This window comes from Mycobacterium kansasii ATCC 12478 (assembly GCF_000157895.3).
Taxonomy (GTDB): domain Bacteria; phylum Actinomycetota; class Actinomycetes; order Mycobacteriales; family Mycobacteriaceae; genus Mycobacterium; species Mycobacterium kansasii.
Genome location: NC_022663.1, coordinates 283,896 through 341,566, shown reverse-complemented (window position 1 = coordinate 341,566; position 57,671 = coordinate 283,896). Strand labels below are relative to the sequence as shown.

The window sequence follows — 57,671 nt, the reverse complement described above, 5'->3', positions numbered from 1 at the left end:
TCGACGGATCACCGGCCTCGGAAGCCGCGACGGCCTTGGCATTCGACGAAGCCTCCCGTCGCGGCGTAGACCTGGTCGCGTTGCACGCGTGGAGTGACGTCGGCGTTTTCCCCATCCTCGGGATGGACTGGCGCGATCGCGAGAGTCAGGGAGAGGAGGTTCTCGCCGAACGCCTGGCAGGCTGGCAGGAGCAGTACCCTGACGTCCGCGTTCAGCGGTCGCTGGTCTGTGACAAGCCAGCGCACTGGCTGCTCGAGGGCGCCCAACACGCGCAATTGGTGGTGGTCGGAAGTCGCGGCCGCGGGGGATTTCCCGGCATGCTGCTCGGTTCGGTCGGCTCTGCCGTGGCCCACTCGGCGAAAATCCCGGTCATCGTCGTGCGTCCCGCCTGATCGCCGGCGCCGTGCCCCGAAACACACGAAACAGAGGTCTTTGGTCCCTGCTGGTCAGGCCGTTCGGAAGACGCCACAGCAGTATGTGTTTTGTAGCTTGGCGTTATGACCTGGGTGATCGGCCGGCAGATCGGCCGGCAGATCTGCTGGCACTGTGCCGGTGCGCCGGCCGGGGCCGCGACGGTGGGCCGAATCGGCGTCGACACACCCTTGGTCACAGCTTTGCCGACACACGTCAGGTAATCGGAGGAGCAACGAAATGTCGATTTTGGAAAAGCGTCTCGGCGTTGTCGTCGGAGCCGACGGCTCACCCGCCTCGAATGCCGCGGTATGTTGGGCGGCCCGCGACGCGGCGATGCGCAACGTTCAGCTGACCATCGTCCATGTGGTGAGTACCGATGTGGCGACGTGGCCGCCGATGCCTTACCCGGATACCTGGGCGGTATGGCAGGAAGACGAGGGGCGCAAGATTCTGGCCGCTGCGCACAAGATCGCCGACGAGTCGGTCACGGGGGAGCGGAAGCTCACCGTGAAGAGTGAGATCGTGTTTTCCACGCCGGTACCCACCATGGTCGAAATGTCGGCCGAGGCGGAGATGATCGTCGTCGGCAGCTCCGGCCGCGGCGCGTTGGCCCGGGTCTTGTTGGGTTCTGTCAGTTCAAGCCTGGTGAGACGTGCCCGGTGTCCGGTCGCGATCATCCGTGACGAAGATCCATTGATGCCGGATCCGTTGCACGCCCCGGTGTTGCTCGGGATCGACGGGTCACCGGCGTCGGAGGCCGCGGTGGCGGTGGCGTTCGACGAAGCATCCCGTCGCGGGGTTGAGCTGATCGCACTGCATGCATGGAGCGATCTCGAGGTGGTAGAGCTGCCGGGACTGAACTGGTCCGCAGTGGAAGCCGAAGCCCAGGTCCTGCTTGCCGAGAGGTTGGCCGGCTGGCAGGAGCGCTACCCCGATGTGACCGTGCGCCGAGTGGTCGTATGTGACCGTCCGGCACGGCAGCTCGTCGAACGGTCGCAAACCGCTCAGCTCGTGGTGGTCGGAAGTCACGGCCGCGGTGGCGTCACCGGCGTACTCCTGGGGTCGGTGAGCAATGCGCTGGTACACGCCGTGCGGATGCCCCTGATCGTGGCGCGGTCGTCTTAACAGGCGCCGGGACGACCGCCGGCATGTAAGCGATGGACCAGCGCAATTTCACGGTCCGGCCACATACCTTTGCGGGACTCGGTGGTTGCTTCGGCGGCCGGCTCGCGTACTCCGCGCAGCCTCATACAGTCGTGTCGCGCGGTAATGACACTCATGGCCCCGGAGGGGTTGAGCTTGCGCATGATCCCGGCGGTCGCCTGGTGCCCGATGTTCTCCTGAACCTGCAGCCGCGCGGCGTAACCGTGGACCAGCCGAGCGAGCTTGGACAGGCCCACGATGCGCTGCCCGGGATGGGGGCGGTAGGCGATGGTGGCAGTCCCCGAGAACGGCAACAGATGGTGCGCGCAGGTGGAGGCGAACGAGATGCCGTGCATGATGATCAGCCCGGGGTCGTCCGGAGCGGGAAAATCGGTGTCAAGGTGGTCCTCGGGCACCTCGTTGTATCCCCACAGCATCTCCCGCCACGCGCGGGCGACACGCGCAGGTGTTTCGGCGGTGTGCTCGCCTTCGTCCACGCCGAGGGCGGAAAGAAGCTGCCGTACGGCTCGCTCGACGGCCACGTCGGCGTTATTGTCCCACCACGCCGGCGAATCCGTCGTCTGGTAACCGATGTCTGCGGGGTAGGCCGCAGCCCCTTGCGCCACCTCGTCGTTGGTCATCGCCCAGCCGCTCGAGCAGAACGGCGGCATCTGATAGCGGGCCTGGCGCGGCGCCGAGGGGATGGCCGTCATGCCGCCCACCCGATCGCGGGCTCGGCGCTGACTGCAATGTTGGTCATTCTCGATTCCCGTCCGGCGGCTGACCCGTGCTCAACCTTCACGGTGCGCCATTGCTGCTCGCGGTGGGTGGCAGGAGCGGGTCCGACGCGGACACTGCTCCGACACTTACCATGCCCTCGCATTGCGGCGATGTCTGTCGGCTGACCGGCTACTGCTCGGATGAATCTCATGTCCCCCGATCGAGGGAAATGTCACCGTTGCCTGGTCCGCCCCGCGGCACGGCGATGCGCGGTCAGGAGTGAGCGGTCCGGCGCTGCGGACGGCGAAGCCGTTGCGTCGAGTCATCGGTTGTGGGACATGACGGCTGGTGGAGGCGCGGCGAGTCCCGGCGACGATGCTGGCGGCGGTCGCCGCGCCATCCACCCCCGATCAGGCTTCGATCACCTGGGGTTGCGCGTCAGCCTCGTCGATGGCCTTGTGGCCATTGCCGCGGGCGACCGAGATCTTGCGCGGCTTGGCCCGTTCGGCCACCGGGATCACCAGTCTCAGGACGCCTTCTTGGTAGCAAGCCTCGATCCGGTCCGTGTCGAGGTTTTCGCCGAGCACCAGCTGGCGGCTGAACACTCCGCGCGGCCGCTCGCTGGCCAGCATTTCCCGATTCGGATCGACGCTGGGCCGTTCTGCTCGCACGGTCACCACGTTGCGCTCGATATCGATGTCCAGGGACTTGGCGTCGATGCCGGGAAGGTCGAACTCGACGACGAATTTTTCGCCGTCCCGCCACGCGTCCATGGGCATCACCGCTGGCCGGGCGGCCGTGCCCAGCACCTGCTGGGCGAAGCGGTCCAGATCACGGAACGGGTCGGTGCGCATCAGCATGGTGGTCACCTCTCACTCCAATCTGCTGGGTCCACTGTGTGCATATCTGTGGCTATAGCCATAGATTTCTTATAACACTGTCGACATTACAATGCAAGTGTGATAGAGAGGTTTTCTATGCGAGTAGCGGTCGAGGAGATGAGCTATGGCTGACCGTCCCGGCGAAACCGGCGCGCCGGCGCCTGACCAGGGCGTGTACGGCATCTCGGTGGCAGCCGAGCTCTCCGGTATCGCGGTGCAGTCGCTACGGCTCTACGAACGCTACGGATTGTTGACCCCCGCTCGTAGTGACGGTGGAACACGGCGCTACAGCGCCGACGATTTGGCCCGGCTGCAGCGGATCAGCGCTCTGGTTGACGCCGGAATCAATCTGGCCGGAATTGCGCGCATCCTCAATCTCGAAGACGACAATGCGGCACTGGCTGCTGCGAACGACGACTTGCAGGCCACCAACCGTTCCCTGCGCAACGCCGCGAAAGCGACTGCAAGATCGACCCGAGCCACCCGAGTTGCCGCCGGCGGCGAAGCCTGACGGCGGGGCTCGGCCCGGATTGCGTGCCGTCGAAGCGGGTACCCCGAGTGGGGGACGGTCGTCGATGAAGGAATACCGGCGGCAGAAGCTACCGAGGTCGGCGCCGACACCGTCGGCCGGAGGGGGTTACGACCATGACCACGGCGCCGGCCGCGGGGGCGGCGCGTTACCTCCCCGACGAACGTGAATTGACCCTTTTGGAGGACGCGGCGCGCAGTTGTCGGGGTTGCGCGTTGTACGCCGACGCCGCCCGCACGGTCTTCGGTCACGGCACGTGTGACGCGCCCCTCATGTTGGTCGGGGAACAGCCGGGCGATCGCGAGGACCAGGAGGGACTTCCGTTTGTCGGCCCGGCCGGCCGGCTGCTCCAGCGGGCTCTCGACGACGCCGGCATCGACCCTGGATTGACCTATCAGACCAATGCCGTCAAGCACTTCAAGTTCCGCAGGCAGGGCAAGCGGCGCATACATCAGAAACCCTCCCGAACCGAAGTCGTGGCCTGCCGGCCCTGGCTGATCGCCGAAATCGAAGCAGTACGGCCACAATTGATCGTCTGCCTGGGTGCGACAGCCGCACAATCGTTGCTGGGCAGCGCGTTTCGCGTGACCGCCCATCGTGGTGAACGGTTGCGCCTGTCCGCGACGTTGCGGGTCGCGGTCAACCCCGAACCACTGGTGACGGCAACGGTTCACCCGTCGGCGGTGTTGCGGGATCGCAGTGAGCGCCGAGGCGAGGCCTACACACTGTTTGTCGAGGACCTCAAGAGTGCCCGGGCCGGCATGGACCTGCCCACCGGGCGCTGATCGGGCCGTCAACCGCCGGGGTGCCGGCGAAGCCGGGGCGCCGCTGCGGGTCGCATGCGCCGGGCGTCATGTTTCGGTACAACCCGCGCGGGTAGTCGACCAGAAGGCGATCGGGGGCGCGCCGCGGGCCGCCGTCGGTTTCCGCGGAACCCCACGAAGGGAGGCGCTGATGAGGCTGCAGAACCACGAACACCACGGGGTCATCACCGACGCGGGCATCCCACCGCAGACTGATGATCACAACCGTGGGCGTCGCATCCTGGTGAACTGGGTACTGGCGTTGCTGACGGTGCCTGCGGCAGCACTCGTCATGGTATTCGCCATCGGCGCGGCGATGAGCATGGCTGCCTGCAGCGGCGCTCAGTGCCCCGACCTGGGTCCGAACGGTCTGGTGTACGGCGTCCTGCTGTACGGCGCTCCGGTTGTGGCTGCTTCGACGCTCATCGCGTCCTTTTTCACGGCCGCCCGGCGGCGCGGTTTTGTCGTTCCGTTGTGCGCGTTGGCCCTGCTCTTCGTCGATATTGCGGCCACGGCCATCCTGTTGAGCAGTTGAGTCGGTCGATGGTCTTGTCGGACAGCGAAATCCCTGGGGACACTTCCGGTTCCGCGGCTCGGCCGGCGGTCTTGTTCGACGTCGACGGTACCCTGGTCGACTCCAACTACCTGCATATCGACGCCTGGCTCCGGGCATTCGCAACGGCGGGAATCGACGTCGAGACATGGCGCATCCACCGGTCGATCGGGATGGACGGTTCGACTCTGGTGAAGTCGCTGTCTGGTAATGCGCCCGAGGACATTCAGAAACACCTGAAAGACTTACATTCTCGGTACTACAAGCAAGCCTCCCACCTGTTGCGACCGCTGCCGGGCGCACGAGCCTTGCTGCAACGCGTGGCAGGGCTCGGCCTCAAGGTGGTACTTGCCACGTCGGCCCCAGAAGACGAGCTGGCACTCTTGCGTGGGGTACTCGACAGTGATGACCTCGTTGCCGAGGTCACGTCGGCCGGCGACGTCGACACCGCAAAACCCAGGCCTGACATCATCCATGTGGCGCTTCGCCGAGCGGGTGTCGGCAGCACTCGGGCCGTTTTCGTCGGCGACGCGGTGTGGGACGCGCAAGCATGTGCCCGGGCGGAAGTACCGAGTATCGGGCTGCTCAGCGGCGGCGTCTCTGGGAGCGAACTCGAAAGCGCCGGGGCCACAATGGTGTTCGAGAACGCCGCAGACTTGCTGGACCATCTCGAGGAGACCCCGATCGCCCAGTTGGCACGACTTGTCGCCTGCTGACGGTCGACTGTCTTCGCGGGTTCCAGTAAGCGAATGGGCCCGGTCCGAAATCGGACCGGGCCCATTCTCTTTCACGCTACTGATTGGCTTCTTGACGTTGTTCGGACGCCTCGGCGCTGCCGCGAGCGGCTTCGGCCTCGGCTTCCTTCTTGGCCGCGTCTCGCTGGGCGTCGGCCTTGTCCTGCTGGGCCTGGCCCTCGCGCTTCATGTCGTCACGGCCGGTGACGGCTCCAAAAACTTCCTTGGCCTTGCCTTTAGCACCCTCGACGACGCCCTCGACGCCCTCTTGGGGGCCACTCTTCTCCGCCATGAATTCCTCCCTATCGGTTACTACTCGCATGGCGACCTCGCGCTCGCTCGATTGCGCTCAGCCAACAGGGTGCGAACTTGAGCGCCGGTAGTGCGCGCTCCGTCAAAATATCCCTGCATTGCAAGGGTTTCCGAATGGTCGCGGCCTCAAACATGTGGCCTGAGTCACCGGCGCACCAGGCTTGATCAGCTGCGAAAGTCGGGTGTGCTGCCGGGCGGGAGCCAACCGCGTGATACGACCGGCCGTTCGGCCGCGTCGCATAGCGCCGCGAAGCGAACTCGTCAGCCGCCATGACGCAATCCGGGCGGGACAGGCGCCGTCAGCCGCGACGGTAGCGACCTGCGCGCTTATCGCCTGCTGGTTTCCCGGTGCGGCAAGAACTCCTGCGCCTTGATCTTGATGCCTTCCTTGATGATGCCGAATGCATTTTCGTCGCCGTGCAGCACGGCGCTGGCCGCGCTCTTCATCTGGTCGAACGTGGCGTGGGGCGGAACCGGCGGGATATCCGGGTCGCAGTGCACATCCAGCACCGTCGGCCGATCGGCCAGCAGCGCCTGATCCCAGGCCGACGCAATTTGACCGGGGTCGGTCAGCGTCGCCGAACCCAACCCCAGGCTGTCGGCAAACCCGGCATAGTCGACGTCGGGAAGAGTTTGCGACTCAGCGAATTTCGGAGCCCCGGCCATGGCGCGCATTTCCCAGGTCACCTGGTTCAAGTCGTTGTTGTGCAGCACCGCCACGACCAGCCGCGGGTCCGCCCACTGTTTCCAATAGTGCGCGATCGTGATCAACTCGGCCATACCGTTCATCTGCATCGCGCCGTCACCGGCGAAGACAATCACCGGACGGTCCGGATGGGCGAACTTCCCGCCGATACCGTAGGGAACTCCGGGTCCCATGGTGGCGAGATTTCCTGACAGCGAGCCGCGGATGCCGTCGCGGAATTTCAGTTGGCGGGCATACCAATTCGCCGACGATCCCGAATCGGCAGTGATAATCGCATTGTCGGGCAGTTTGGGTGACAGGTCGGCGAACAGTCGCATGGGGTTGATCGGCTTGGCCGCCACCTCGGCTTCCATGGCCATGGTCTCCCACCAGCGCGCCACGTTCTGTTCGATCGTCTCCCGCCAGGATCGGTCGGATTTGCGTTGCAGCAGTGGCAATAACGCGCGCGCTGTGGCGGCGGCATCGCCGACCAGGTTCACCTCGTTCGGATATCGCATTCCGATCAGCGTGGGGTCGATATCGATTTGCACGCCGCGAGCCCCACCGAACGGCGGCAGGAACTGCGTGTAGGGGAAGCTCGACCCGATGGTCAGCAAGGTGTCACAGTCGCGCATCATCTCGTAGCTTGGCCGCGTACCCAACAAGCCGATGGCGCCGGTCACGAAGGGCAATTCGTCAGACAGCACGTCTTTGCCCAACAGCGCTTTGGCGACTCCGGCGCCGAGGACGTCGGCGAGCTCGACGATCTCCCGCGCGGCGTTGCGTGCCCCGCATCCGATCAGCATCGCGACCCGCTCACCGGCGTTGAGAACATCGGCCGCCCGCTGCAGGCCGTCGCGTGCCGGCTCCACTCCTGGCCGTTGAAACCCGAGGCTGGACGGAACCATCTTGAATTCGTGGGCGGGCGGGGAGTACTTGAGCTCCTGCACGTCGGACGGGATGATCAGCGCAGTCGGCGCTCGCCTGGTCAACGCGGTTCGGATGGCCCGGTCCAACACGTTGGGCAGCTGTTCGGGCACTGTGACCATCTGGACGTAGTCGCTGGCAACGTCCTTATACAGGCTCAACAGGTCAACTTCCTGCTGGTAGGAGCCCCCCATTGCGCTGCGGTTGGTTTGTCCGACGATCGCCACCACCGGCACCCGGTCGAGTTTGGCGTCGTAAAGACCGTTGAGCAGATGGATCGCGCCCGGGCCCGAGGTCGCCGCGCAGACCCCGAGCCGGTTGCTGAACTTTGCGTAGCCGACGGCCTCGAAGGCGGCCATTTCCTCGTGTCGCGCCTGGACGAACATCGGTTTGTTGTCTGCCCTGCCCCACGCTGCAAGGAGCCCGTTGATTCCGTCCCCGGGATAAGCGAACACATGTTCCACGCCCCAGTCGCGGAGTCGCTCCAGCAGAAAGTCACTCACCTCGGTCGCCGCCATTGCACACCTCTCTCCGTTGCCAGCCTTACCGGACAGGGTTACCCATTCATTGGCCTGATTAGACGCCCTAATGGGCAGGTGACCGTCCGCGCGCCCAGGCGAGCCGCAGGAGCGCCCGCGCTACCTGAAATGCCGTCGGTCGACCGGGTCCGCTCTCACGCCCCCGGGACCGCGCCCACGGGCGACGAACGTCTGAGAACCGGACCCCACTGGTCCCACGGCGGCGGCAAATCAATCCTTGGTGAGGTCGCTGGTGGTTGATCCGAAGCGGACCAGACGGTTTGTCCCCACCCGTATTTCTGACGATATCCTCATAATCGAGTCATACTGCCATAGTGATGACTTCGAGTGACGACGGCGCCGAGCCGCCGAACCGTCTGGAGCGACGCAAACAGCGCACCAGGACAGCGCTGGTCAAGGCCGCGCAGCGGTTAATCGCCGAAGGAAAGTTCAACGCGCCGGTGCTCGAGATCACCCAGGCTGCCGACGTCGGCATGGGCTCGTTCTACAACCACTTTGACAGCAAGGAGCAGCTGTTCGCGGCTGCGGTAGCCGACGTGCTGGACACCCACGGGGCGTTGCTGGACCGGCTCACCGCATCGATCGACGACCCTGCCGAAACGTTTGCTGTCAGTTTCCGGTTGACCGGCAGGCTGTTTCGTCGGCGAGGACTGGAGACTGACATTCTGTTGGCCACCGGAACCAACCTGCTGTCATCCGATCACGGACTGGCCCCTCGTGCCCTGCGTGACATCAAGGCCGCCGCCGACGCCGGGCGGTTTCGGGTAGGGGACCCCGAACTGGCGTTAGCGACGGCCGGGGGTGCGTTGCTGGGGCTGGCCGCCTTGTTGCGCGCGGATCCGCATCGTGACGATGCGCTGGCTGCCGACGTGGTCACCGAGAGGTTGTTGCGGCTGTTCGGACTCGATGCCCAGGAGGCGCGCACCATTTGCCAACGTCCGCTTCCTGCTCTCGATGACCGGGGCTAATCGGGTTCGGTTGCCTGACGCTCCGGTGCCGGTTTCGGTGCCGGCACGGGCGGGTAACCGGTGCCGTCCCCGCGTCAGCAATGACGAATCGCCCTGTCTTGCGGGCGGTTTCGCGTGTCGGTAGACCACAAAGTGGTGCATCCGGGGCACTGGAGGTGCAGTTCTGTCGCACGGTTGCTCAGCAGATACTGCCAGTGGGTTCCGCAGTTGCGGCCGCTGCGGCATTCCGAACATGCGTTGCGGCCCCAGCTGCAATTCGGGCAGGGTAGCCAGGCGCGCCGGCAAGCGTCGGCGTGTGGATCGATGGGCAACATGGGCGCGGTCAGCCTTTCTCTTTCTGCATTTAGTTAGGATAGGCTGTCCATACCTGTATCCGTCAAACAGGAGAGTTCCGGCGGTCCGCCAGCTGCTTTGCGCCCGAACTCGCGAGAGGGTCGACCGCGCCCGGCGGTACTCACGAAGCTCGTGCTGAACCGGGCCAAGAAAGGTTCAGCGTCTTTTGGCGACCGTTTTGCGTGCGACTATGACCGGCACATGACTCAGTAGCACCACGGCGGCGCTGACCGAACCGAACAACATCCCCGCGAATCCGCCGCTTCCGCGACTGCCGACCACCACGAGTTGGGCCGACTTGGACGTACCCACAAGTGCAGGCGCCGCATCGTTGCGTGCGATCATTCGCCGAACAACGACATCGGGGTACTGTTCGCCCCAACCGGCCAGGCGTTCGGCGACGATCTTGTCCTCGTGTGTCCTCAGTTCCGGCCAGCCGGGACCCGGCAAACTGACGATGGGATCCAACACGCCGGGAGCTTTCCACGCGTGCACGGCCACCAGGTCCACCTTGCGACGCGAGGCAGCGTCGAACGCAATGGCGATCGCGACTTCTGACTCCGGTGACCCGTCGATGCCCACCAGCACCGGGGCTCGCTCGGAATCGGCGGCCATCGGGACGTCGTCATGGATGACCGCCACCGGGCACCGCGCGTCATGGATGAGCCCCGAACTCACCGAACCCAGGTGCCGGCCCCGCAACGAGCCTGCGCCGCGGCAACCAGCCACCACCAAATGGGCATCTTCGGACAGCTTGGCCAACGTTGAAACGGTTGTCCCGCTGGCCATTTCGCGGTATATCTGGCTTAGTCCGCGTTCGCAGCTTTCCTCGGCGATCTTCAGCGCCTCGTCGAGCAGTTGCTGTCCGGCGTCAATTCGGCTGCGGGTCCGCCCTGAGGCTACCGACGAGGCCAGCCGCGTTCCTGCCGCAGCCGGGAGAACATGAGCCAAGGTCAGCGGAACGTTGCGCAACTCGGCGTCGCGAGCAGCCCACCGGACCGCCGCTTGGGAGCCCGGCGAGCCGTCGACGCCGACGACGATTCCCCGATGGCTGTCGATCTTGGACATGCGTTTCCTCATTCCTTTGTGCTTGGACGTTATTGGTTCAGGGGCACTGCGGAATGAGGCATTGGTCCCTTGTCGATGGGCCTTCAGACCTCTGACTGTGAACGCACCGTCGAGGTTGGCGCAGAGCTCAATTGGACTCTGGGGCGGTATCGACTGACCGCAGGGTGGCCTTTGCGGGCCGGCACGCCACGAGTGTCAGCCCGAGCGCGAAAACCAGCGCGGTCATCCACGGATATTTCCCGTCCGGAGCAAATCCCGCCGCGGCGACCACCCACAGGGAGGCAGCTGCCATCATGGCGCCGACCAGCATGATCGGTTCGGCCCAGCGCTGGGGCAGCGGTATCCGGATGGTCGGCAGGGGTGCCGCGAAGAATCGCCGGAGCCACCACAACAACGTCATCTCCACTGCCGTCACCAGGCTCAAGACAACCTCCCATTCCAGCCGGGCCAGCCACCACGCCGCCGTCCCCTGGGCCGGTTGGGGTAGCAGCCCGGCCGGGTAGGCGACGACCGCGACGATCACCACCGGCACCATGTGCCACAGGTAGAGCGCCATCACATTGCTGTTGGCGGCCGACAACAGCCGCTGCAATCGGTGGGAGCGAAGCATGCGGTTGAGCGCGGGTGCGATGGCCACCGCAATGCCGGCCTGTGTGCAGGCGAACGCCAGCATCGCCACCGAGGGCGGCATGCTGTTCTGTACAGCTTGGCCGGGAACCCCGATCATGCTGACCGGATAGGGGCCGATCCAGATGAGCAGGGCCAGCGCGACTGCCGATCCGGCGGCAAGCACTATCGGTCGACGGCCGCTTAACAGCCCTGCCTGCCAACAGATCCCCAGTTGGTAGAGCAGGCCCCAGCACAACAGGTAGTTCAGGCCGCCGAGAGAGGGCATGTGTCCGGCCAACGCAGCGGCGTCCACCGCTACCAGCGCAACTGCCAGTACCGCCGGCACCATGAGCCCCCACCGTCGGTGTGCGGCCATCGCAACAGGCGTCAGCGATACCACCACCAAGTACACCGCGAGGAACCACAGGTGCATCGCCACCGCCCAACCCGCATACTCCAGCACCGAGCCGGGCAGGCCGGAGACCTGCAGCGCCACTACGACTAACGACATCAGCCCCACGTACACCGTGGTGGGTCCGAGCACTCGCGCCACCCGATGCCGAATCCAGTCCTGCCGCGACACACCGCCGTCGCCGTAACGATGTGTCCATGACACGGCGCCGGCATAGCCGGCCACCAGGAAGAAAACCGGCACCGCCTGAAAAGGCCACGTCAGCCACTGCGTCCAGGGCTGGTCGACAAGCGGATTCTGCCGGCCGAACTGTCCGTTGTGATACGTCACGGACCCGGCCAGCCAGTGGCCCAGGACGATGAGGACCACGCCCGACACCCGGTAAAAGTCGACGGCCAGATCGCGGGCCGGTCGACCGGTGCCTGCGTGGTCCATCAGATCGGGGGAAGCTCAGCGACCTGCACGAGCGCGAGGGTACTCGTCGGCACCCCCATAATTGGCGCGGACACCGCTCCGCTGGAACGCTTCGGGGGCCGATACGCGGACATCCGCGGCGGCCGCAATCGGATCCGACTCAAAGCTTGCGCACCAAAGCGGCGGCTCGGACGTCGTCACCCACCACGAAGTGCATGCGGATGCGGCCGTCGCGCTGGTTGGAACGAATGGTGACGGCTTCGCCGTACTTGATCGGGCTGCGGTACTCGAGCACGACGCGATGTGGAGCGGAGGTCAGCTCTGCGCCGGCCGGCAGCTGGCCGAGTACTTCGACTATGCCGTGCCAGTAGATGGTGTTGTTGACGTGCTCGAAAGGATCGATATCGGTGCGGCGCAAGGGAAATGGGGTCTCGGTGCCGTCGGTTACCGGCTCGGTGAGCCAGGGGCGCCACTTGAGCCGGTGGTTGTCGGTGGTACTGCCGAAGCGGGCGATGCATTCGTCGGTAAGCCGCGACGGCGTCAGGGTGTCCTTGTTCACACAGATCCAGAAACCTTCGGTTTCGATCCGTCCGCCGGCAGCTCCGTCAAGCTGGACGCGCATGTTGCACCATCGGGTGGAAAGCGCTGCGCACCAACGGCGGAAGGTGATGTCGCTGGGTAGCTCGATCGGCTCGACGACGTCGATCACGGTGCGCAGCACGATCCAGTGGGGATGGACTTCAGCCAGCTCGGCATCGGCCAGGTGTTCGGCGCCGACTTCCTGGATATAGCGGGCTACTCCATCCAGGCGCAGCCGCTGGTGCTCGTCGATGTCGGTGGTGGCCAGTCGCCAGCTTGTCCGGTAGACGTATCCCGAGGCGGGCACCTCGGCCAGTGGTGCGTCGACGTCACTGTGCTGCGGCACGCCCACTCCTCAACATTGCAGCGGTATCGCCGCCGTGGTCGCTCAGCAACTTCTCCAGTCGCTCGCTGGCAGCATTCAACCTCGACTGGAACATCGACACCACCCGCTCACGTACCCGCGGCTTGTGCGACAACGGCGGCAGCAGCTCGGCGAGAAGATTCAACCGCGCCGAACTGAGCCAGTCGGTAAGCTCGGCGTCGGCGAGCCAGCGCTGAAAATTACGCAGATCGGAATGCGTCAGCCGTAACCAGTCCAGGTCGGAGTCCGGATGTGGAATCGGTACGCAGAGTTCGTTTTTCACCGCATCGTCGGGGTAGGCTAGTTCGACGTGCGCCGTGAACGCCGCGCTGAACACCTGTTGACAGCCCCGTACCGCCTGCAGGGTGAGGTGGTCGCCGTCGAAAACCGGTATGGCCGGACGCTGCGGTGCTCCGTCGGCGGTGCAGTCGATGTACAGGGCCGAAGGACCAGAGGGGATTGAACCGCCGTCGAGCACGACTTGCGTCGGCTCGATGCGTTGGACATGGCCCATCCTGACGATGTCGTCGATGCGGCGCAATTGGTCGAATTCGGGTTGTGACACGGTCGCGCACCGATACATGGTCGGGCGCACCGCGGGGTCGAGCCGGAGCAAGGTTCCGGCCGCCTCCAGCCGGTCGAACAGGTCCTGGATCGATGTCGCGTTGCCGATGGCCTCGAGCGTGGCGCCGTAGCTGTCGCGGAACTGCTTGATGAACGTCGGCCCCGGCTGCAGCGTTGCCCGGTCGATGAGCCAGGCGTCGCGCGGCATGATCCAGGTCAGCTTCTCGGGGGTGACGCCGTTTCGCAGTAACCACAAACAGACGTCCATGCCGGTTTTGCCGGCGCCGACGACCACGTATCGGTCGCGAGCGCTGAATTTCGCCAGGTCGTTGGGTGCAATGCAGTCGATGCCCGGCGCCACCGAGTACGGCGCCGGCCGCATCGACGGCACGACGGCTTGCAGGTAGGTGGCATCGACGATGCGCCGCCTGACCGTGACCCGGCATTCCGCGCCGCCGAGCGTCCGGAACCGGCCGTCGCCGAGGTAGTCGCTCATGGGGAAGTACTCGACGCGCCCGCTGGGCAGGAATTGCTGTTGCATCACAGCGTCGAAGTAGGCGCAGATTTCGCCGACGGAGGCGAGTTCGTTCAGTCCTCGGTTCCAGCCGACGGCGTCAATCGTGTTGTTGCCCAAGGCTCGTGAGTTGACGCCGTAATACGCCGACGGTTGGTGCAGCCGTACGAATGGGTAGGCGGTGGTCCAATGCCCGCCCGGTTGATGTGCTCGGTCGACGATAACCACGCGTGCCTCGGATTCGGCAAGCAGCGTATCGGTGAACGCGATTCCCATCGCCCCGGCGCCCACCACCAGGTAGTCGGTCTCGATGGCTGTCGTCGGCCCATGCGTTGGCCCGTTCATAAGCCCTCCTTCGACCAGTGGGATATGGACGACCAGTCCCCGGTGGGAAGCGAGCCGGTCGTCGCTGTGGCGGAGCGGTCTCTGTTGCTGCAACGGAGCCGAATGGAGTCTAAGCCCGGCATTGGAACTGGCCGGCGAGTAGCCGCGGCCGGCGCCAACCACCGGTCGCATCTTATCGACGTCGAGTTCGACCTGGGGCGGCCTTGTATCGGGGGTCCTCATGGCATCGCCAGTCAACGTCGCACCCATGTCGGCCGCGCTGACCAGGCGACGCCCGCGAAGGGGGCGATGCCTTCCGGCAGCGTCGTGGTCCACACTGGACATGGTCGGTTTCGGGCTCGGTGTCGGGGAACTGGAAACCATTGCCCGAGGTCAGCGGAAGGAAAGAGCCTTGACACGTGGGGGCCCCAGCTGGGCGAGCCGGACCATGCCGGCAATACTCCGCGTCACCGGTAGGACGCGCCAGTACAAAACCTTCGCAGATGCCCGCAAGCACATCACGGCCCGCGCGTTGCGTCCCTCGCCGTACGGACCGCCGGTGCGGCTGCGCTCCGACGTGACCGTGGACGTCGGCCGTCGATCCGGCTGGCCGATCTATGCCGTGGCACCCAAGAACGACATACATACGCGCACCGTGGTCTACCTCCACGGCGGTGCCTGGGTCAACGAAATCAACTCACAGCACTGGCGATTGGTGACTCACGTCGCCACCGGGGCGCGCGTGAAGGTGGTCGTCCCGATTTATCCGTTGCTCCCTTTTGGCACGGCAGCCGATGTGGTGCCCGAGGTCGCTCAACTCGTGGTCGAGAACATGTCGACCGGCCACGGCGTGTGCCTGGCCGGCGACTCCGCGGGCGGTCAAATCGCCTTGTCGGCGGCCCTGTTACTGCGCGACGACCATGACGTGGTTCTGCCGCGCACCGTCTTGATCTCGCCGGCCTTGGACGTGTCGTTGAGCAACCCGATGATCAATTCGGTCGAGCTGACCGATCCGTGGCTGGCGCGCGAAGCACTATCGGTGTTCGGGGAGTGTTGGCGTGGCGACCTCATCCCGGACGATCCGCGCGTCAGTCCGCTTGCAGCTGAGCTGACCGGTCTTGGCCCGCTGACTGTTTTCAGCGGAACTCGCGACATTCTCAACCCTGACGCACGGGCGCTGGTCCAGAAGGCCACCGCGGCGGGCGTCGATATTGACTACCATGAGCGCTTCGGTTTGCTGCATGTCTACCCGCTAATGCCGATTCCGGAAGGCCGTGCTGCCCGGGCAGTTATCGTAGAGCGGCTGCGCGCGCACTAGCGCCGAAGACTCGCTTGCGAACAAGCGCGCCGTGTGAACCGAGTCGGATATCAGAAGGTGACTTGCCGATCGCCCCAGTGCAGCCACCAACCGATACTCGAAGCGGCACCGTGTATGTCGCCGCTGGCAACGAACCGTCACAAATGTTGCCTGGCTCAGCGACTCAGAACCATATTGAGTAATTGGGTGAGCCAGGCGCGAGCGGCGGCCTGATCGCTGTCGAGCAGTAGCTGGATGCTGACGCCGTCGTATACCGCGACGATTGCCCGGGCCGTGTCGGCGACCGTGTTGAGGGACTGGTTGAATTCGATGCCGCTGGCAATCAGCCGCTCTTCGATAACATTGCGCAATTGCGCGCGGTGAACTTCCCAGCGGTGGGCGAGATCGGGGTGGCGAGCGGCGTGGAGCAGGAAGTCAATCTTGATGAGCAGCCAGTCGCGTTCGAAAAGCAAGGTGTCCACGATGCGTTCGACGACGCTGGGCAGGTCGGTGACGGGTTCGCTGCCTTCCATGGCGGCGCGGACCTGTTCGGCGGTGCGGGCCGCCCATTGGTCGTAGAGCAGAAAGAATAGCTCCTCGAGGCTGTCGAACTGGGAATAGAACGCGCCTCGGGTGTAGCCGGCGGCCTCGCAGACGTCCTCGATGGTCACGTGCCCGTATCCCTTGTCGGCGAACACCCGGAATGCCGCCTCGATGAGACGGCCGCGGGTTTCGGCGCGGCGTTTGGTGACCCGTACCGGCTTGTCGCTGGTGGTCGTTGACGGCATTTGCCCTCGCCTCCGATGTGCTGATGTAACCGATACATTGCCACATCGGATACGTGACGGGCCACTTCGCCGCGGTGGACGTCGATGTCGCCCTGAAAGTCGCTCTGAAATACGAAGCCGCACAAGGACAACACCACGTCAGCGACCACGTCGACCATGGGTGTGCACCGAAACAGGGCCCACGCCAACCCGTTACGATGGCCCGGCGGATCTCCGCGGCTGCGGCATGGCATGCCGCGCATGGCGACGCTGCTGACGTCCCGTCGGCGCGTACGGGTCCGGTTGGGCAGCCATCAACAGGCCCGGATCTAGGCGCTGATGTGCAGGGGGCCGATGCCGATGAGGTGGTCGCCGGTCAGGGCGATGCCGATGTTGTGGTTGCCGGTGTTGAACAGGCCTTGGTTGTAGGTGCCGTGGTTGGCGATGCCCAGGGTTTGCAGCAGGCTCAGGGGTAGGCCGCTGTTGGCGGTGCCGGTGTTGGCGATGCCGAGGTTGAGCATGCCGTGGTTCCAGGCGCCGACGTTTTGGGTGCCGCTGTTGTAGGCGCCGAGGTTTTCGGTGCCGGTGTTGGCCAGGCCGACGCCGCCGAAGGTGGTGATGGGGTCGGTGGGGGTGAAGTGGGGGCTGAGGTTGGCGATGCCGACGTTGAGGGTGCCGTCGTTGAAAAAGCCGATGTTGCCTTGGCCGGTGTTGCCGTAGCCGAAGTTGGGCAGGGTGGTCGCGGCGGCGGCGGGTAGGGCGGTGTCGCTGATGTGCAGGGGGCCGATGCCGATGAGGTGGTCGCCGGTGAGGCCGATGCCGATGTTGTGGTTGCCGGTGTTGAACAGGCCTTGGTTGTAGGTGCCGTGGTTGGCGATGCCCAGGGTTTGCAGCAGGCTCAGGGGTAGGCCGCTGTTGGCGGTGCCGGTGTTGGCGATGCCGAGGTTGAGCATGCCGTGGTTCCAGGCGCCGACGTTTTGGGTGCCGCTGTTGTAGGCGCCGAGGTTTTCGGTGCCGGTGTTGGCCAGGCCGACGCCGCCGAAGGTGGTGATGGGGTCGGTGGGGGTGAAGTGGGGGCTGAGGTTGGCGATGCCGACGTTGAGGGTGCCGTCGTTGAAAAAGCCGATGTTGCCTTGGCCGGTGTTGCCGTAGCCGAAGTTGGGCAGGGTGGTCGCGGCGGCGGCGGGTAGGGCGGTGTCGCTGATGTGCAGGGGGCCGATGCCGATGAGGTGGTCGCCGGTGAGGCCGATGCCGATGTTGTGGTTGCCGGTGTTGAACAGGCCTTGGTTGTAGGTGCCGTGGTTGGCGATGCCCAGGGTTTGCAGCAGGCTCAGGGGTAGGCCGCTGTTGGCGGTGCCGGTGTTGGCGATGCCGAGGTTGAGCATGCCGTGGTTCCAGGCGCCGACGTTTTGGGTGCCGCTGTTGTAGGCGCCGAGGTTTTCGGTGCCGGTGTTGGCCAGGCCGATGCCGCCGAAGGTGGTGATGGGGTCGGTGGGGGTGAAGTGGGGGCTGAGGTTGGCGATGCCGACGTTGAGGGTGCCGTCGTTGAAAAAGCCGATGTTGCCTTGGCCGGTGTTGCCGTAGCCGAAGTTGGGCAGGCTCTGTAGCGCTTGCGCGGGCGAGATCAACTGTGCAACAGCCGCTGCCGCTCCCGCATGATAGTCAACCATCGCGGTCACATCCTGAGCCCACATCTCCTCGTAGATGCTCTCGGTGGCCGCGATTGCCGGCGCGTTCTGACCGAACAGATTCGAGAGCACCAAGGTCAAGAAGTCGGAACGATTGGCCGCTACCGCCGCCGGGTGGACCGTGGCTGCTAAAGCCGACTCAAATGCGCCGGCGACCGCTTGGGCCTGCGCACAGGCCCCAACGGACTGGGACGCCGCCGTTCTCAACCAGCCTGCATACGGCGCGGCAGCGGCCAGCATCGCCGTAGACGCCGGGCCCTGCCACGCCTGGGCGGCGAGGCCTGAGGTCATCGAGGAAAATGACTCCGCCGCCGAATCGAGCTCTGATGCCAACGCATTCCAAGCTGCTGCGGCCTCCAACATTGGCGCCGAGCCGGCGCCCGAGAACATCCGCGCCGAATTGATCTCTGGCGGCAACACCAAGAAGTTCATACCAGCTACCTCCTAGCCCGATTTCAGCCCGTCGTTTGAGGCCCTCACCGTCACGATACAGTGACATATCGGATCTGGGAGCATATTCGATACGAAGTCAAATATGATGCGCGGGCATATACGATGTGCTACCGTAGCCAGCTTTCGTGTGTCCTACCGATCACCAGACCCCGCGACCGGTGCCGTGGAGAGGTGGCCACCGTCGTCGGGACTTGTACCAGAGCAAACGGTGCAGTGACGAATCAGCTCCAGCAGTGCGGCCCGGGGATTCGGACATGCCGAATTGCCTCCCTGCGCCCACGCTGCGCACGCTGCCGGCACGACCGCCCACGCTCGTCCAAGGCGCGCCGGTGTCAACGTCGCCTTTGTCATGAGCATCGACGGATGCCTTTCGACGGTCACCTCTTCCGCGGAGGCCATGGGACCTGCATGTATCCAGAAAGCGAACGGCCACAAGTTAGCTGAGTCGCGTGCCGTTGGGCAAGGGCCGATCGAATCCGGCCAGGACAACCTTGTTGCTCGCGTCGTACACGCCGGTGACGAGCACTTCAGAGTCGATTCCCGCGACGTTCTTCGGTGCAAAGTTGCAGACGCACAGCACTTGTCGGCCGAGCAGTGTCGCAGGGCTGTAATAGTCGGTGATTCGAGCGCTGGAAATCTTTGTCCCAAGCGGCCCTAGGTCGATAGTCAGGATATAGGCAGGTTGTCTTGCCCGGGGGTGGCTTTCCAACGCGACGATGGTGCCCACGCGGAAGTCGACTCTCTGGAAATCCGCCCAACTGATCAGGTCTTCCACTGCGTTCTCTTTCAGCTTCCCGAGGTCACTCGTGCCATGAGCGCCCGCATTAGCGTCAGGAGTTGGCGCAGCGCCATGTGGTACCTTAGCGGGCCGCGTGCGTTGCGCAATGACCCGTGCAGACGGTCGAATCGTCACCATGGGAACGCTTTCCGTCTTAGGTGAACCGCATGGAGGGGGATAGTTCGGCGCCCATTCCGTCACGGTGACGTAATGGGCGCTCTTTGGGGGTTTCTCGATGCGCCGCTATACGCCAGCGGGATAGGCAGTCGAACTGATCGAACTGGTCGCGAGACAGAACCTCCCGCGCCGTGCGTGTCGAGCTAGCCGGCAGGTGGCCGGACTTATGCGTGCGCTGCAAGGTTGGCGAGCGTCGTCGGGTCGGCGATACTTGCTAATTCCGAGGCGTAAGCGGTGAACACGAGCCGCATCGAGTTCGGTGATCGGGCCTGGCCCGAACTGGCCGCCTTACCCGGTTGCTACCGGAGCGTGCGCTGGCAGGTGCGGATGTCAATTCGTCACGGTGACGTATTGCCAATAGTGCGCGGGGAGGGGGCGACGGCCAATCGTGGGTCCGGGCATCCATGCTTGCGGGGTCGTACACCGGACGGCGCGCTCACGAATCGTCACCAACCGGGGATTCCTTGGCTCTGAGGTATTCGCCCGAACCGGACAGCAGCGCACGAAGCGCGGATCGGACGGCAGCGGGCGAAGTGCGGATCGGATGGCAGCACAATGTAACTCGCAGTCCTCAACTGGTAACGGTGCGTGTTCAACAGGTGCGAGTTGGCGCCTGCGCGTTGCGTTCGAGGCGGTCGAGCCATTCGGTCTGGTCGGCGGCGAGGCGTGGTGGGTGTTCTCCGCGGAAGGGTTGGAAGTGGTCGATGTCGTATCGCTTCACCACGGCGTTGGCGGCCCGTTGTGTGAGCTTGTCGACGGCCCTTGATGAAACGGTGAGGTCGCGATGTCCGGCCTGGATGAGGATCGGGCATTTGAGTTTTCGCGCGTTAGCCAGCGGGCGATAGAGCGAGTAGCCGGGCACCGACGCACCCCTGACCTCGTTGCGCCAAGGAGATCCCGGTGGGGTGATGGAGAGAAAGCCGTCGAGTTCGCCGGGGAAGGTCAGCACGCCGTGGCCGCCGGGTTGGGCAGCGACCGGAACCATGGCGTTGCCGAGGGTGTCGTTGATCGCCTGTGCGTTGATCCAGGCCGCGTTGCGCGGCTGGGTCCAAAGGCTGCGGTTGGATCGCCACCGGCCATCGAGAAGTGGGCAGAGGAGGATCGCGCCTGCGATGCGCGGATCTGTGGCGGCCGCGAGAAGTGCCGATCCGGCGCTCATCGAGTAGCCCCACACGATGATCCTGTCGGGGTTGATCCTGCCGAGGTTCCGGGCGAACGCGACGGCGGCTCGGCGGTCCGCGAGCTGGTCTGCGGGGCGAATTCGTTGGCGGGGTTGGCCTTCGGAGTCACCGATGAAGCGGTGGTCGAAGACCAGCACGGCGGCCCCGACGCGGGCGAATGCTTCGGCGTACGGGGTCAGGCCGTCGTGGCGGGTCAGCGAGAAGCCGTGGGCCATCACCACACACGGCACCTTGTTGTCGATGCCCGTCGGGTAGTAGAGCCATGCCGCGCACTTCGCGTCGTTCGAAGGGAAGGTGACATCGATGCGGTCCATGGACTCGGCTGCTTTCGTCGGGATCTGCTACGTGGTGGTGAGTGGGATGAAGCGGCGCAGCTTTCCGCTGACAGGGTGGCGGTCGAGCCGCTCGACGGGGCGCACCGTCACTGCAGGTCGATGCAGGCCGCCGTCGGCGAGTGCTTGGCGTAGGCGGTCGGCAAGGCCGTCGAGCTCGTGCGCGTCGGTTGTGACGGCGTATAGGTCGATGCCGCAGCGGGTTTGGCGCACCTGATAGTCGATGACTCCGGGTGTCTTGACCATGACCGATCGGATCGCGATGGGATGAACGTCGACGGTGTCGTAGTGCAGGACGTCGTCGTTGCGCCCTCGCACGCGGGCCCGCAGATATCCGTGTTCGGCGGCGCCTGGCTGGCGGATGAAGGTGTCGGTGAGCTCGTAGCGGATCAGTGGCTGGACCAGGTTGTACAGGTTGGTGACAAGCACTCTGGCCGACGGGGTACCCGCCGCGACAGGCTGGTTGTTGGCGTCGACAAGCTCCACGATGCACATGTCCGTGTTGAAAACCAAGACGTCATCATCTGGACCGGTCTTGCCCACCAGGCCTTCGGTGGACCCAAAGCCGTCAAAGACGGGTACGCCGAACGCTTCCCTGATCGCCGAGCGCATCTCGGGCAGCAGAGTCTCACTCGTCGAGCTCACCTGTGCCGGGGTGATCCGCAGGCGCCCGGCGCGCGCTTCGGAGGCCAGCCGGGCCAGCATCGAGGCATACCCACTCAGCAGGGGCGGCCGCAACTCATTGAGCCGCGCGACAATCTCCCCGAGCGGTAACGTCGCCGGCACCAGATCCGACCGCACAGGCGAATCAGCGTCACAGGTCAGCGCGGCCACCATTCCCGTGGCATGCACGGCTGAAGCGGCCGCAACAAACGCGATGCGAGGCGGCTCGTGCGGCGTATCCGCGGCCAGGGCAGTTCCCGGGGGTTGGCGGGCCACTGCCGTGGTAAAGGAGGTGACGGCAGCCCTGTCGAGGACGAACACCCCGCGCCGCCCCGAACATCCACCGGAGGCCAACGCGATGTAGTCGTCGAGTATCACGACCGGGTCGGCGCCGGTGGCGGCAACTGCCGACTCGGCGTCGCTGGCCGTGAGGCGGCGGTCGGTGAACACGTCGTCGAGGGAATCCATCATCTGCATCTTGGTCATCACCGGCAGCCCAGACAGGTCGGTGGGGTCCACCGCGGTGATATCGATCCCGGCTAGCCGGCGGCCGTGGAACGGGGAGTGCTCGGCGGCGTGCCCCAGCAGGGTGCCCAGACGGTCGCGCTGTTCACGCTGGATCCGCTCGGCACTCCAGGTCAGGCGGGCACGCTGCTCGGCTTCGCCGGCGCACATCGCTGCCAGGACATCGTCGCGGAAACAAGCCCACACGGTGTGGGCGGCGCTCATCGTCGACTTCCCCGCGCAGCAGTGTGCACCGCGGTGTCCCGCAAGGCAAAGGCCCGCACTAGGAGCTCCTCCACGTCATCGTCGGGAACAGCGTTGGGGTTGGCGGCCCGTTCGAGGGCGACGCCCACAGCCCCTGCTTGTAGCAACTCGGCCATGGATCGGACAGGTACGGGCGGTTCGAGACCGATTGGCTTGTAAAGGCTTTCCAACACTGACGCGATCCCATCCAGCGTGCGCGCATGGGCCGCGGCATAGCGACGGTTGAGCTCGGCATCACGCATCGCAATCGCGCGGAACTCCGCCAGCAGATACGCCCACCCCGGCTCGGCCGCCGCATCCTCTCGGCCAACCCGCAGCAGCTCACGCAGACCCTCGGCGCCCACGAATTCCGCGGCGACCCGCTCGTTCTGCGACGCCCGGTCCTCGATCCGGCGCTCCAGCAGCGCAAAAAACATGTCCGCCTTGCTGCCGAACTGCGAATATACGACACCGCTCGAGAACCCCGCGTCATCGGCGATCGCCTCCAGGCTGGCGCCGGCATACCCGCGAACCAAGAACACCCGCCGTGCCGCCGCCAGGACGGCCTCACGGTTGCGCGCGACCTGCTCCGCCCGCCGTAACCTCGACATACCGGAGATTAGATAATATTGCTATTCAGATGTCAATCCTATCTGAAGTGAACCGGCACCGACCCGTGAATCCGTTCGGTGCGGTTGCAGCCCACCGCCGTGTCTTGCTCGTCTCGAAAGACGGCTATCGAGCGGCTCGACGGCAAGGACGCGCAAGCGCTAGCACTGGATCCCGACGCGCTGGGCTACCGAACCGTTGTCGAAATCCCGTCGAATGAAGAAAGGATGCGCGATAAAGGCTGGATCACTGTCCAGAGCTCGAACGGCGACTTGGGGGCCTAAGCGCGCTTCGAGGGCGGCGAGAATCGGCCGGAGGTAGCTGCGCAGGTGCGCCGGTCCGATGTGCCTGCCAGGCGTGTAGCCGCGAAATACCCAGGGCGAGTTGCGATGTGCCGCGGTCTGGCTGTTGTAGTTGCTTGCGGCCAGCGCGCGAACGGGTTCATCGAGAGGCGGCGGGAGATGAATCGGTAGGCCTGCCAAATCGATGGTCACCGTATCCGCGGTGATCGCTACTCGATCCCAGGTAAGGGCTGCGACGTCTTCGGCGCGTTGGGCGAACACGATGATCAGGATCGCGGCGAGGCGGTCGCGCGGATGAAGCGTCTGCTGGTGTGCGACCTGTTCGATGACGGCATTCTGTTGTGCGATCGGCATCCTCGGTGCGGTGCCACGGCGGTGGGGCGTCACTTCCAGATCCGACGGGATGAGCTTGGCTTTGATGGCCCATCGGATGAACCGCAGGATGTGCTCACGGGTGGTCGGCCCGGTCGATTGCCAGAGATCGATGTGGGCCTGGGTCACCTGCTCCACGGTGGTGTCGTGCTTCTCGGCGAGCCAGTTGCAGAACTCGATCGTTACGGTGACGGTTTGTTTGGCACGAAGGAACGCCGAGTCGGTGACCGTGCTCATCGATCGAAGCCGCCTCTCCAGACTCCACCGGATGAAGCGGGCGACTACTTTTCTGTGCTCTTCGGTGGTTATCCGCTGCTGAGCCGTGACCGCCCATGATTGGAACCTCGCCAGTCTCTCGTCACGTGACGGAAGGACACCGTGCTCGACGAGCAGGTTGCGCACGTAGTCAGTCGTGCGGCCTGCCGGCAGCTGGTCAAGCACCTCATGGGTGAGGGCGGGGTGGCCGGCCAGCTCACGCAGAACAGACTGAACGTGGGGCTTGCGAATCCATGTCAGTCCACTGTTGGGGCGGTGCATCGCGGTGAGGGCATCGACGAGGACCTGTAGCTGTGGGGCGATCAGGCCGGTGTCGGGATCGGTGAGTAACCGTTGAGCTGTCGCGCCGAGCACGCACCGTTGGCATCGTCCACCGCTGTAGAGTTCGGCTTCTGCCCCGCAGGTGACGCAGTCGACGTTGAGCTTGACGCCGCTGCAGCGTCGGCATGCGGGCCGGTCATCGATGAGGCCGGGCAGCACGCCTTCGTGCCCGCAGGCGCAGATCCCGATCGTTCGTTTGGCCGCCTGGTAGCAGTATCCGCAGATGGATCCGTCGGGCCAGCTGGCCACCAATTCGTAGTGGCCGTCGCATCGGGCGCATCTGATTGGCCAGCGCTGTGGATCTTCACGCTTCTTGGGACGGGCCACCGTCGTCCTGGACGATTCGAATCCGCTTGGCGACTGGGTTTCCCGGCGTTACACCTAGGTCACGCGGGCGTGGTGCATTCGCTGATGCGGCCGCCTGCATCTCGACATACGGCTCGAACAGGTCGTTGGGCGTGCAGTCGAAGATGTCGCAGAGCGCAGCGAAGGTCCGAGACGGAATGCGCTGGGGCTCACCGGTAACCAGGCGGTAGACCTGCGCATCGGAGAGGTTGATGCCCCGTGAGCGTAGCAGCGGCCGCAATTCGGTGGACTTCCACAAATTGTGGGCCGCCATTACGCGCCGCAGATGCCAGTGAAAGCCGATCCGCCGCTGCTCAGCCACGGGAGTCCTCCATCCGGAGTCGTCGCGTAATCATTTGTTGAACCACCCTTTGTTTGAAGTCCGACGTCACCGAGGTGTAGAGCGACGTCGTGGACGCGAAGGAGTGCCCGAGTTGCTGCTGGACGAACAACGGGTCGTATCCCGCCTCGAGCAGATGTGTGGTGAAGGAGTGCCGTAGTGCGTGCAGGCTCAGCTCCGGCGGCAGACCTGCCCGCTGGCGAAACGCGGTGAAGGACCGCCCCAGCGCGTTGAGAGTCAATCTTCCCCCGCGTTCACTCGGCCACAGGGCGGGGGAGCGGTCGGCTGTGCTGAACAGCTGGCGGCCTTCGCTGCACCAATACTGTAGAAGCTCGACGGCCCAGGCGAATTCGGGTGAGGTCAGCACTGTCCGCCGGCGAGGACCGGAGCCCTTCGTTCCCTTCGCCCAACGCACAGTCAATGCGCCGTAGTTGCCGTAGGTCGGGACGTGTGGATTGGGTCCGAAGTCGGTCAGGTCCAACATCACCAATTCGCGGCGCCGAAGCCCGTAGGCATACCCGATCTTGAATGCTGTCGAGTCACGCAACGCCGTGAGCCAGCGCTTGGATCCCGTGCGGTGCGCTTCGTCGACGAAGTCGTCCACGGCGTCGAACAGATGCTGCAATTCGGCCTTGGTGAACGCTCGCCGCCTCGGCGGAACCGCGTCATCAGTGGTGTGTTGGGGCGTGTTCCACTCGAAACAGATCTGCGACGGCACATCACCGAATTGCTTCTCGCAGAATGCAACCCACCCGTATCGGCCGTCACTGACATAACTACAGAACATCGAGATCGTGTTGCTGTACGAACGTAACGTCGACAATGCGATCGGCTTCTCCTGCGACCTCAGATCGGCTAGAAACTGATCGACGTCAAGCGGGCGCCACCGCCACGGATACTCGTTGGTGAATTCAACAAACCGAGACACGATGCCACACCGGCCCTTGATGGTGTCGAGCGCCAGGCCGCGTGCGAGCATCTGAGCTCGCCATCCATCGATCATCGCGTTGAATACGGTCTCGTCTGCTCGAAGCAGCGAGACGTCATTGCGGCGCAGAACTTGCGGAATGAAGCCGGGCACTTCCTCAACCATGCCGGCGGCCGCCCGGAGACTGGTCCGCCGCGAACCGGACGCGATAGTTCAATAGCCCTGCGCCGCAGGGTAATTCGTCACTGTGACGTATCGTTGGCGGTGCGGGGAGATGGCGGGTGGGTGATCGATGGCCGGTTCTAGGGTCGGCCGCCCAGGGCACGTTCAAGCTTTCACCTAACACACGAATCATTCATTAAGTGATTGAACTGTACGTCAACCTCGCGGTATGAACAGCCGCTGCAGGGAGCCCGTTACGGAATGAGTACACAGAATAAGTGCCGTGACGTGCTCAGATCGGCCAATCGTCAAGAGGTGCGAGCACTTTCGTTTAATGCAACTCGCAGTGGTTTTCTGCCGATAAGCGACATTATGTCAAGTAAACGTCGCCGTTTTCATTGGATGAATCAGGGACGCTTTGAGCGTCCCTGTAAGGCGCGCGAAGTTGGTTACTGCCTTGCGCTCCAACATGATTCGCTCCGTTGTTGTGAGAAGAGCAAGCACAGTTCGGATTAGCTGAGCTGCACCGGCACGATTTCGGTCCGCGCGATCGCTTGCTCGCGGTCGGCAGACAGTGCGGTGCGGCGCGGATCAGACATGTAACTGTCCATCGCCTCTTGGGACGCCCACTCGAACAGCTGGATCTCCAGCGGCTTGCCCTCGGCGCCGTCTGTCCGGGCTCGGTGCACGACCTTCCCGCCGTGCTCATCCACCAGTGTCAGGACCGCATCTTCGTAGGCGATTAACGACTGCTCCATCCCAGGGTGCGGCCACAGAAACACATAGAACGTCTGCTTCACCTCTGAAGGATGACACGAGGCGACGGGGCTTTCCCAGCGATTTGTGTCTAAGCGGGCTGCGGCGAACTCACACGACAGCAAACGACTAAATGCCGCGGAGCGTTGCCAGGACTCCCAGCCGACCCGCCATAGCCATGCAGACAACCGGCGCCACTTCCCTGCCTCATCTCGACCGAATCGATACCCGTATCGGGAGGAATACGGCGGGATCGAATATGGCGGGCTACCAGTAAAAAGTTGCCGTATTCTTTATCATGTTGTGCCCCAGTATATTTCGTACTACCAACGGCAGGTCACGAGCGGGGGACCGCCAGCTCAATTTCTACGAGACCCGGGACAACCTCCTCTGCAAAGATATCTCACAATTTTTGAAACGACACGTGTCTAACGGCGGCGTCATATCGTCTGTCAAGTCGGGTAGGGTGCCGTCACACAAGACGGGGTTACGGTAGGTCAGCGCGGTGAACTTTTCGGTTCTTCCTCCAGAGATCAACTCTCTGCGGATGTACCTCGGCGCTGGGTCAGCGCCCTTGCTCGAGGTCTCAGCGGCCTGGTCGGGTCTTGCCGATGAATTGGGTACGGCCGCGGACTCGTTTTCCTCGGTGACCTCGAACCTGGCCGGGCAAGCCTGGCAGGGTCCGGCTTCCCAGGCCATGGCCAGGGCGGCGCGTCCGTACGCCGAATTCCTGCGGGCCGCTTCCCTGCGCGCCACCACTACGTCATCTGGCGCACGAACGGTGGCCAGCATATTCGAGGCGGCCAAGGCCGCCACCGTTCACCCCGAAATCATCGCGGCCAATCGGCAAGCCTTCGTGCAGGCCGTGCGCACCAACATCTTCGGCTTCAACGCGCCCTTCATCGCCGCCGCCGAGGCGGCCTATGAGGAGTTCTGGGCCACCGATGTCGCCGCGTTGGTCGGCTATCACGGTGGAGCCTCAGCGGTGGCCGCGCAGTTGTCGTCCTGGCAGCAGACAATGCAGCACCTGCCGGGCATCGGGCAACTCTTGGGCGGCGCACCTGCCGGGGCCGCTACGGCCGCCCCTACCGACCCCAACATCGGTGTAGGCAACAAGGGCGGGGGCAACATCGGTAGCGGCAATAACAGCGGCACCGGTGCGGGCAACGTCGGCAACGGCAACAAGGGCAGCGGCAACTTCGGTAGCGGTAACCGCGGCAACGGCAACATCGGCTTCGGGAACAGGAGCCCCCGCACCACCGGCGTGCGAGGCAACATCGGTTTGGGCAACTTCGGTGCGGGCAACTTCGGTGCGGGCAATTTCGGAAACAACAACGTCGGCTTCGGCAACGGCGCAGGCCCTGTCCCCGGCCTCGCCAACAGCAACTTCGGGCTGGGCAACTCCGGTAGCTTCAATCAGGGCGGCGGCAACACCGGCATCGGAAACATCGGAGCGGGCAACACCGGCACCAACAACATCGGCTTCGGTAACACCGGCAACAACAACCTCGGGATCGGGCTGACCGGCAACAACCAGGCGGGCATCAACCTGGCCGGGCTGCTGAACTCGGGCAACGGCAACATCGGGCTCTTCAACTCCGGCACCAACAACATCGGATTCTTCAACTCCGGGGACGGCAACGTCGGCATCTTCAACTCGGGCCGCAACCTCACTGCTGCCACCCTGGGCGACATCCAGAGCATCGGCATCGGCAACTCCGGCTTCGGCCACCTCGGCGCCGGCAACTCCGGCCGAGCATCATTCGGCTTCGGCAACTCGGGCTTTTTGGACACCGGCATCGGCAACTCGGGCGCCTACTCTACCGGGTTCGGGAATTCGGGAGTAGTAAACACCGGCTTCGGCAATTCCGGACAATTCAACACCGGCTTCGGCAATTCAGGCAGTGTCAACACGGGTGCCTGGAACTCCGGGAACTTCAACACCACCGTCGGCTCCACCACCGATGTCAGCGCCACGACATCGGGCTTCGGCAACACCGGTACCAACGTCTCAGGCTTCAACAACTCCGCCTCCGGCGGAGGGGTGAACGGCAATATCTCGGGCTTCTTCAATAGGGCCAGCGGCGGATCGGCTCAAAACGGGAATCTTTCTGGCTTGTTCAACACTGGTGTGTCGGTCGCCTACCTGCCCTTCTTCCCAGTACCTGGCGTCGTCAGCGGCTTCGGCTCCGGGGTGCTCAACACGGGCACCGGCTTCATCGGCCTGTTCAACATCGCTCAACTGCTCAAGCAACTGGGGTAGCATCGGGTACTTCTGCAATGGAGAGGCAGAGGATGTTCCTCGGTGCGGGCTGGGCGCCCATGATGAACGCGGCCCCGGCCTGCAATGGGCTGGTCGGCGACATCAGCACGGCTGCAGCACCTTTCACATGGGTGACCTCCTCGCATGGCCCTGACCAACACCAAAACGCGGGATTACGGCGGATTCGAATACGGCGGGTTACCGGTAAATACCGCATATTGCATCAGATGAATCAGCATGCCCCTGCGGCCTGTCTTAACCGGACTCTGTATCTGCCCGATGCTTCATCAGGCCGCTGCGACGGCCCAACAGAGACGGTCTCTCACTCCCGATACACCCGGCGCATCGTGGCGCACCGCCCGGCAGCCCCTGCTTGGTGCCCAGCGGCACGGCAAACACCACGAGCGGGACCCTGCTCTGCAAACTCAAGGCCTCCGGCCAATGGCCTCGCCGTGTTCATCGGATGAATCACCCCTGCCCGAGTCGGCCGTAAGTGTCCATGGCGCCATAGGTGCTGCCTCTCCGGTACGCTCCGGCGGTGGACACCGAGACCCCGCAGACCGGCCCGTCCGACCTGGTGCGCACGCACGAGCCGCCACCTGCCCAGCTGGTGCTCGATGGTCGCTACCGGTTCGGCACCTACAACGGCCCGATCGCGCGGATCAACCCACTCGACGTGGTCACCGCCACCGGAGCTCGTGGTCGCCTGCAGCGCGCCGCGCGCAACGCCCGGCTCAAGGAGTGGGAGGCGTTCCAGCTCGGTGACGACGCGGTGTTCGTGCTCGGCGCCGTCTACGACACGAAGTCGATCTCGCTGCTGCAAGTGCTGGTCGTTGACAAGCAGGCGGCCACGATCGGTCGGTGGGAGCAGAAGGTGCCGACCTCGATGGTGCACGTCGCTCGCGGCCTGAACCACACCCGGTCTCACGGTCACGTTGGACGCTTCTCGCTGCAGCTGACCAACGAGATGGACTCGGGCGTGGTCGCAGTGGACGCCAGCCACCCTGGGCGCGGCGCGCTACCGCCGCTGGAGTTGCACGGCGCCGGGCGCTGCGGCCCCGGAGAGGCGGGACACCTGGTGATCTGCCACCCCTTCGCCGACGATCGTGCGCTCTACTCGCACAAGACGATGATGCCGTTCGCCGGCACGCTCCGCGCCGGCGCTGAACTCACCGTGTTCGACCCCGACCGTTCGTTCATGATCCTCGACGACCACCACGGGGACTACCCCTCGCCTATGCGGTACGACTGGGTGACCGCAGTGCGCCGCAGCGATGGGGGCCGCGTCGAGGGCTTCAACCTGACCGACAACCAGGTGCGCGACCCGCAGCGCTATAACGAGAACGCCGTCTGGCTCGGCGACCGGGTCCACCGCCTGCCCGCCGTCCATGTGGAACGGCCCGACGGGCCCTGGGGTTCCTGGATCGTGCGCGATGCCGACGGGTCGGGACAGGTCGAGGTGCGGTTCACGCCGACTGTCCGTTCCGAGCTGCACGTCGGCCCGCGCCGATGGCTCGCCGAGTATTACGGCCCCTTCGGCTGGTACGAAGGCCGGATCCACACCGACGACGTCGACCTTTCGGTCGATGGCATGTTCGGCATGGGCGAACAGAAGTTCATCCGCGTCTGAACCAGCGGACCGCGGGAGCAGGGCTGGGGTTGTTCATCACGTGGGTGAGCTGAGCCTCGCAGTTGGTCGCAGCGAGGTCGCAGCGATCGTAGGAGTGGAATGTAGCCCGGCTCCCCCCGCGCAAGTTCGGCATGGGTTCGCAGCCTGTAACTGGCGGTCGTAGTCGGGACGACGACCGCCGGCCGACCCGGTCGCTCGAGGATCGTCTCTGGCGTGAAGCAAATGAACGCGCGTGCAGGCTTTGGGTACGACATGCGCCCCTTTCTCGAGCGTGTTGGACTGGATGGTGCACAGTTTCGAGATCGACGCCGGCAAAAATCCGCGGGACTGCTCGGGCAACAATACGGCGGACACGAATGCGGCGGGTTGCCAGTAAGGTACGCTATGTTCATCTGAATATTGCGTTGCGGCCCAGCGTATTTGAAGAAGCAGTAGTGCAGTGCTCAGATGGTGTCCCGCTCGAGAACCCATTGGTGTCGGAACGGTAGTACCTCTGCAGCAATCTCAAAGTCGGCGTCGTAGTGGATCAGCGTCATGTCATGGGCAGCGGCGAGGGTGGCAATCAGGAGGTCGGCCATGCCGACAGCACGGTGGCGGCCAGTGCTTGCCAATTTTCGTTGCGCGCCGAGTGCCGTCTGCCAGTGTTCGTCATTGGTTGGCAGGTATTCGTACGCCGCACGGCGGTCTGACCAGAGTTGTTCATAGTCGGCAGGATTGCGGGCGCTGTAGAGCGCCTCGGCGTCGAGTTGAGCTGTGGTCGCGACCAATCCGGCTTCAATGAGTGGGGCAAGTCGAGCGGCGACCTCGGGGTGCGTCATCCGTGCTGCTGCACTGGTATCGATGAGGTGCCGAGCGATCAACGCCACACGTCACCACGTTGATCGGGATCAGCCATCTCCCCTAGACCCCCGGCCCGCAACCATGCAACCTGGCGTGCGCGAGCAGACGATGCTGCTGCTTGCTGTAATGCCATGCGCACCGTGTCCGATACGCCCGACGTCTTAAGCTCTCTCTGAGCCGCAGCCAGCAAGTCGTCGTCCAGATCGATCAGGCGCTTTGTCATCTATCCAGCCTCCACCTATATATACCGAATGCAGATTCAGTATATACCCACGTTTGGGTGCGAGAGGCCTGCGAATCCCCGCAGGGGCAACCCCGGCGCCGAGTCGCTGTGGTCGACGTGCAAACACGAATGCTTCTACCGGCATACCCATGCGACAAAAGTGGAATCAATTGCAGCAGTTGACAATTGGATGTACTTCTACGCTGAGTCAACGATTCAGCAATCGGGATGCGCTCACCTATCGACTGCGAGCAGACGCTGAAGGACGCCACGGAAGCAAGTCAACCGTGTCCACATTTCGGGCGAACCCCAAAGGTTCAAGCCCAGACAGCTCTCGCACCTCTGCCTTGCGGATTAGCTATCGGTCCGCCAACTACGTCTTGGTAATCGAGGGAGTTGACTTGGCGTTCTCCGAAGTCTTTCTCGTAGCTTTAGTGGAGTCGTGGGCGGGCGGTGGTGAGCTGGGTGGTGGGGTTGTGCCGGATTTGCCGGTGGTTCCTGGGGTTGCGGTAGTGGGTGGTGGTGAGCTGGGTGGTGGGGTTGTGCCGGATTTGCCGGTGGTTCCTGGGGTTGCGGTGGTGGGTGGTGGTGTGCTGGGTGGTGGGGTTGTGCCGGATTTGCCGGTGGTTCCTGGGGTTGCGGTGGTGGGTGGTGGTGTGCTGGGTGGTGGGGTTGTGCCGGATTTGCCGGTGGTTCCTGGGGTTGCGGTGGTGGGTGGTGGTGAGCCGGGTGGCGAGGTCGTCCCCGACTTACCAGCCGCCGCCGCGGCCGCCGTGGAGGTTCGCGGTTCAGATGGCGGCGCGCTGGCTTTCGCCGCGTCGGTGACCTTCCCCTTATCCCCCGCCATGGAGGCCGCGCCCTCGATGATTCTTCCGGCAGCTGCTGCCGCTTTCATCTGATCAACCGTGCCACCCGAGGCCTGTACCAAGCTTGAAAGAAGGCTCCCGAGCGAGGTGTCTGCTGTGGTAACGATCCTGAGCTTTTCGTACGATTCTTTCTCCCTCGCCTGGGCACGCACAAATCGCTCAGAACCGTAGGGGCCTTCTTGTGATGCTGTTAGCGGTCGATCGGGTGGATATGTGGACCGGACAATGTCGTGGAGACGATTTTTCTCGGAATCGTTAAGGTTCAGGACTTTGCCGATCTCGTTGAGCTCACGGGTCTTGCCTTGCACGAGGTAGGTGTCGTTGCGGCCGTGCTTTTCTTCGAAGATCTCCTTGCCGAGTGTCGCCGCCACTTGCCGCGCCGCCGGATCACCTTTTCGCAGACCAGCTTCCAGTCCGTCGAGCATGCGAGTGCCAGCACTGCTCGGCTTGTCATCGGACATAGGTACTCACCTTTCTGAGGCCGTGGCAAGGTCCCACCCTGCGGCGCCCATCACTTGGATCGTTCGCCGCGTGCTTTCCTGGGATCGGTGGTGCTTGCCAGCGAGTAGCTGAGTCGCGCAGGCTATGGCGCGCCAGCGCGCCTGGTTGAGGGATTCCGTGGCCGAAGGCGCGTCTCGGGGTGTTTCGACTATCTCCTCGGCGAGCGCGGTGGCTGCGTTCAGCAGTTCGTCGTCGGTGTTGGCGTCGCCGAGGAAGTTTCCCGACGCGGCGCGAACGTCTCGGACCGCATGGAGGAACGGGCATCGGCCGTCACTGCAGATCTTGCTGCACAACGGAAGCGGATCGAACGCGCGTGTTTGGAGCTTTGCGGCCGCGGTGACGACCTCTTGGCGGGCGGGGGTATCGCCGAGGAAGTATTCGGTCTGGCGTGAGCGTTCCTCGATCGCGGTGAACAGCAAGGTCGTCAGGCGTGAGGTTGCCGGCGAGGACCAGCCCGCCTGCATTGCTCGACGGTTGGTCACTGTCGCTATGGCATGGAGAGCGAAACTATGGACGCGATCGTCGAGGTTGTTGGTTGATCCCGGTGTTGGCGGCGAGGTGTGTTCACCGATGCCGGCGGCTGTGGCCTTCACGAAGGCGGTGATGTCGGGCCAAACGAGATCTATGCCGTCGGGGTGTTCGATGCTGGTGTGCCAGAGTCGAGTTGCTAGCAGCTGGCCATGCGGATGCTCCATAAGTATGGACGACTGTTTGCAGGCGATGGCGTTGCGACAGGCGCCACGGCATGCGACGGAAGCCGTGAACCACGCCTGTACCGACGGGTCGGAACGCCATTTCGCCATCGCCTCGCTAACGGCCGAGTCATCGATTGCGGCGTGTGTGGAGTTGTCTTTGGACTTGGGGACCTGAACGATGACCGGGGTGTGATCGCCTTCGCTGAAAACCGCTGCGCGTCCGGGCGGCATGATGGTGAGTTCGTTCGACTGCTCGGTGGTCATGGCCATGGCTTTGGCCATGGCTTCGCGGTCGTCTCCGACGACCAGGCGATGGGCGATCTTGAGGTTGGTGTTCTTTAGAACATCGGGGGCAAGTCGCACGGGGACTTGGTCGGCAACCACGATGCCTTGCCCGTAGGCCCGTACCTCCGACAGCATCTGGCAGAAGGTGTCGACGAAGGCGCCCTTGGGATCTGCCGTCCACGCATCGGTCTGCTTGCGTTCTGATCCCAGTAGTCGGTGTGCTTCTTCGACCACGACGAGGTGGCGCAATCGGCCGGGGGCCGGTGGCGGTGCACCGGCCCGGGCGGCTGTCGATGTGGCGGCGGCGTGTGCTGCTCGCCGGTGTTCGTAGAGCCGAATCAGTAGCAGGCCCATGACGAATGCCTTGTCGGCATCGTCGCCCAGGCTCTCAAGTTCGATGACGGTTGGTTTGCGCAGGATTTCCGCCATGGGGATGGATCGCTCGATGTCGAGCATCAATCCACGGCCGCCGCGGCGCAGGGCGTTGAGGCGGGTGGTCAGTGACGCCGTGATCTCCTGTGTTGACTCGTGTTTGTAACCGAGCGATGGAACCGTTCTTTCGACTGCGGCTACCAGGTCGCGCAGTCGGGGGGTCGGTGGCTGCCCGGATCCGTCGAGTGGTGGATGGTTGCTTGAGCCGAAGTCCCATCCGCGTTCCGTGTAAATCTCGACCAGGCATTGCTCGAGCACCTGAGGCAGTGGCACCCACAGTGCGAAGCTTGCGGTAAATACGGCTTTGAGTAGGTCGAGGTGGGTTGACACGTCGACGCCGGGCGCTACTTCGAGAGGGTTGAGGCGCAGCGGCGCGACGTGCTCGCGTCCGACGGTGAATACTCGAACATCGTTTCCGATGGCCTTATGACCGAGCAGTTCTCGGTACTCCGTTTTCGCCGGTTCAATGACGAGGAACGGTACGCCCGCCGACGCTGCCTGCGTCAGTAAGTGCATAAGGGTGTTGGTTTTGCCGGCTCCTGTGAGGCCCGCGATGAAGGTGTGGCGGGTAAGTTGGTCTAACTCGACGCGGTAGTTCAATGCGGATGGCCGGCGTTGGTTCATTATCTGCCCGATGTCGATCGCTGGTACCGAATCGTTGGGTTGCGGCCGGGACACTGAGAAAGTGGGGGCGGGGCTAACCCGAAATCCGGGTGTTTCGAGCTCGGGGAGATGGAAGCATTTGGCGAGTTGGGTTGAGGCCAGGAGGGTCTGAAATTCAAACGGCCGCCGGTACAGCCCCGGGGCTGGGGCGCCTGGGGTGGTTGGCAACGCCCACAATCTCGCTAGTTCGTCGACCCCGTTGATGTCCACGGTGCGCACTGGCTCAGGCAGGGACTTGGGTCCTGACATGACGCTGCGCCATCCGCTGGATAACCGTGGATGGCTGTCGCCGTCGCCGAGCAGGTAGATCCCTACCCGCCAGGCGCCCGTTGCCATTCCCATTCCGGTCGCCTCGAGGGCCACTTTGAGGAGTTCGATGTAGTGCTCGGTCAGGGGGCTCGGCGCTGCTTCGTTCTTAGCCGCCGACATGACTGTGCGCATCTCGTTGAGAATTGCTTCGCGCTCTGTGATGATTGCGTGCTCGGCCAGGGGCTGCGCGAGGACGAGCAGACTCCACTCTGATCCAGCCATGGATCGAATGATGCGATCGATCGGTGTTGCGCCATCTCGTTCGTCGACGCCAGATGGCGCTGGGACGCCCACGGCGATGGCACCGTGACGGTGACGCTGCCGCGGTGCTGTGTGCGGGGCGAGGTCGATCGCAGGATATAGGCCGCGTAGCACCGAATCCACGACGTTAAGCCGGCCGTCTTGCCGAGCCGGGTCGACGGTGGGCACGGTCGGCCAGACACCGAGGCTCACCTCGACACCGGCAGATGTCGACTGAACTAGATAGACCAGGGGGATGCGATACCCGTATAGGCCGGTGATGAGTTCGGTGGTAGGCGGCCGCCAGTTCTCACGCTCGCCACTCGCTGCAGTTCGAGGGTCTCTGGGTGGCCGGCTAATTCCGCGCACGAGCAGTAACCTGCGCGATGTCGGATCGCCGCACGTATGCGAAGTGGCAACCGGAAGATCGGCCGCAGCCCCGCATCGCTGGAGGTAGTCGATTCTGGCGCTGACCGACTCAGTAACCATGTTCGTTCCCAAGTCCAGCGCTCACAGCACCCCATCACATTCATGGGGCAGGCGCATTCCGTTGTCTCTGGCATTCATGCACCAGTTGCGAAGATTCTCGTTCTTCGTATCATTGAACGAGCTATTCATGTGGGAAACAAATACTGCGATTGCCGAAATCAAAGCCGCGACGGCACATATAATTGCGATGATCGCAATCCACACCGTTTTGCGGATTTTCTTGCCGGTTTTACCTAATAGAGAGTGTCTGAGATCATCCCAGTCGGAACGGCTGCGTAGGTGGGCTCCGGTGGAATGGTTCAGCACTGATTGGGTATGTAGAACCCCCGACTTCCAGACACCTTCGACTTCGACCTCGTCGTTATCGCTGAGCTGCCCGGAAATTCCGCTTCCTAGCAGTGCCGTTCCTCGCATCTCCACTTGCAGGCGCGGGAGCCGGTTTCCCGAGTCGTCATATCGCTCGACCCTAAACTGCAGTACCTCCACCGGTGCCCGTGAACCGGTGGAGCGCTGCTGCACCGCGCGGGCCAGGCCGCGAACGCGGACCGTCTGACCATCCCTGGGGAGGTCACTCGGCGGCTCCGACACCCCCCGCGGGGATGGGCTGGCCTGAGGCTCACTGCGGGCGGAACTACGCGGATCTTCGCGATCGTTGGTGCCGTGCCATTCCTCCGAGGTATCCGCCGACGATTGTGGTGCCCAGCGCGAGCCGTCCCACCACCTAGCACCGGGGCCGCCACCAGGATCTGAATACCAGCCAGGTGGTCGGGCGGACGAAGGGTCAGCCGCTTGGAAATGTGGGCGCGATCGCTCGCCACTTGTCATCGCTTGCCCCTCCGGTCAGTGGCCCTAAGCATATTGCTTACAGGGTGCATTGCAGTTCCCTCGCGATTCTTCACCGATAACGCGTCACGGGTGTGCCATTTCAATAGATTGTCCATTGCATTCCGCAGCGGATTCTCAACCGATAGGGCAGAAACTAGTGCCGCCAGTTGTGGGTGGCTCCCCTGGTTGACCCTGACGGAGGACACTCCACGTTGTGGGCGCGGATTTCGGAGTAGCGCCGATAGCCGTCTCTGGTGATGTAGATCTTTTGTATGAGTGGGCCTGTGACGACGAGGTGTGTGGCCGGCGTGTCCCCGATGAATGAGTCCGCCCGTCTTAAAGTCCTGTGGCCCCGGGTGGGGGTCGGAAGGGGCGATGAATCCTATAGCTGGTCGGAAGAAGCATTCCGCTGAGGATGTGGTGCGCAAGCTGCGCCGCGCGGACGAACTCGCCGCGGCGGGCAAGACCAACGAAGAGATCGCCGCCGAGCGGGAAGTGTCGGCGGCGACGCTGTACAACTGGCGCCGCACCTACGGCTCCTACGGTGGGATGGATGTGGATGCAGCCAAAGGGCTGCAAGAGCTGCGGGAGCAGAAGACACGCTTGAAGCGGCTTTTGGCCGAGGCGGAGCTGGAAACGGATGCCTTGCGGGAGGTTGAAGGACGCTCCTAGATATGTCAAGTGCTGAGCTTGGGTGTAGTCGGCGCGCAGCGCGTGGAAGATTTGGCGGGCCAGGTAGCGCTTCTGGCAGTGGATGATTTCGGGTATCGATAGACCCTGGCTGGTGCGGCGGTCGGCGTAGCCGCGGCTGCGTGGCCGTAGCGCAGTCGGACGACGGCGGCGATGTGCAAGGCACTGTTGGCGGCTCTGTCGCCGCTGCGGCGCAGACGGTGTCGGGGCCGAGCCCGAAGACAGCGGTGCTGCTAGGCGCGGCGGCTCGGGTGAGTTCATCGAGTTGCTTTCGCACGGTGCGTGTTTCGGTGTCGAGGTGCTGAATCCGCACGGCGATCGTGCGTAGTGGCTCTGGCACGGTGATGACCATGGAATGCAGTGTGTTCACCGCGGCGGTGCAGGCCTTGACCGCCCCGCTGCGGGCAACGCGCAGCATCCGGATGGCTGCGATTGGTCCGTCGGCCAGCTTCGGTGTGCCGATTACGTTGCCAGCCAGCACAGTTCGCGCGGAAGCTTCTGCATCGATGGGGTTGCTCTTGCCCCGTGTGACCGCATCCAGGTCGGCATCGCTGCGTAACCGGACGCCTCAATACCGGCGGCAACCGTGCTCTCAATCGCGTGCTGCCCATCAGGCCCGGTCTTCTAGTGCGTCGCCGCATTGGTGTCCCGCCAGTGGTTATTTGAACAGCAATGTCGTCTTCTGGTGTCAAGCGCCGCGATATGCTTCCGAGCGTGTCAGCACGGACGATCGTCATTACCGGTGCTAGCGACGGCATTGGCGCTGCGGCCGCACGCCGGCTCAGTCAAAGCGGCGAAAACGTCGTCGTGGTTGGCCGGTGTCGAAGCAAGACCACCGCGGTGGCCGCGGAATTGGGCGCGGACTATTTCGTGGCAGACTTCGCTGATCTTTGGCAGGTTCGAGCCCTGGCAGACAAAATTCGTTCGCAGTATCCGCGTATCGACGTTTTGATCAACAATGCGGGTGGAATGACCAACAAACCCCACCTGACGGCTGACGGCTACGAGATGACTTATCAAGTCAACTACTTGGCGCCGTTTCTACTCACTACGCGGCTGATGGATTTATTGGTCGAGTCCCGGGCCAGTGTAATCAATACGGCCAGCGGGGCGCATAAATGGGTCCGTCATATCGCCATTGTGGACTTCGAGAACACCCAGCGGCGCCGTCCCATCGTCGCCTATGCCATCTCGAAGCTGGCGAACATCTTGTTCACCAAGGAATTACATCGACGCTACCATGCTGACGGGCTCTCGGTTGCGGCGGTACACCCTGGTGTGGTCGCCACCAATTTCAGCCGGGCCTCGGGTTCACGGGGTTTCGCGGTATTGGAAAAGCTGTCACTTCCGCGACTGTTTGCGACCGCAGATCAGGGAGCCGCACCGCTGGCCCGGATCGCGTCAAGCACACCCGGAATCGATTGGCAGCCAGGCGAATATTACGCGAAGAGCGAGATCGCGAAAGCCAGCCGTACGGCCTGTGACCGGCACCTTGCCAGCGACTTGTGGGATCGCACTCTGGCAACGATAGGCCACTTGTAACAGTAATTTCTCCATGCCTGCCGACGCAGATTTTCGAAGACCTGTGCGACGTTCGCAGAATCCGGTGTCACCGATTTGTGACCACGCGTTGAATCTATCGGCGGTGTCGAATCCTTGCCAATCCTGGATCAGGCATTCCTCCGCTGCCGTATATGCAGGTGTGCTCCCGACGGCCCACCTTCGACGGCATCAGAATTGATTCCGGCGCCAACCTGTTCAGCGTGCACAGCATACTAGCTGCATGGATATTGCCCGTTGAGCAGGCAATTCGACGGTGGCGTGTAGGAACCGCTCAGCACGCCTCTGAGACCACCTGTGGCTGAACCACCGGGCGCTATGACGCGATTCCAGTTCGCGGGGGTGAGAACATAGTGCGTGCCCGATTGGGTGACGGTGCTGTTCCACGTGTGCAAGACGGATTGTCCCACCGGCATGTCGAATTCAAGCTTCCAATCGGTAAGCGGCACCATGCTCGAGTTGGTGATGGTGAAGCGAGCGATGAAACCGGTCTGCCACGTATGTTCGACCAACAACGTTGCTGTCGCCGCGGCCGCATGAGCTACGGGGGCGATGGCGAGCCCGATGATGGCAACTATCAGTGCCGACACGGATACGTGAAGCGCTGTGCGCCAGCGCTTCACGTAATTCTTCAGTCCGGCCATAGAAGCCAACACTAAAACCAAACAGGCGATATCGCCCTCGCACCGCGAGCAAGCTGCAGTAACTTTGCGCAACCGAAACCGTCATGAAATTTTCGTCTCGATACACCGTGAACCATGTATCGGCCCGGCCCAACGCGAACGTGCGGACGCGAAAGCCAGAACGTCAGCCTCATCGAGGGAGCGGAGTCGTTCAGCCGCCGGCAAACGAGCGGTCTCGCGCACCATCCCTAGGGTGAGTCGGCCGGTATCGCAGCATCGACCTCACTCACCGTAGCGCCGCTCACGGTTCCACGGCGACCTCATGAGCAGGAATGACCGGACCCCGTGGACTGGTCCAAGAGGACCAACCGATCGGGGTCAGGCCAGGAATACGACGGAATCGAATATGGCGGGTTACCAGTATCCAACTGCCCGCAGCACCGTTCGAACACGTCCACTTGCCCTTGCTCTTACACGGTGATGATGCGCAGGGCGCTGTGAATGCCCCGGAAGTCGTGCTCGTTGCGGGTGATTAGCGGAATCCCGAGAGCGACGGCCACCGCGGCGATCAGTACGTCGAATCGGCGCGGCTTCGGATCTCGGCCAACCGCACGAACATTCGCGCACAAAGCCCCGTAGATGCGTGCGGCGCCCGCGTCGAATGGTATTGGCTCGAATGTACCGGCGATCCAGTGGTATCGCTGCTCGCGCGCGGCGTTGAGCAGCGGATCCTCGGTATGCAGGCCATACGACAGTTCGGCAAGCGTGATTGTGCTGACCGCGGCCGCATCAGCGTGAGCAGCTACCGCGTCGGCCGGATAGTCGATCACCACGGACGTATCCAGCAGCACGCGTTCATGAACCGTGATCACCGGGTGCTGCCCCAGGGCTCGGCATCGCTATCGTCCACCGCGGCGTCGAGCCGGCTTAGTTCGGCGGCGAAGCGTTCAACGTCCCAGTCCGGAAGCCGCCTGAGGCCGGCTGCGACCTCTGCCACCGGCACGAATCGTCGGCGTCGATCTGCCGTGGCCCGGTCATGGGGCACCAGGTCAGCCACCGGGATTCCATTCCTGGTGACCGTGAAGCGCTCTCCCCCCTCGACGCGGCGCATAATCGCCCCGCTGTCGTTTCGGAGTTCCCGCTGACTGATCGTGGTCCCCATGACGACGAATGTAGCAAACAGGTGCTACACAATGTAGCACCTGTGTTGCGTAATGGCTCACCGCCGCACTGGCCGCCACCGACACTTCAGGGACCAGCCGCAACGTCACAACCGCAAACCCCTTCCGAGACGATGGGTCCGGGGGTGCGACTCGTCATTGGATCAATCGATTGCGGCGGCGCAGACAGTTGCGACCCATTACGCGCTCACTGGCGTTCGAAATCGCGCTCTGCGGCCGAAGAACTGTTAGGCGCCGAGCCCCTCCGCGGTCTAGGTACGATTCCTGCGACTGCATTCGAAGGAGGTCCGGTGTGCAGAACCCCCGGGCGACAAACGACGACCTGACCGCCAAGGCCCGGATCCGAAATGCGGCGTTGGATCTGTACGCCCAGTACGGGGAGGACCGGGTGTCGTTGCGTGCGATCGCGGCCGAGGCCGGGGTGACGCTGGGACTGGTCCAGCACCACTTCAAGACCAAGGCCGGGCTTCGCCGGGCCGTCGACGAGCTCGTCGCAGACTATTTCTGGCAAGCAGTCGCCGAAGCTGACGATCAGGGCGGCCCCGCGGAGGCGGCAACCGCTCGGCGGGAGGCGGTCCAGCGCATGCTGGCCGAAAACCCCCCGGTGCTCAACTACATCCGCCGTGAGGCGTTCGAATTAGAGAAGAATGAGCGGATACCGCTGCTCGACGTGTTGATCGATAACGTTCGCCGTGAGGTCACCGAACTGCGTGCAAGCGGAGTGGCCTCCACCGGACGTCACGAATCAAAGCAGGCGATCGCCGTGCTGGTGCGGCTCATGGGCGAGCTGTTTCTGCAGCCGTTGGTCGATGCAGCATGGCAGCGGCTCCCCCACAGTGATAACGACCCGACGCCGCGAGTCTCCGTGACAATCAAGGACTACTGATCTCGTTATCCCGACATCCTCGTCGTGTGATGAAGACTTCCACCGCGTTTCATTAAGCGGTGGCACTATGATCGCCGCTCGCGAACGCTTCGATCACATCGAAATCGTATGCGCCGGCGTCGGTTCCGATTCCGCTGGCGACGTGCGCTGCGGTAGCGCATCCGAGGCGAGCCGCTTCTCGAAGGTCGCGTCCGAGTGCGCGCCCGAGTATGAATCCGGCCGAGAACGCGTCACCGCAACCGGTGGTGTCGACCACATCAATGGCAAACGCGGGCACTTCGACGGATTCTGCGTCCGAAACGACCACGGCGCCTTTGCTGCCCTGGGTCACCGCCACGCAGCCGGCACCTGCGGCCAGCAGACAACGTGCGCCGGTTAAGACGTCAGCCGCGCCGGTGAGACCGAGCACCTGTTCGTCGTTGGGCAACAGATAGTCAGTGTGCGGTAGGACGTCGGCGATCCACTGCAGCAGCCCGGGGTCCCCTGCCGCGAGAATGTCCACAGATGTGCTGAGCCCGTTGCTCTTTGCGTACTGCAGCAGCTCGCCGGCCGCCGGACCCCCGAGAAACTCGGGACCGCCCAGGTGCAGGTGCGACGACCGGATCACCTCGTCCAGGTTGAGGTCTTCGAGCCGAAGCATGGCATTGGCGCCCACGCAATGCCAGGCCGGACGATCACCATTAGAGCGCACCGGGATGACCGACGCCGAGGTCTGGGTTGCCGTCGTCCGAACCAGGCCACCGACGTCGACCCCTTCACGGCACAGCATCGCCAGCAGGGCGTCGCCCATCGCGTCGGTGCCGATCGCGCCGAAGGAACGGACTGCTGCCCCGAGACGGCTCAGAACGACGGCCGTACCGCCCGCTGTGCCGGCGGGGGAAATCTTGATCGTCGGAACGAGCTGGCCCTGCGAGCCCTCGGGAATGGACGTGATGCCGAGGACGTGGGTGTCGAGGACGTGCACACCGACGACAGCGATCTCGACTCGGGTCATCGGGCGGTCCGCCTTTTCCATGTTGGGCACCGATGAGGCGATGGCGGCGGTCTTCGCCAGGGCAACAAAACCACGCGGCCACTCTATGACGGGGCCGGTGCGGCGGCATCGCATCCTGGGTCGGCCGTGTTGAATTGTGGTCATGACAGCGCATCAAGAGCCCTTGACCATGCCACTCGAAGAGGCGATGCGCACTCAGCGTGCCATCCGTCGGCTCAAGAGTGATCCCGTCGACGACAGCCTCGTGCTCCACCTACTCGAGCTGGCCATGAAGGCGCCGACGGGTTCCAACGCGCAGAATTGGGAGTTCATCGTCGTCAAGGATCGCGAAATAGTCGCGAAACTGGGCCGTTTGAACCGCAGAGCCATGAGCCTCGTCAGCCCGATGTACAAGCGCTCCTTTGAACGCCGCGCTGACGAGAAGATGCTTCGGCTGCAAAAGGCCGTGCAATGGCAGGCCGACCATTTCGAGGAGATCCCCGTCGTCGTTGTCGCGTGCCTCAGGGGCGTCATTCCACCTTGGCCGACAGTCGCGACGAGCAGCGCTTATGGTTCCATTTTTCCCGCGGTGCAGAACCTGCTGCTGGCCGCACGTGCGGCCGGGCTGGGTGCGGCATTGATCACCGTGCCGCTGTGGAGCACGCTACTGGCGCGGCGGGCATTGAGGCTGCCATGGAATGTCACGCCCTGCGCGGTCATCCCACTTGGCTGGCCGATCGGCAAGTATGGTCCCACGACGCGCCGGCCAGTCGGAGAAGTCGTCTCCCTCGACAGATACGGCAATCGGGCATTTCGGTAGGCACCGGGTGCCGGCCGTTTGTCGGGATGGATTCGGCGACCCATGTTGGGAGACGTGCGACAGATGACCATCGATCCTGAGTAGCGTGACCGAGTTCGTCAAGCGCCATGCGGGCGCGCCCGCCGGCTATTTCGCCTGGGAAGCCGCAGGGCTGCAATGGCTTTCAAATGTCGACGGCGGCGTGCCATGCGCCACGGTCGTATCAGTCAACGCAACGCAACTGACCCTGCGGCGGCTTGATTCGGTGACACCGAGCCCGGAAGCGGCATACACGTTCGGCAGCCGGCTCGCCGTCACCCACGACGCGGGTGCACCGGCGTTCGGCGCAGGGCCCGACGGGTGGGACGGACCGGGGTACTTTGGGCCGTTGACGCAGCCGTTGCCGATGTCGCTACGACGGCACCAACGCTGGGGTGAATTCTATGCCGAGGAGCGACTGGTCCCGATGGCCGATCTGGCGGCCGCACGGCTGGATACGTCGACCCGAAGCCTGATCGACGGTGTCGTCAAGCGTTGCCGTACAGGCGATTTCGACGACGACGACCAGCCGGCCCGGCTGCACGGGGACTTGTGGAGTGGCAATCTCATGTGGACGCCCACCGGGGCGGTGCTGATCGACCCGGCAGCGCACGCCGGCCACCGCGAGACCGATCTGGCGATGCTGGCGCTGTTCGGCTGCCCGCACTACGACGCTATCCTTGCCGGATACCAACGGGTGCGATCGCTGAAACCCGGGTGGCGCAACCGAATCGGGCTACACCAGCTCTTCCCGCTACTGGCGCATGTGGTCCTGTTCGGCGGCGGGTATGCACGACAGACGCATGCCGCCGCCCGCGCCGCGTTGGCCCCCTGACGTTCCTGGTCACATTGCGAAATCAGTTGTCGGGGGGCCTGGGCAACCGATGCGGACTCGGTCGAGTGGCTAGACCAACCCGTTAACCCCGGTTGCGCCGAACAACAGCCCCCCGGTGCCGCCGGCACCCGGAACGCCGGGGGGAACGCCGGGCCCGGCGTTGCCGCCGCTGCCACCGTTGCCGATTAGCTGGGCGTTGCCGCCGTTGCCGCCGTTGCCGCCCTTACCGACCGGGCCCCCGCCGCTGCCACTCCCGCCGCCGGCGCCGCCGGTACCCCCGCCACCGAACAGACCCGCGTTACCGCCGATTCCGCCGTCGCCGCCGTTGCCCTGGAAGGAGTTTCCGCCGTCGCCGCCGTCGCCGCCGTTGCCGATCAACAGGGCACCGGTGCCACCGGCGCCGCCCTTGCCCGCGGTGATCCCACCGATCCCGCCTTCTCCCCCGGCTCCGCCGACGCCGATCAGCAAGCCGGCGTTGCCGCCCGCACCGCCGGCGCCCGCACTTTGGTTGCCGGTGCCGCCGGACCCACCGGCCCCGCCGTTGCCGAAGAACAAGCCCGCCTTGCCGCCGGCCGCGCCGGCCCCGCCAATGCCGACCATGCCGACCCCGTCTCCGCCGTTTCCGCCGACTCCGCCATTGCCGACCAGCCCACCCGCGGCACCGATCCCGCCTTTACCGGCGGCGGCGCCGGCGCCGCCGCCACCACCGGTGCCGCCGTTGCCGATCAGGGCGGCGGCCGTACCGCCCGCGCCGCCGGTCCCGCCGGTGGTGAGGCCGCCGCCGCCCGCCCCGCCGTCCGCCCCGCTACCGAACAGCATGCCGGCGTTGCCGCCGGCCCCGCCGTCCCCGCCGGCACCGGTCAGACCTACGCCGCCGGTGCCGCCGTGGCCCCCATTGCCGAACAGCAGGCCGCCGGTTCCGCCGGTGCCGCCGGTTCCGCCGTTGACGTTGCCCGCTCCGCCGCTCCCGCCGGCACCGCCGGCGCCGCCCACCAAGCCGCCGGCACCCCCGGTTCCACCGGCGCCGCCGCTTCCGAGGTCGCCGGCCCCGCCCGAACCGCCGGCGCCGCCGGTCCCGAACAGCGCGCCACCGGTTCCGCCGACTCCGCCTGCCCCGCCGAGACCGTTACCGCTGGACCCGCCGGCCCCTCCGGCGCCGCCGGCGCCGAACAGCAGGCTGCCGGTCCCGCCCGCCCCGCCCGCGCCGCCGAGGTTGTTGCCGGAGGCGAGCCCCCCGGCTCCGCCATGGCCGCCGTTGCCCAACAGCAGGCCGCCGGCTCCGCCGGACCCGCCGTTGCCGCCCGTGCCGACGACTATCCCGCCGTTTCCGCCCGCCCCGCCGGCGCCGCCGTTGCCGATCAACCCGGCGGCCCCGCCGTTGCCGCCGTTGTGGTTGGGCGCCCCCGACCCGCCGGCTCCGCCGTTGCCGTACAACAGGCCGCCGGGCGCGCCGTTGGCCCCGGTTCCCGGGGCCCCGTTCGCGCCGTTGCCGATGAGTGGGCGACCCAGCACGGCCAGGGTCGGCGCGTTGATCACATTGAGCAGGTCCTGCTCCACGGCTTGCAGAGGCGAGACGTTGGCGGCCTCGGCGCCGGCGTAGGAGCCCGCTGATCCCGTCAATGCCTGCACGAACTGGTCATGCAGCACGGCCATCTTGGTACTGAGCGCTTGGTAGTCCTGACCGTGCGAAGTGAACAATGCCGCGATGGCCGCTGACACTTCGTCGGCACCCGCGGCCAGTACCGCCGTCGTCGGCCCCGCTACCGCCGCGTTCGCAGCGCTCAACGCCGAGCTCATCGTGGCCAAATCCGCGGCCGCAGCAGCGATCATCTCCGGCGCAGCGATCACAAACGACATTGCCATCTCCTCACCCGCCGAACTCGACGACTCAGTGGTGCAGCGGCCATATGGGCGCCTGCGCGCTGCGGCAATTGCGGTGGTGCAATTGGATTCGACATCAACAACCTGCCGCCTGCTGCGGGCAGAGCTGATCACCGACCTTTTCCTGCTTAGGGCGAGCGTAATTTCGCTTCAGTCGCACGATTGGTCTTTCAGCCAGTTTTCAGTAGGTCCACAGCTGATGCTCAGGATGGCGGAACCTGTCTCGGCCAGTCGGTGAATGCCTGCCGGGCCGAGACGCGATCGGGGCGTCGGAAGGCGGTATCGACGTACTGGCGCTCTCGGCGACCGCGAACAGCGAAATAGCCGGTGCTGCAACCATTGTCGCGGCCCCGGGGTCGTTGAATCCGCGTCGAAGCCGAATGCCGCCGGGCGCCAGCATGTGCGCGTTGCCGACGCTGGGGTCACGCGCTGAGGTAAACCCATGTCAGCGTTGGGCTCCCAGGAGTAGCGTGATCCCGGCCCGCAATGAATCCCGAATGCACCACACCAGGAGTGACGATTGGTCGCCACAATCGAGGCGGAGCCGGTTGAGCGGCGACGATCGCGGACCCTATCCGCGCAAATCCCGGACGAGGCGGCAAGCGCACGAGTGATGCCACTTCGGGTCCGAACCCGCCGAAGGCGGTCAGGCTCCCAAGCGACCAATGCTTCGGTGCCCCAACGCCGAACCACAACATGATGGGCGCAACGACATGATCTCGATCACTGCGGCAGAACTGGCAGACCTGCTGGTGGAGACCGGCGAACGACACCATCAGGCTTATGCCGACACCGACGGTGCCGACCCTGAGTGGGCCCTGTGGTACAGCGGTTACCTGCAGGCGCGGCTGTGGGACCGCGCCGGGCGGTTGCCGTCCCGGAGCCAGCTGGTCGGGCTGCTTCAATCCGCCGAGCGGCGTTACGGCGGCGCTGAAGGCTGGCCAGCGCGATACGCGGGCCACCTACTGGCCGGGCTCGACGCGAGTGGGCCGTCCGGCGAGGTGTTTCCCGCCGTGGTTGCCGACGACATCGGTTGGCTCACCAGGGAACAGATGGTCGAGGTGGACCGCGTGATGATGCAGGACTTGCGTATCGACCTGATTCAGATGATGGAGAACGCCGGTCACCGGCTCGCCCGTTTGGTGCTCACCCTCGCTGCGCCCGGCCGGGTCGCGGTGGTCGCGGGTTCCGGCGGCAATGGGGGCGGCGGTCTGGTAGCGGCACGGCATCTCGCCAATGCAGGCGTCGACGTCGTGGTGACGCTGGGCGGTCCAGCAGACCAGCTGAACCCGGTACCGGCACACCAGTTCGACATTCTGCGGCGCATGAAGGTGGCGACCAGCGACACCATCGTCGATGCCGACCTCACCGTGGACGCGCTGATCGGCTACTCGCTGCGTGGCGCACCACGGGGGCGCGCCGCCGAACTGATCGGCGCGATGACGTCCGCCAGTTCGGTGGTTGCGTTGGACACGCCCAGCGGACTTGACGTCACATCGGGAGAGGCGCCCGGCGATGTCGTCAGCGCCGATGCAACACTGACGTTGGCGCTGCCCAAGATCGGTATGCGCAATGCGCCGCAGGTCGGTTCCCTCTACCTCGCCGATATCTCGGTGCCCCGGTCGGTCACCGCCGCACTCGGTCCGCAACCACCCGACTTTTCCGCGTCGCCGATCTTGCGGGTGGTCTGACGCCGTAGCCACCGCGAAATGTTCTGTACCGCTTGCTGATTCATCTGTCCTACACGGTGAGATCAGCGGGGCCGAACCTGTTCCTCGTCCATGGCCGAGGTCTGCATATCCCAGCGGCGGTCGATATTGGTCGGCGCCAAGATTACTGTTTGCCGGCAAACCGGCTGCATTGGTTTTAGGTTGGTCTTCAAGAGATTTCATGAACGGTGCGGTTGCTCTGGTGAAGCGATGCGGTCTACCGGAGTCCGCGCCCGTTCAGCCGACCGATGACCAGACATGAAGGTGCTGAGTTCCGATGCCGAACCTGGAAGTTCCGTTTCAGCCGCTCCGCAACTCGCTGTACACGTCACTGGAGCTGATGAGCGGTTTCGAACCGCACCGCCCACTCAGCTTCGCCGAGACATTGGACTTCCGCTCGTACCGGTACTTCACTGCCAACGGCGGCGCATGTCCCACCGATCCCTACGCCGGGATGATGCAAGCGCTGCATGACCACTCGATCATGCGCGCCCTCACGGTGTTTTTCCACAGCGTCAAGTCGCCCACGGTGGCCATCATGGGCGGCCACGACGAGACGCGCGTGACCCCGAACTACGCGAATGTGGCACGCATCGCGCGGACATTGACCCAGTGCGGCTGCCTGGTGGCAAGCGGTGGCGGGCCCGGCGCCATGGAGGCCACCCACTTGGGCGCAATGCTCGCCAACGCGTCGGACCAAGATGTGACCGACGCATTGAAACACTTGCAGAACCAGCCGACGCTGCCCGACAGTGCGACAGTGGTCTCCTGCACCGGCGAGATCGATACCGAGATCGTGCGCCAGTTGCACGATTGGGCCGCGCCCGCATACGAGATAGCCCAAACATTCGCCGACATCGGGGGGCGCAGCATCGCGGTTCCCACCTGGTACTACGGCAACGAACCAATGTCACCGCTCGCTACGGACGTCGCCAAGTACTTCCAGAACAGCATTCGCGAAGATATCCTGCTCTCCCTGGCGGCCAACGGGATCATCTATACCCGCGGTGCGGCGGGCACACTCCAGGAAGTGTTTCAAAACGCCGCGCAGAACTACTACCCGAGAAATGCGGTGGCGTTCGCCCCGATGATCTTCCTCGGCCGGGAGTTCTGGACCGAGAAGCTGCCCGTGCTGCCGGTTTTGCAGGCCCTGTTCGTTGGCGGCAAGAAGCTGGCACCTGAGGACTTTGACCAACTGGTGCGCATCGTCGATACCCCCGACGAAGCGGTGGATGCGCTGCTGCAGCAACGTCCGTCGCCGACGAAGATGATGGAGCGCATGCAAGCCGTCGGCTTCGGACCTCTGATGAAGGCCACCCGGCCACTCAGCTGAGTGCGTTCGGGGCCCAAGTTCGGCATCGAGGGACAATCCTGTTTGTTCGCCGAGGGTCCGGAAAGCTCTGTCAGACGGGGTGATTCGATCCTTCTGAAGTCAACAGACGCACAAACCCGACGGGGGCGGCGAAGCCCTTGAGCATGACCGTCTCGTGCCGCTGGGGCACGTCGGCCACAATTTCCCGTACCGCGGGATCGTTGGCGACGGCGTGCGACAGCACGATATCGTCGCCGGCACTCTGGCCCTGCAGGCGTGCGGCCATGTTCACCGTTGAGCCGAAGTAGTCCAGGCGGTCGTTCAGCGTCACGACGACGCTGGGACCGGCATGCACGCCCACCTTCAGCACAAGGCCACCGCCTGCATGTGCCGACGCGGAGATCGCCGCTTGCATGGCGAGCGCCGCGCGGACCGCTCGCGCCGGATCGGTGAATGAGGCCATGACCGCGTCACCGATCGTCTTGACCACCGCACCGTCATGGTCTCGCACGATCGCGGCCAGCAGCGTGAAGTGCTCGCGCACCAGGTTGTAGGCAGTGGCATCGCCGACCCGTTCGTAGAGGGCCGTCGAGCCCCGCAGGTCGGTGAATAGCAACACGACCTGGCTGACCCCCGCATCGTCGCCCGGGCGCAGCGTCGCCTCCGCGAACAGATCGCGAAAAGCCTGCAACGAGATCACTTCTGGCGCTGTTAACGTCTCGCGCGCCCAAGTTCGGTCCTCAATCAAGGCTCCCAGCTCAAAGCCGGCGTCATTGACAAATGTCACCCTGCCCGGTGCGTCCTCCCGATCCGCGGCGTCCAGTATCTCGACACCCGACCCGGTGATGCGCAGACCGGGAAACGCGCCGGACTGGTAATCGATGTCGACGAAACCGTTGGGATGCAGCGTGCGTAACCGATACGAGCCCGGAGGCAGGTCGATGGCCACGTCGCGCCGCTCCCCCGCAGCCAGCAGAACCTGCACGGCGACATGTTGTGTCTCCATCGGCCCCGACAGGCAGAAACGGCCGCCGGGCAACGGGCGCACCGTGGCCGCCGGCGCGAACGTCAGCTCGACGTTGCGCTCGAAGTCGCGATCGTAGTCGATGTTGCACGACGGGCAGTGCGCACCGTGGGGCAGCTCGGACAGGGTGGCAACGCTGACCTTGGTGCCGCGGCAGTTGGGGCAGAGCAAATCCCACTTCATGCCGAGCAAGCCAACCTTCACGCCGGCAAGACACGCCTCGGTCGCCACGCGCGCAGGAACGCCGAGAGTGCTCGCCAGCGCCTTGGGCCGGAGACGGGTGAGATCGGTCGCCATGCCGTGCAGGACAAGGTCGGCGAGCCGCGCGCCCAGCCCGTTACCGTAGGGGCTGCGGTCTATTTCACCCGCCATCGCCGCAGCCCGCTCGGGGGCACCGGCGGGCAGTTTGGGCTCCGGCAACACGAACGGTGTCATGCGGTTGGGCGCATGATCGCCACGAGCAAAGTCGACTGCCTCCAGGACGCGTTTTCCCACCGCTTCGCCCGCCTGGGCCGCAAGCCGCGCGCCGAAAAGGCGGCCGACCAAGCTCAGTGGCTCCCATTCGAGTGCATAGGTGACACGCGAGCCCCCGTTACCGTCCGGCTCGATATCGAAGACCGGGCCGAAGCGACGAAACGGCCCCTTGGTAAACACGCGCGATTGGCGGAAGTGCCGACCCGAGATCCACTCGTACGGCTTTTCCTCCCATTCCAACAAGAAGCCCGCAACCCTGGCCTGCCCGCGGCGCCGGACCGTACCGTTGGCAAGTGGGGTCTCTTCGAGCGTGTAGGGCGGCAATCCGAGCGCTTCGTTGAACCGGTTGGTATCGGCGAGCACCGGCCACAACTCATCCGGTGGCAGGTCGAATGTCCAGGTCCACGTACGACGCATCGACCGGAACTCTAGACCGGTGGCGGGCGCGATGCGAGGTGGCACGACGCGTCAGGTGTAGCAGACCACATTCTGGTCGCCGCTCGCTCGCGTGCCGGCCCGGGAATCCACCGGAAACAGGGCGTAGGCTCCCGATGCCGGGTCACATCGCACGTCAGGAGCGCACTATGAAGTCGGATGCGGGATCTGGGGCAGACGCCCGTTACGGGGATTACGCCCATCGGCTACGCGAGTTCACCGCATTCGACAACTTCTCGGATGCCGAGCTGGAGCTGCTTGCCCGAGTAGCCCATCACACCTCGACGTCCAAGCCCTGGCCGATGATTCATGAGCAGACTCCGGCCGACGCCTGCTATATCCTGCTCAGCGGGGAGGCGCGGGTATACGTGGGCCGGGATCCCGTCGCCGTGTTGGGGCCGGGTGAGGTGATCGGCGAATCTGTGCTCCGCCGTGGGAAACTGCGGTCTGCGACGGTAACGACGACCGGTCCGGCCGAGGTGCTGCGTATCGAGCGTGATGATCTCGCCAGATTGCTGGACGTGATTCCCGCCCTGCGTGAAACCATGGACGCAACTGTGGCGCGACATGCGCCGACGGCCGCTGTCCAGCCGGCCAAGCCAAAGCCGACGCGGGCCAAGGTAAACGCCTCGGCACCGGCGGATCTGGTCGACCGGTTCGAGCAGGCCGCCAGCAGCGCCGGTGTGACCGTCGCGGCCGCGTTGGAGGATGCGCTCGTCCACTGGATCGAGCGAAACGGCACCGCGCAATCGTGAGGAAATCAGCCCGGCCCCGGTCCGGTCCCAGCCACCGGCTCGCATGTTGTCACCGGCCGCTACCATGTCGAGGCGCTCGCAGCACGCGGTTGCCCGAACCAGGCGGTGAGGGCCGCGCGCAGCCCAAGGCCGGACCCGCCCGCCACCCAGGCGACATGCCCGTCGGGCCGAATCAATACCGCGCGCGGCGGTCTGACCGCACCAATCACCGGAAGTTCCCATTTACCAGCATATTTCGCGTCAATCAGCTGGACACGATCGGCCCATGGTGTGCCGTCGAAGTCGTCAGAGTCAGCTAAGTTGAGTAGCACGGGACGGGCACGATGCAACAGGGTGAATACCCGTGCCGGGCCGTCCGCGGTGACTACGTCCAGATCGGGCATGCGGCGACCCAGCAGCGGATGCCCGTCACCAAACTCATAACGGATGTCCAGGCCCGACATCATCGCGGCGAATCGCTTGCGAGGCTCGTCCATGCTGAGGAGTTCGGCAACGGTGCCGCGCAAAGCTTTGGTGCGGTCATCCAGGTGGCGAAGAAGGGCACTTTGCGCCATGGTGTTGCGCAGCACACGAGCAGCCACCGGGTGCCGTTCGGCATGGTAGGTGTCCAGGAGACTGTCAGGTGATATCCGGTTAACCACCTGACCCAGCTTCCATCCCAGGTTCACCGCATCCTGCACACCGGTGTTGAGACCCTGTCCGCCTACCGGGTGATGCACGTGCGCGGCATCACCAGCCAGCAGGACCCGGCCGCTGCGATAGGCCGCGGCCTGCCGCGCCATATCGGTGAACCTGGAAATCCATGCGGCCCTGCGGATCCCATAATCCGTACCGTATACCGCGACGAGTGCCTCGCGCAGATCACGCAACGTGGGTTCGCCTGCGGGTGTCAGGTGCCGTTCGGTCACCATCACGCGCATCGTCCGCCCGTCGTCGCTCCGGCTGACAGCATGGACACCGAGCGCGTCGTGGCGGATGCCCCACTCCGGCTCCTCGCCATTCCCGAAGGTCATTTCGACTTCGGCGATCAGGTAACTGGTTGTCGGATCCCATCCCGGAAAGCCGATCCCGGCTGCCGTGCGGACCACACTTCGGCCGCCGTCGCAGCCGACCAGATATTGCGCCCGCAACAACCGGCCGTCGGCCAGCCTGAGGTCGACGCCGGTGTGGTCTTGGGCGACGCCCGTCACCTCACATCCGCGATAGATCGGCACCGCCAGCTCGCCGACCCAGTCGGCCAGGATGTGCTCGATGTGGTTCTGCCATAGCGCCAGCCCATACGGGTGCCGAGTCGGGAAGTCGCTGATGTCCAGACGGATTTGAGAGAACGCTGCGACCTGGGCGAGCTGCCCGTGTGCGAGGAATCGCTCAGCGATTCCGCGCTGATCGAGGACCTCGATGGTACGGGAATGCAGACCGCCCGCGCGCGAGCCGGTGAGCTGCTGGTCGGCGCGGCGCTCGATAACGGCAACGTCGGTTCCTGCCAACGCTAATTCGCCGGCCAACATCAGCCCAGTCGGTCCCGCCCCGGCCACCAGCACCGCATGGTCGGCCACCGGAGTGGCCTCTCGGTGCGACTCATTTGCCCCCGACAGCACCCGCAATTTTCGCCCCCCAATTCCATGAGTTTTGGCCCCGGCCAGTGATTTTGCGGCATGACCGGGGTCTTGCCGCAAGCCCCCAGGTGCCGTATATGGTGAGAGTGGGAAATACGGAAACAGCGGTGTCTACATCACGGCCGCTGAGACCACACGGCGTCGATGGCGCGATAGATCCGCTGCTCGCTGACCGCCCGCGGGGTGCCGAGCTGCTGGGCCCACAGGCTCACTCGCAGCTCCTCGATCAGACGCGCGATGTCCCGGACATCGGCGGCTGCCGCCCGTGTCGCGGGCAGCCCCCGCAGCAATTCGTGGTAGGTGTCCTGCACGGCGTGCACCCGCTGCATCCGCGCCCGGTCGGCCTCGAGCGCGTACGGCAGCCGTTCGAGGCGTCGGCGGCTGGCGGTCAGGTAGCGGGTGAGGTCGCCGAGATGCGCGCGTCCGGTGGCGGTGACGAACCCAGGTGGCAACAGCCGGTCCAGCTGCGTGCGGAGGTCGGTGATCGCATCGGTCTGTGCCGCAGGCGGTTCGGCGGGCAGTAACAGCTGCACTTCCTGCGCGGCGGACAACGCCTTTTCGACTCGGCCCACGATGTCGGCGGTCATCGGCACGAGATTCTGCGCCACCCGATCGCGCAGCGCGGTGAACTCGTCAAATGTCCACACCGGCGCGGCCATCAGCGTGTCCGTCGCCGCGTCGGCGCAGTCGTCGAGCAGCGCGGACAGGGAGCCATCCGGGTTCGCGCCAAGCGCCAGGCGTGTTCGCGGATCCAGTTGCCGGTCAATGGCTTTGAGGGGGGCGGTCATACCGAGCCGGAGCAACCGCCGGATACCCGGACCCATCGCATATTCCTGCTCGACCGACGTGGCGAACACGCGCAGGTCGACCGCACCGCCCGCGTCGACGAAAGCCGGAAAACCCCGCACGGTGCGACCGTCGACCGTGCGCTCCACGACCCGCGGCACCTCGGGCAGATCGTCGGGCCAGGCGCGTAACCCGGTTCGTTCCATCTCCCCCGCGACCGCATCCGCAACGGCCTGCCGAGCCGGTGTCGCCAGCCGCTGCTGCAGCGCAGGCAGATCCTTGCCGCGCGCCACCTCGGTGCCGTCCTCGTACTCCACGGCAAAGGTCACCCGCAGATGCGGCGGCAGCCGGTCCAGATCGAATGCGTCGACCGGGACCAAAACACCAGTGCGGCGGCGCAATTCACGCTGCAAAGCCATCAGCAGCGGCTCCCGCCCCGGGTCGATCCCGGCCAGCACCCTACGGGCGGTATCGGGGGCGGGAACGAAGTTGCGGCGCAGGTCTTTCGGCAGCGAACGGATGAGCGCGGTAACCAGCTCCTCCCGCAACGCCGGTACCTGCCAAGCGAACTCGTCGCCACCCAAACGTGCCAGCACGTCGATCGGGACATGCACTGTGACGCCGTCGTCGGCGGCTCCGGGCTCGAACCGATATGTCAGCGGCAGCGCGACATCGCCCGCCTGCCATACGTGCGGCCGATCGGCACCGGCAGTATCGTCGGCGCGCAGCAGGTCGTCGCGACGGAACGTCAGCAAGTCCGGCGTCTTGCGCCGCTGCGTCTTCCACCATGCGTCGAAGTGGCGCGCCGAGACGACATCGGCGGGGATGCGGGCGTCGTAGAGTGCGTAGACATCGTCGTCAGCGACAAGCAGGTCGCGGCGGCGGGCCCGCTCCTCGAGGTCCTCGAGTTCGGCCCGCAACCGTGCATTGTCGCGCAGGAAATGGTGGCGGGTCTGCCACTCGCCCTGCACCAGCGCGTGCCGGATGAACAATTCCCGCGCCACCTGCGGCTCGACGCGGGCATATCCGACGCGGCGACGGGCCACCAGCGGCAGGCCGTAGAGCGTCACCCGCTCGTAGGCCAGCACCTCGCCGCGGCTGGCGTCCCAGTGCGGTTCGCTGTAGGTGCGCTGCACCAGGTCCCCGGCGACCCGCTCCGCCACTTCCGGCTGGATACGCGCGGCGGTCCGCCCGTACAGCCGGCTTGTCTCCACCAGCTCCGCCACCACCACCCAGCGCGGCGGCCGCTTGGCGAGCGCCGAGCCGGGCGCCAGAACGAACCGCGAGTTGCGCGCACCCAGATACTCGCGGTCATCCTCGCGGCGCATCCCCACATGTGACAGCAACCCGGCCACCAGCGCCGCGTGGATGCGGGCCGGGTCGGGCTCGTCGGTTTCGACCCCGGACTCAGCCACGCCGAGGTCGCGCGCGATGCTGCGGAGCTGCCCGACGAGGTCCTGCCACTCGCGGATGCGCAGGTAGTGCAGGAATTCGTCACGGCACATCCGCCGAAAAGCGTTGCCCGACATCTCCGTACGCTGCTCACGCAGATAGCGCCAGAGGTTGAGGTAGGACATGAAGTCGGAGTGCTCGTCGGTGAACCGGGCATGCCGCTGGCGGGCAGCCTCCTCGCGGTCGGACGGGCGCTCCCGCGGGTCGGGGATGGTCAGCGCCGCGGCCAGCACCAGCACCTCACGCACGCAGCCCTCGGTCTGGGCCTGCAGGATCATCCGGCCCAGTCTCGGGTCCACCGGCAGCCGCGCCAGGCGACGGCCCAGGTCGGTGATCGCGCCATGGTGGTCGAACGCGCCGAGCTCCTGCAGCAGCTGCACACCGTCGCGGATGCTGCGCCGGTCGGGCGGATCGAGAAACGGGAAGTTCTCGACATAGCCGGGTGGGGCGCCGAGCTGCAGCGCCGCCATCTGCAGCAGCACCGCGGCCAGGTTTGTCCGCAGTATCTCGGGGTCGGTGTAGCGCGGGCGGGCCGCGAAGTCCTCCTCGGAGTACAAGCGGATGCACACGCCGGGAGCGACCCGACCGCACCGCCCGGCCCGTTGTGCGGCAGACGCCTGCGAGATCGGTTCGATGGGCAACCGCTGGACCTTCAACCGGCGGCTGTAGCGCGAAATGCGGGCGTTGCCGGGGTCGACGACATAGCGGATCCCGGGCACGGTCAGCGACGTCTCGGCCACGTTGGTCGCCAGCACCACGCGGCGTGCGGTATGGGGCGCGAACACCTTCTGTTGGTCGGCGGTGGGTAGCCGGGCGTACAGCGGAAGCACCTCGGTATTTCTCAAACCAGTCAAAGCCTCTGCGGTGTCGCGTATTTCGCGTTCACCGGACAGGAACACCAGGATGTCGCCGGGCGGTTCGGCCGCGAGTTCACCGATCGCGTCGACGATCGCCTCGATTTCGTCGCGGGTCTCGGTTCGCACGATTTCGTGGTCGGGATCGTCGGGATCATCCGCGGTGCCGGGCGAGACGACGACTTCCAATGGGCGGTAACGGATTTCCACCGGGTACGTGCGACCGGACACCTCGACGATCGGGACGCTGAGCCCGCCGTCGGCTCCACCGAAATGCGCCGCGAAGCGCTGCGGCTCGATCGTCGCCGAGGTGACGATCACCTTCAAGTCGGGGCGGCGCGGCAGCAGCTCACGCAGGTAACCGAGCAGGAAGTCGATGTTGAGGCTGCGCTCGTGGGCCTCGTCGAGGATCAGGGTGTCGTAGCGCAGCAGGCGGCGGTCACGTTGGATCTCGGCGAGCAGGATGCCGTCGGTCATCAGCTTGACCAGGGTGCGGTCGCTGACCTGGTCGGTGAATCGGACGGTGTAGCCGATCACGTCACCAAGCGCGGTGTGCAACTCGTCGGCGATGCGTTGCGCGACGGTGCGCGCGGCCAGCCGTCGCGGCTGGGTGTGTCCGATGGTTCCGCGGATGCCGCGGCCC

48 protein-coding genes and 1 pseudogene (2 of these 49 cut by a window edge) are annotated in these 57,671 nt (G+C 64.8%); 19 read left to right on the top strand and 30 right to left on the bottom strand.

Going from position 1 to position 57,671, the window contains the following annotated elements; translation table 11 throughout:
• Nucleotides 1-392 carry the final stretch of a universal stress protein gene (locus MKAN_RS01530; RefSeq protein ID WP_023364545.1) on the top strand. The gene continues 493 nt to the left of window position 1, outside the view, so only the last 392 of its 885 coding nucleotides appear in the window; the start codon falls outside the window, past its left edge; its stop codon occupies nt 390-392.
• A gap of 259 nt (nt 393-651) precedes the next feature.
• On the top strand, nt 652-1,539 hold the full coding sequence (locus MKAN_RS01525) for a universal stress protein (RefSeq protein WP_023364541.1): 888 nt from the start codon (nt 652-654) through the stop codon (nt 1,537-1,539).
• Here the strand turns inward: MKAN_RS01525 and folE are convergent.
• Complete coding sequence (folE, locus tag MKAN_RS01520; RefSeq protein WP_225722830.1) at nt 1,536-2,270, bottom strand: GTP cyclohydrolase I; 735 nt, start codon at nt 2,268-2,270, stop codon at nt 1,536-1,538. The genes MKAN_RS01525 and folE overlap by 4 nt on opposite strands.
• 417 nt (nt 2,271-2,687) lie before the next feature.
• Nucleotides 2,688-3,137, bottom strand: coding sequence for an Hsp20/alpha crystallin family protein (locus MKAN_RS01515; RefSeq protein WP_036395795.1), 450 nt, complete (start codon nt 3,135-3,137; stop codon nt 2,688-2,690).
• 145 nt (nt 3,138-3,282) lie between these two features.
• Between MKAN_RS01515 and MKAN_RS01510 the strand changes: the two genes are divergently transcribed.
• From MKAN_RS01510 to MKAN_RS01495, 4 genes are all read left to right on the top strand, one after another.
• Nucleotides 3,283-3,669, top strand: a complete 387-nt coding sequence (locus MKAN_RS01510) for a MerR family transcriptional regulator (RefSeq protein ID WP_023364536.1) — start codon at nt 3,283-3,285, stop codon at nt 3,667-3,669.
• 134 nt (nt 3,670-3,803) lie between these two features.
• Nucleotides 3,804-4,472: a UdgX family uracil-DNA binding protein gene (locus tag MKAN_RS01505; protein WP_023364534.1), complete on the top strand. Its 669-nt coding sequence runs from the start codon at nt 3,804-3,806 to the stop codon at nt 4,470-4,472.
• Nucleotides 4,473-4,641: 169 nt separating this feature from the next.
• Entirely contained in the window at nt 4,642-5,025 is a 384-nt protein-coding gene (locus tag MKAN_RS01500) for a hypothetical protein (RefSeq protein ID WP_080674180.1), read from the top strand.
• Between the two features lie 8 nt (nt 5,026-5,033).
• On the top strand, nt 5,034-5,759 hold the full coding sequence (locus tag MKAN_RS01495) for an HAD family hydrolase (protein ID WP_023364531.1): 726 nt from the start codon (nt 5,034-5,036) through the stop codon (nt 5,757-5,759).
• A 76-nt stretch (nt 5,760-5,835) separates the two neighbouring features.
• Here MKAN_RS01495 and mbp1 read toward each other — a convergent pair whose 3' ends face one another.
• Both mbp1 and MKAN_RS01485 read right to left on the bottom strand, forming a co-directional pair.
• On the bottom strand, nt 5,836-6,069 hold the full coding sequence (gene mbp1 / locus MKAN_RS01490; RefSeq protein WP_036395802.1) for a microaggregate-binding protein 1: 234 nt from the start codon (nt 6,067-6,069) through the stop codon (nt 5,836-5,838).
• A gap of 347 nt (nt 6,070-6,416) precedes the next feature.
• Nucleotides 6,417-8,219: a thiamine pyrophosphate-requiring protein gene (locus tag MKAN_RS01485; RefSeq protein ID WP_023364527.1), complete on the bottom strand. Its 1,803-nt coding sequence runs from the start codon at nt 8,217-8,219 to the stop codon at nt 6,417-6,419.
• 338 nt (nt 8,220-8,557) lie between these two features.
• On the opposite strand from MKAN_RS01485, the gene MKAN_RS01480 reads away from it, so the two are divergent.
• Entirely contained in the window at nt 8,558-9,208 is a 651-nt protein-coding gene (locus MKAN_RS01480; protein ID WP_023364525.1) for a TetR/AcrR family transcriptional regulator, read from the top strand.
• A 489-nt stretch (nt 9,209-9,697) separates the two neighbouring features.
• On the opposite strand, the gene MKAN_RS01475 is transcribed toward MKAN_RS01480, so the two are convergent.
• The 4 genes from MKAN_RS01475 to MKAN_RS01460 all read right to left on the bottom strand — a co-directional run bounded on the left by MKAN_RS01475 (nt 9,698) and on the right by MKAN_RS01460 (nt 14,581).
• Nucleotides 9,698-10,609, bottom strand: coding sequence for a universal stress protein (locus MKAN_RS01475; RefSeq protein WP_023364523.1), 912 nt, complete (start codon nt 10,607-10,609; stop codon nt 9,698-9,700).
• A 127-nt stretch (nt 10,610-10,736) separates the two neighbouring features.
• Nucleotides 10,737-12,065 (bottom strand): acyltransferase family protein, encoded by a 1,329-nt coding sequence (locus MKAN_RS01470; RefSeq protein WP_023364521.1) that lies wholly within the window; start codon nt 12,063-12,065, stop codon nt 10,737-10,739.
• Nucleotides 12,066-12,204: 139 nt separating this feature from the next.
• Complete coding sequence (locus MKAN_RS01465; protein ID WP_036395804.1) at nt 12,205-12,969, bottom strand: acyl-[acyl-carrier-protein] thioesterase; 765 nt, start codon at nt 12,967-12,969, stop codon at nt 12,205-12,207.
• Nucleotides 12,953-14,581, bottom strand: coding sequence for an NAD(P)-binding protein (locus MKAN_RS01460; RefSeq protein ID WP_103797831.1), 1,629 nt, complete (start codon nt 14,579-14,581; stop codon nt 12,953-12,955). The genes MKAN_RS01465 and MKAN_RS01460 overlap by 17 nt, the downstream gene beginning before the upstream one ends.
• Nucleotides 14,582-14,837: 256 nt before the next feature.
• On the opposite strand from MKAN_RS01460, the gene MKAN_RS01455 reads away from it, so the two are divergent.
• Nucleotides 14,838-15,707 carry an alpha/beta hydrolase fold domain-containing protein gene (locus MKAN_RS01455; protein ID WP_023364515.1) on the top strand — a complete coding sequence of 290 codons (870 nt, stop codon included), beginning with the start codon at nt 14,838-14,840 and terminating at the stop codon, nt 15,705-15,707.
• Nucleotides 15,708-15,862: 155 nt separating this feature from the next.
• Here MKAN_RS01455 and MKAN_RS01450 read toward each other — a convergent pair whose 3' ends face one another.
• The 10 genes from MKAN_RS01450 to MKAN_RS01405 all read right to left on the bottom strand — a co-directional run bounded on the left by MKAN_RS01450 (nt 15,863) and on the right by MKAN_RS01405 (nt 26,927).
• On the bottom strand, nt 15,863-16,474 hold the full coding sequence (locus MKAN_RS01450; protein WP_023364513.1) for a TetR/AcrR family transcriptional regulator: 612 nt from the start codon (nt 16,472-16,474) through the stop codon (nt 15,863-15,865).
• Nucleotides 16,475-16,782: 308 nt separating this feature from the next.
• On the bottom strand, nt 16,783-18,573 hold the full coding sequence (locus MKAN_RS01445; RefSeq protein WP_023364511.1) for a PPE family protein: 1,791 nt from the start codon (nt 18,571-18,573) through the stop codon (nt 16,783-16,785).
• Between the two features lie 457 nt (nt 18,574-19,030).
• The gene (locus tag MKAN_RS01440) at nt 19,031-19,369 is read right to left on the bottom strand and encodes a tRNA-binding protein (RefSeq protein ID WP_023364508.1); all 339 of its coding nucleotides are present in this window, start codon (nt 19,367-19,369) and stop codon (nt 19,031-19,033) included.
• 772 nt (nt 19,370-20,141) lie between these two features.
• Nucleotides 20,142-21,044 (bottom strand): alpha/beta hydrolase, encoded by a 903-nt coding sequence (locus MKAN_RS01435; RefSeq protein ID WP_023364507.1) that lies wholly within the window; start codon nt 21,042-21,044, stop codon nt 20,142-20,144.
• A gap of 27 nt (nt 21,045-21,071) precedes the next feature.
• Nucleotides 21,072-22,454, bottom strand: a complete 1,383-nt coding sequence (locus MKAN_RS01430; RefSeq protein WP_023364505.1) for a phenylacetate--CoA ligase family protein — start codon at nt 22,452-22,454, stop codon at nt 21,072-21,074.
• Nucleotides 22,451-23,083 carry a TetR/AcrR family transcriptional regulator gene (locus tag MKAN_RS28560; RefSeq protein ID WP_023364503.1) on the bottom strand — a complete coding sequence of 211 codons (633 nt, stop codon included), beginning with the start codon at nt 23,081-23,083 and terminating at the stop codon, nt 22,451-22,453. The genes MKAN_RS01430 and MKAN_RS28560 overlap by 4 nt, the downstream gene beginning before the upstream one ends.
• A gap of 159 nt (nt 23,084-23,242) precedes the next feature.
• Nucleotides 23,243-24,511 (bottom strand): Fis family transcriptional regulator, encoded by a 1,269-nt coding sequence (locus MKAN_RS01420; RefSeq protein ID WP_233013517.1) that lies wholly within the window; start codon nt 24,509-24,511, stop codon nt 23,243-23,245.
• Nucleotides 24,512-24,656: 145 nt separating this feature from the next.
• Nucleotides 24,657-25,019 (bottom strand): helix-turn-helix domain-containing protein, encoded by a 363-nt coding sequence (locus MKAN_RS01415; RefSeq protein ID WP_023364499.1) that lies wholly within the window; start codon nt 25,017-25,019, stop codon nt 24,657-24,659.
• Nucleotides 25,012-26,130: a tyrosine-type recombinase/integrase gene (locus MKAN_RS01410; RefSeq protein ID WP_023364497.1), complete on the bottom strand. Its 1,119-nt coding sequence runs from the start codon at nt 26,128-26,130 to the stop codon at nt 25,012-25,014. The genes MKAN_RS01415 and MKAN_RS01410 overlap by 8 nt, the downstream gene beginning before the upstream one ends.
• Nucleotides 26,131-26,639: 509 nt before the next feature.
• Nucleotides 26,640-26,927: a DUF1330 domain-containing protein gene (locus MKAN_RS01405; protein ID WP_023364495.1), complete on the bottom strand. Its 288-nt coding sequence runs from the start codon at nt 26,925-26,927 to the stop codon at nt 26,640-26,642.
• 503 nt (nt 26,928-27,430) lie between these two features.
• Between MKAN_RS01405 and MKAN_RS01400 the strand changes: the two genes are divergently transcribed.
• Both MKAN_RS01400 and MKAN_RS01395 read left to right on the top strand, forming a co-directional pair.
• Nucleotides 27,431-29,146: a PPE family protein gene (locus tag MKAN_RS01400; RefSeq protein ID WP_023364492.1), complete on the top strand. Its 1,716-nt coding sequence runs from the start codon at nt 27,431-27,433 to the stop codon at nt 29,144-29,146.
• Between the two features lie 538 nt (nt 29,147-29,684).
• Entirely contained in the window at nt 29,685-30,776 is a 1,092-nt protein-coding gene (locus MKAN_RS01395; RefSeq protein ID WP_225722828.1) for a DUF2804 family protein, read from the top strand.
• A gap of 443 nt (nt 30,777-31,219) precedes the next feature.
• Here the strand turns inward: MKAN_RS01395 and MKAN_RS01390 are convergent, their stop codons facing one another.
• A complete protein-coding gene (locus MKAN_RS01390) occupies nt 31,220-31,642 on the bottom strand; it encodes a PIN domain-containing protein (RefSeq protein ID WP_023364487.1) in 423 nt (140 codons plus the stop codon).
• 598 nt (nt 31,643-32,240) lie between these two features.
• Between MKAN_RS01390 and MKAN_RS01385 the strand changes: the two genes are divergently transcribed.
• Nucleotides 32,241-32,738, top strand: coding sequence for a hypothetical protein (locus MKAN_RS01385; RefSeq protein WP_155254697.1), 498 nt, complete (start codon nt 32,241-32,243; stop codon nt 32,736-32,738).
• Between the two features lie 434 nt (nt 32,739-33,172).
• Here MKAN_RS01385 and MKAN_RS01375 read toward each other — a convergent pair whose 3' ends face one another.
• The 3 genes and pseudogenes from MKAN_RS01375 to MKAN_RS32840 all read right to left on the bottom strand — a co-directional run.
• A complete protein-coding gene (locus MKAN_RS01375; protein WP_160937549.1) occupies nt 33,173-35,812 on the bottom strand; it encodes an ATP-binding protein in 2,640 nt (879 codons plus the stop codon).
• A gap of 528 nt (nt 35,813-36,340) precedes the next feature.
• On the bottom strand, nt 36,341-36,838 hold the full coding sequence (locus MKAN_RS31570) for a hypothetical protein (RefSeq protein WP_036448798.1): 498 nt from the start codon (nt 36,836-36,838) through the stop codon (nt 36,341-36,343).
• 198 nt (nt 36,839-37,036) lie between these two features.
• A pseudogene (locus MKAN_RS32840) lies at nt 37,037-37,144 on the bottom strand (hypothetical protein); the annotation flags it as partial.
• Between the two features lie 417 nt (nt 37,145-37,561).
• On the opposite strand from MKAN_RS32840, the gene MKAN_RS01370 reads away from it, so the two are divergent.
• Both MKAN_RS01370 and MKAN_RS01365 read left to right on the top strand, forming a co-directional pair.
• Nucleotides 37,562-37,816, top strand: coding sequence for a transposase (locus tag MKAN_RS01370; RefSeq protein WP_230589254.1), 255 nt, complete (start codon nt 37,562-37,564; stop codon nt 37,814-37,816).
• A gap of 732 nt (nt 37,817-38,548) precedes the next feature.
• Complete coding sequence (locus tag MKAN_RS01365; protein ID WP_036395822.1) at nt 38,549-39,376, top strand: SDR family NAD(P)-dependent oxidoreductase; 828 nt, start codon at nt 38,549-38,551, stop codon at nt 39,374-39,376.
• 233 nt (nt 39,377-39,609) lie between these two features.
• Here MKAN_RS01365 and MKAN_RS01360 read toward each other — a convergent pair whose 3' ends face one another.
• The 3 genes from MKAN_RS01360 to MKAN_RS01350 form a co-directional block, all read right to left on the bottom strand.
• Entirely contained in the window at nt 39,610-40,038 is a 429-nt protein-coding gene (locus MKAN_RS01360) for a cellulose-binding domain-containing protein (RefSeq protein ID WP_023364473.1), read from the bottom strand.
• A gap of 449 nt (nt 40,039-40,487) precedes the next feature.
• Entirely contained in the window at nt 40,488-40,889 is a 402-nt protein-coding gene (locus MKAN_RS01355) for a type II toxin-antitoxin system VapC family toxin (protein ID WP_023364471.1), read from the bottom strand.
• Nucleotides 40,886-41,179, bottom strand: a complete 294-nt coding sequence (locus tag MKAN_RS01350; protein WP_023364469.1) for a type II toxin-antitoxin system Phd/YefM family antitoxin — start codon at nt 41,177-41,179, stop codon at nt 40,886-40,888. Before MKAN_RS01350 ends, MKAN_RS01355 begins: the two co-directional genes overlap by 4 nt.
• A gap of 311 nt (nt 41,180-41,490) precedes the next feature.
• Between MKAN_RS01350 and MKAN_RS01345 the strand changes: the two genes are divergently transcribed.
• Nucleotides 41,491-42,084, top strand: a complete 594-nt coding sequence (locus MKAN_RS01345; RefSeq protein ID WP_023364467.1) for a TetR/AcrR family transcriptional regulator — start codon at nt 41,491-41,493, stop codon at nt 42,082-42,084.
• 52 nt (nt 42,085-42,136) lie between these two features.
• Here the strand turns inward: MKAN_RS01345 and MKAN_RS01340 are convergent, their stop codons facing one another.
• On the bottom strand, nt 42,137-43,099 hold the full coding sequence (locus MKAN_RS01340; RefSeq protein ID WP_225722827.1) for a carbohydrate kinase family protein: 963 nt from the start codon (nt 43,097-43,099) through the stop codon (nt 42,137-42,139).
• A 148-nt stretch (nt 43,100-43,247) separates the two neighbouring features.
• Here MKAN_RS01340 and MKAN_RS01335 point away from each other — a divergent pair, with 148 nt between their 5' ends.
• Both MKAN_RS01335 and MKAN_RS01330 read left to right on the top strand, forming a co-directional pair.
• Complete coding sequence (locus tag MKAN_RS01335) at nt 43,248-43,877, top strand: nitroreductase family protein (protein ID WP_036395828.1); 630 nt, start codon at nt 43,248-43,250, stop codon at nt 43,875-43,877.
• Nucleotides 43,878-43,962: 85 nt separating this feature from the next.
• Nucleotides 43,963-44,730 carry a fructosamine kinase family protein gene (locus tag MKAN_RS01330; RefSeq protein WP_023364461.1) on the top strand — a complete coding sequence of 256 codons (768 nt, stop codon included), beginning with the start codon at nt 43,963-43,965 and terminating at the stop codon, nt 44,728-44,730.
• A 69-nt stretch (nt 44,731-44,799) separates the two neighbouring features.
• Here MKAN_RS01330 and MKAN_RS01325 read toward each other — a convergent pair whose 3' ends face one another.
• Nucleotides 44,800-46,587 (bottom strand): PE family protein, encoded by a 1,788-nt coding sequence (locus MKAN_RS01325; protein WP_023364459.1) that lies wholly within the window; start codon nt 46,585-46,587, stop codon nt 44,800-44,802.
• A gap of 737 nt (nt 46,588-47,324) precedes the next feature.
• On the opposite strand from MKAN_RS01325, the gene MKAN_RS30170 reads away from it, so the two are divergent.
• A complete protein-coding gene (locus MKAN_RS30170) occupies nt 47,325-48,302 on the top strand; it encodes an NAD(P)H-hydrate epimerase (protein ID WP_160937892.1) in 978 nt (325 codons plus the stop codon).
• Between the two features lie 472 nt (nt 48,303-48,774).
• Nucleotides 48,775-49,653 carry an LOG family protein gene (locus MKAN_RS01315; protein ID WP_225722826.1) on the top strand — a complete coding sequence of 293 codons (879 nt, stop codon included), beginning with the start codon at nt 48,775-48,777 and terminating at the stop codon, nt 49,651-49,653.
• Between the two features lie 70 nt (nt 49,654-49,723).
• On the opposite strand, the gene MKAN_RS01310 is transcribed toward MKAN_RS01315, so the two are convergent.
• Complete coding sequence (locus MKAN_RS01310) at nt 49,724-51,493, bottom strand: adenylate/guanylate cyclase domain-containing protein (RefSeq protein WP_160937895.1); 1,770 nt, start codon at nt 51,491-51,493, stop codon at nt 49,724-49,726.
• Between the two features lie 221 nt (nt 51,494-51,714).
• On the opposite strand from MKAN_RS01310, the gene MKAN_RS01305 reads away from it, so the two are divergent.
• Nucleotides 51,715-52,320 carry a Crp/Fnr family transcriptional regulator gene (locus MKAN_RS01305; protein WP_023364450.1) on the top strand — a complete coding sequence of 202 codons (606 nt, stop codon included), beginning with the start codon at nt 51,715-51,717 and terminating at the stop codon, nt 52,318-52,320.
• A 59-nt stretch (nt 52,321-52,379) separates the two neighbouring features.
• Here MKAN_RS01305 and MKAN_RS01300 read toward each other — a convergent pair whose 3' ends face one another.
• Nucleotides 52,380-53,876 (bottom strand): FAD-dependent monooxygenase, encoded by a 1,497-nt coding sequence (locus tag MKAN_RS01300; RefSeq protein WP_023364448.1) that lies wholly within the window; start codon nt 53,874-53,876, stop codon nt 52,380-52,382.
• A 176-nt stretch (nt 53,877-54,052) separates the two neighbouring features.
• Nucleotides 54,053-57,671: the 3' portion of an ATP-dependent RNA helicase HrpA gene (hrpA, locus tag MKAN_RS01295; RefSeq protein WP_023364446.1), read on the bottom strand. Its footprint extends 356 nt past the window's final position; only the last 3,619 of its 3,975 coding nucleotides appear in the window; its start codon lies beyond the right edge, outside the window — the gene reads right to left on this strand; it ends in the stop codon at nt 54,053-54,055.

Excerpts from the sequence above, each read along its gene's own strand:
- MKAN_RS01525 (WP_023364541.1), top strand. The coding sequence starts at position 652 with ATGTCGATTTTGGAAAAGCGTCTCGGCGTTGTCGTCGGAGCCGACGGC.
- folE (WP_225722830.1), bottom strand. The coding sequence starts at position 2,270 with ATGACGGCCATCCCCTCGGCGCCGCGCCAGGCCCGCTATCAGATGCCG.
- MKAN_RS01515 (WP_036395795.1), bottom strand. The coding sequence starts at position 3,137 with ATGCTGATGCGCACCGACCCGTTCCGTGATCTGGACCGCTTCGCCCAG.
- MKAN_RS01510 (WP_023364536.1), top strand. The coding sequence starts at position 3,283 with ATGGCTGACCGTCCCGGCGAAACCGGCGCGCCGGCGCCTGACCAGGGC.
- MKAN_RS01505 (WP_023364534.1), top strand. The coding sequence starts at position 3,804 with ATGACCACGGCGCCGGCCGCGGGGGCGGCGCGTTACCTCCCCGACGAA.
- MKAN_RS01500 (WP_080674180.1), top strand. The coding sequence starts at position 4,642 with ATGAGGCTGCAGAACCACGAACACCACGGGGTCATCACCGACGCGGGC.
- MKAN_RS01495 (WP_023364531.1), top strand. The coding sequence starts at position 5,034 with ATGGTCTTGTCGGACAGCGAAATCCCTGGGGACACTTCCGGTTCCGCG.
- mbp1 (WP_036395802.1), bottom strand. The coding sequence starts at position 6,069 with ATGGCGGAGAAGAGTGGCCCCCAAGAGGGCGTCGAGGGCGTCGTCGAG.
- MKAN_RS01485 (WP_023364527.1), bottom strand. The coding sequence starts at position 8,219 with ATGGCGGCGACCGAGGTGAGTGACTTTCTGCTGGAGCGACTCCGCGAC.
- MKAN_RS01480 (WP_023364525.1), top strand. The coding sequence starts at position 8,558 with ATGACTTCGAGTGACGACGGCGCCGAGCCGCCGAACCGTCTGGAGCGA.
- MKAN_RS01475 (WP_023364523.1), bottom strand. The coding sequence starts at position 10,609 with ATGTCCAAGATCGACAGCCATCGGGGAATCGTCGTCGGCGTCGACGGC.
- MKAN_RS01470 (WP_023364521.1), bottom strand. The coding sequence starts at position 12,065 with ATGGACCACGCAGGCACCGGTCGACCGGCCCGCGATCTGGCCGTCGAC.
- MKAN_RS01460 (WP_103797831.1), bottom strand. The coding sequence starts at position 14,581 with ATGCGACCGGTGGTTGGCGCCGGCCGCGGCTACTCGCCGGCCAGTTCC.
- MKAN_RS01455 (WP_023364515.1), top strand. The coding sequence starts at position 14,838 with ATGCCGGCAATACTCCGCGTCACCGGTAGGACGCGCCAGTACAAAACC.
- MKAN_RS01450 (WP_023364513.1), bottom strand. The coding sequence starts at position 16,474 with ATGCCGTCAACGACCACCAGCGACAAGCCGGTACGGGTCACCAAACGC.
- MKAN_RS01445 (WP_023364511.1), bottom strand. The coding sequence starts at position 18,573 with ATGAACTTCTTGGTGTTGCCGCCAGAGATCAATTCGGCGCGGATGTTC.
- MKAN_RS01435 (WP_023364507.1), bottom strand. The coding sequence starts at position 21,044 with ATGGACCGCATCGATGTCACCTTCCCTTCGAACGACGCGAAGTGCGCG.
- MKAN_RS01430 (WP_023364505.1), bottom strand. The coding sequence starts at position 22,454 with ATGAGCGCCGCCCACACCGTGTGGGCTTGTTTCCGCGACGATGTCCTG.
- MKAN_RS28560 (WP_023364503.1), bottom strand. The coding sequence starts at position 23,083 with ATGTCGAGGTTACGGCGGGCGGAGCAGGTCGCGCGCAACCGTGAGGCC.
- MKAN_RS01410 (WP_023364497.1), bottom strand. The coding sequence starts at position 26,130 with ATGGTTGAGGAAGTGCCCGGCTTCATTCCGCAAGTTCTGCGCCGCAAT.
- MKAN_RS01400 (WP_023364492.1), top strand. The coding sequence starts at position 27,431 with ATGTACCTCGGCGCTGGGTCAGCGCCCTTGCTCGAGGTCTCAGCGGCC.
- MKAN_RS01375 (WP_160937549.1), bottom strand. The coding sequence starts at position 35,812 with ATGGCTGGATCAGAGTGGAGTCTGCTCGTCCTCGCGCAGCCCCTGGCC.
- MKAN_RS01360 (WP_023364473.1), bottom strand. The coding sequence starts at position 40,038 with ATGGCCGGACTGAAGAATTACGTGAAGCGCTGGCGCACAGCGCTTCAC.
- MKAN_RS01350 (WP_023364469.1), bottom strand. The coding sequence starts at position 41,179 with ATGGGGACCACGATCAGTCAGCGGGAACTCCGAAACGACAGCGGGGCG.
- MKAN_RS01340 (WP_225722827.1), bottom strand. The coding sequence starts at position 43,099 with ATGGAAAAGGCGGACCGCCCGATGACCCGAGTCGAGATCGCTGTCGTC.
- MKAN_RS01335 (WP_036395828.1), top strand. The coding sequence starts at position 43,248 with ATGCCACTCGAAGAGGCGATGCGCACTCAGCGTGCCATCCGTCGGCTC.
- MKAN_RS01325 (WP_023364459.1), bottom strand. The coding sequence starts at position 46,587 with ATGTCGTTTGTGATCGCTGCGCCGGAGATGATCGCTGCTGCGGCCGCG.
- MKAN_RS30170 (WP_160937892.1), top strand. The coding sequence starts at position 47,325 with ATGATCTCGATCACTGCGGCAGAACTGGCAGACCTGCTGGTGGAGACC.
- MKAN_RS01315 (WP_225722826.1), top strand. The coding sequence starts at position 48,775 with ATGATGCAAGCGCTGCATGACCACTCGATCATGCGCGCCCTCACGGTG.
- MKAN_RS01305 (WP_023364450.1), top strand. The coding sequence starts at position 51,715 with ATGAAGTCGGATGCGGGATCTGGGGCAGACGCCCGTTACGGGGATTAC.